Consider the following 57,671-nt stretch of genomic DNA (forward strand, 5'->3'; position numbering starts at 1 on the left):
GGTTGATAGGCCGGATATGGAAGCCAGGTAACTGGTGGAGTTGACCGGTACTAATAGGCCGAGGGCTTGTCCTCAGTTGCTCGCGTCCACTGTGTTGGTTCTGAAACCACGAACAGCCCCGTGTTTTATGCATGGTGCGGCGTTCACAGTTTCATAGTGTTTCGGTGGTCATAGCGTGAGGGAAACGCCCGGTTACATTCCGAACCCGGAAGCTAAGCCTCACAGCGCCGATGGTACTGCAGGGGGGACCCTGTGGGAGAGTAGGACACCGCCGAACAATTCTTGGGAAAACCCCCGCACCTTCCGGTGCGGGGGTTTTCTGCATTCAGGGCCAATCATTCAGTGCCAATACCGTCCCGCCCCTCCGGCATGGGTACGGATTTTGGCGCGGGGCCAGGCGGAATCAGAGTCGGCCGGCCGCCTTCAGAGCCAGATATGCGTCAGCCAGGGCCGGAGCCAGATCATCCGGCGTTGCGTCGACGACGGTGACGCCATGACGGCGGAGCTGTTCGGCTGTGCGCTGACGCTCTGCCTGGGCCTGAGCGGCTGCCGCGGCTTCGTACACCGCATCTGCGCTTCCGCGAGCCGTCGCCATGCGGGCGATGTGCGGATCAGCCACCGATGCCAGCAGAACTGTGTGGCGCTGGGTGAGCTGTGAGAGCACCGGCAGCAGACCCTCTTCGACCGGAGCGGCGTCGAGCGTGGTGAGCAGCACGATCAAGGAGCGCCGAGGAGCTGTGCGCAGCGCCATGGCGGTGAGGCCACGTGCGTCCGTCTCGACGAGTGCCGGTTCGAGTGTTGCCATGGCGTTGACCAGGGCAGGGAGGACGTCGCCCGCAGCGCGGCCCTGGACCAGGGCGCGGACTCGGCGGTCGTATGCGAGGAGGTCCACCCGGTCCCCGGCACGGGACGCGAGTGCCGCGACGAGAAGTACCGCGTCCATGGAAGCGTCCAGGCGAGGAGCATTGCCGACGCGGCCCGCGGAGGTGCGGCCGGTGTCCAGGACCAGAAGGATGTGGCGGTCGCGTTCGGGACGCCAGGTGCGTACGGCCACTGTGGACTGGCGAGCCGTGGCTCGCCAGTCGATGGAGCGGGTGTCGTCACCGGGGACGTACTCACGGAGGCTGTCGAACTCCGTGCCCTCGCCTCGGGTCAGGACGCTGGTGCGGCCGTCCAGTTCACGCAATCGGGCGAGCTTCGAGGGAAGGTGCTTGCGGCTGGTGAACGGGGGCAGAACCCGTACCGTCCAGGGAATCTTGTGGGCACCCTGGCGGGAGAACAGCCGGAGGGGGCCGTAGGAGCGGATGGTCACGCGGTCGGCCTGGTGGTCGCCGCGGCGCGTGGGGCGCAGGCGGGTCGTCACGCGTTGGCGTTCGCCCGCCGGCACCGCCAGCTGGTGGCGGGAGGCCGCGACCTCCGTGCCCGGCTGCCAGCTGCTGGGCGGCCAGGCGTCCCTCAGCTGGGCCCGCAGAGGTCGGCGGGACTGATTGGTGACGGTGAGTGTCACGTCGGCGGTTTCGCCCAGGCGTGCGGAGGTGTCGCCGGAGCGGGTCAGCACGAGGCGTCGTACGGGCGCCGCGAGCGCGAAATCGCAGGCGCAGGCCAGGGCCAGCGGGGCGTTCACCGCGAGAATGCCCGCCCAGCTGGGTTCCCAGATGCCGACGGGGACCGAGCCGAGGGCCGCGAGGAGGGCGGCGCGTCCGGTGAGGGCCATCAGCGGGGGACCGGGACGTGGGCGAGGATCGCATTGATGACGGCGTCGGCCGTCACACCTTCCATCTCCGCCTCGGGGCGCAGCTGCACGCGGTGGCGGAGGGTGGGCAGGGCGAGAGCTTTCACATCGTCGGGGATGACATAGTCGCGGCCGGTCAGCCAGGCCCAGGCACGGGAGGTCGCGAGCAGGGCCGTGGCGCCGCGCGGTGACACACCGAGGGTGAGGGACGGCGACTCGCGGGTGGCACGGCAGATGTCCACCACGTATGCGGTGATCTCGGGGGAGACGGTGGTCTTGGCGACCGCTGCGCGGGCGGCGTCCAGGTCGGCGGGACCCGCGACCGGGCGCAACCCGGCGGCGCGCAGGTCGCGCGGGTTGAATCCCTCGGCGTGGCGGGTGAGGACGTCGATCTCGTCCTGTCGGGACGGCAGCGGGATCGTCAGTTTGAGCAGGAAGCGGTCCAGTTGGGCTTCCGGGAGGGGGTACGTGCCCTCGTACTCGACCGGGTTCTGCGTCGCGGCGACCAGGAACGGCTCGGGGAGCGGGCGAGGAGTGCCGTCGACGGTGACCTGGCGTTCCTCCATGGCTTCCAGGAGGGACGACTGGGTCTTCGGAGGCGTGCGGTTGATCTCGTCGGCGAGGAGGAGGTTGGTGAAGACCGGGCCGGGCTGGAAGGAGAACTCCGCGGTGCGCGCGTCGTAGACCAGGGAGCCCGTCACATCACTCGGCATCAGGTCCGGGGTGAACTGGACTCGTTTGGTCTCGAGTTCGAGTGTGGATGCGAGGGCCCGGACGAGCAACGTTTTGGCCACTCCAGGGACTCCTTCAAGGAGAACGTGTCCGCGGCAGAGGAGGGCGACGACGAGGCCGGTGACGGCGGGGTCCTGGCCGACCACGGCTTTGGCGATCTCGGCGCGCAGGGCTTCCAGGGAGGCACGGGCGCTGCCCGGATCCCCGGCGTACCCGGCGTTGTCAGTGGTCGGGGCCATCATGAACGGCGTACCTCTCTTTCGAGGGCGTCGAGTTGGTCGGTGAGTGCGATCAGGGCTGCGTCGTCGCCGGGCGGCGGGCCGAAGAGCAGGGAGTGCAAGGTCTGTCCGTCGCCGTGGAGATGGGCGGACAGGGCGGGGAGCAGAGCCTCGGGCGCGTGCGCCTGGGCGACAGGGACGCCGACGAGCGGGGCCAGGCGGGTGCGGGTGGCCGAGCGCAGGGCGGCGGAGGCGCGGTCGCGGGCGTTGGCCTTGCGGTAGAGGCGGGCGCGGCCTTCGACGGCTTCGGAGGCACGGATCGCGACGGGGAGTCTTTCGGGCACGAGCGGGCCGAGTCGGCGTGCCCGCCAGAGGGCGGCCAGGGCGGCGGCGAAGAAGAGCTGCAGCGTGCCCCAGAGCCAGCCGGAGGGCAGCAGGTCGAAGAAGCCCTTCTGGTCGCCCGTGTCGGTGGCCGAGGTGTCGGAGAGCGAGGGGAGGTACCAGACCAGATGGGGGCGGGAGCCGAGGAGTTGGAGCGCGAGCGAGGCGTTGCCCTGCTCGTCGAGGCGGTCGTTGTAGAGGATGTCGGGTGCGCCGAGGACGACGGTGTCGCCGTCTCCGGACGCGGCGGGGATGCGCAGCAGAGTGGCCAGACGCTCGCTGGGGTAGCACGAGTCGGCGTCGAGGTGGACGGTCGTGTAGCGGATGCCGCCCGTGTCGGCGGATCCCGCCCGCTGGGCGGCGGGCAGGGTGCAGTCGGGGGAGAGGGTCGTGTCGAGGCTGGTGGCGGGGTCGGCGGTGACGCCGGGGGCGAGCCGTTCGACGGACCAACTGCCGGCGGCGACGAGGACGGTGCGCCCTCCGGAACGGGCCGTCGTGGAGTGCAGTTGGGTCTGTTGACGATGCGTCAGCAGGTCGGGAACGGCGACCAGGAGAGTGGTGTCCGGGCCGACCGCGGCGCGGGCCTCGTCCAGGGCGCCGACCACGCGTGTGGTCACGCCGCGTTCGGCGAGGAGTTCGGCGACGGCGCGGCTGCCATAGGGATCGACGGAGCGCGGATCGAGGGCGCCGTGCCGGACGTCGGAGCGGACGACGGCGATCGCGACGGCACCGATCAGCAGCAGCACGAGGGCGAGTACGACGCCTCGGGCGCGGGTCCACACCTGGCGGGCGGTGGGCGAGGCCGAGGTGGACGGGAGCGTGGTGGCCCCGGTGGTCATTCGGCGGCCCCCTGGCGGGTGTTGTGGGCCGTGCTGTTGGTGCTGCTCACGAGGACCGGCTTGGTCCTTTCCAGGTCACAGTCGAGTTCGGCGATGCGGTGGTACGACTGCTCGCTCGCCCTGCGTCCGCCGTATGTCACGTCATCGAACTCCCGGGCAGCGGCCCGCAACCGGTCGGCGCGGGAGGGCAGGGTGCGGCCGGCTTCCGCTGCCGCCTCGTCGGCCGTGCGGCCGGGGCGGACGTCGAGCAGGGCGCGCTCTTCGAGGGCGCGGACGATGGCCCGCATCCGTTCCTGGACGGCCTGGTTCCAGTGGCCCTGGGCGGCGTGTGCCTCGGCGGCCGCGCGGTGTTCGGTGGCGCTGCGGGGGCGGTCGTCGAACAGGGCGGGGACGGAGCCGGGTTGGCGGCGCGGCGTGCCCAGGCGCCACCACAGTGCGGCCAGGACCGCGACGACGGCCAGGACCACGACGAAGAGGCCGACCCCGCCTCCGGGTGTCGCCGCCGATGCGGCGCTGAGCAGCCGGCCGAGCCAGTTCCAGAACGCGTCCAGGGCTCGCTGGAACAGGCCGGGGTCGTTCTCGTGGTACATCCGCTTGGCCAGCTCGCGCCGTGCAGCCTCGCGCGCCGGATCGCGAGGGATGGTCACCGGTGGCTCGTCGCCCGAGCGTGCCAGTGCGAGCACGGCTGTGTCGCCGGCGTGCAGCAGGCTCCGCACGGCCGATGCGGCGGCGCGTGGCAGGACCGGCGCCGTTGTGAGAACTCCCCCCGCGAGACTCACCGCCGCATCAGCTCCCCGGTGTGGTGCCGGGGGTGCCGCCGTAGCCCTGGACACCGGCGGCGCGGGCCAGTTCGAGGTCGAGGGCCTCGCGGCGGATGCGCTGGTCGATGTAGAGGAGCACGGTCACGCCGGCCGTGATCGGGAACGTGATCATGGAGCCGATCACCGAGCCGATCCCGCTGACGACGAGGAACGTCCAGCCCAGATGGCCGCTGTTGCCGTTGAGGAGGTTGGAGACTCCCTCACCGCTGAGCGCGGCCGCGAGCGCGGCGAACGGGATGACGATGATCGAGGCGACGATGTTCGCGATGATTCCGGCGAGCAGCTGGATGCCGAAGACCCGCCACCAGGAGCCGCGGACCAGCTTCGCGGAGCGGCTCATCGACTTCACGATGCCCTGCTTCTCCAGCATCAGAGCGGGCGAGGCGAGAGAGAAGCGGATCATGAGCCAGAGGGCGACGACGGCGGCGCCGAGGATGCCGAGGGCGGCGAGGGCCGCACCGGCGCCTCCTCCACCGGCCACCGCCACGAGGAAGCCGGGCAGCGCGCCGCAGAACACCACACCGACGGCGATGAGCAGCAGCAGGAAGATCAGGCCGAACAGTCTGGGGATCTGCGGGCGGGCATCGCGCCAGGCCTCACCGGTGGTCACCGACTTGCCGAGGACGGCGCGGCTGGTGACGGTCGTGAGCAGGGCGGTCGCGATGATCGTGCCGATCATGGAGATCAGGATCACGACGCCCGAGCTGAGCGTGACCTCGCCCAGGGCGCGGGTGACGTCGCGCAGGGGGGCGTTCGGGTCGTTGAGGACATCGGTGCTCGCGCTGTCGTTCAGGACGAAGCGCTGCAGCAGGATGACAAGGGTCTCCGTGACGACGGCGACGGTCAGCGAAATGCCGAGGACCGTCCGCCAGTACGTGCGCATGGTGGAGACGGCGCCGTCGAGGATCTCGCCCACACCGAGCGGGCGCAGCGGGATCACACCGGGCTTGGCCGCGGGCGGCGGTCCGCCCCAGCCACCACCCCAGGCAGCGTATCCGCCGGGGCCGCCGTATCCGCCCGGACCTCCGTAGCCACCGGGGGTGCCGTATCCGCCGGGGCCTCCGTACCCACCCTGGCCGCCGCCGGGGTGCCCGCCGCCCCAGCCCGGCCCGGGCGGTGGTGGCGGAGGTGCCTGGCCCGGGGCCGGGGCGCCGGTGGGCGCGGACCACTGGCCGGGTGGCGGCTGCTCCTTGGACCACTTCGAGCCGGCGTCCTCCGGGCCCGCGCCAGATTGTTCGGCGGGCTGTGCGGGGCCGGGGCGGTCGGCGGGTTCGGCAGGGCCGGTCGCGCCGGGTTCCTGCCCGTCGGACGCGGCGGATCCGGGCGAGGCCCAGCCCGGAGTGTCTTTCATCAAAGCTCCTTCACGGTGCTCGTCCGCAGTCGCGGCGGCAGGTTGGCAGCCATCGTGCCATGGGGTGGTCTCCGGGGGACCGGCCGCGGTATGGGCTGCACACCTTCAATTGTCCGCCGGGGACGGGGCAGACTGACCGCATGGCTGATCAGTACGCGCAAACCGGCGAGGACAAGAGGCCGACGGGGATACCGACGATCCGATGGGAGGAACCGCCCGAAGGGCCTGTACTGGTCCTTCTCGACCAGACGAGGCTGCCGGCCGAGGAGGTCGAGCTGGTGTGCACGGACGCGCCGGCGCTGGTCGAGGCGATCCGTTCGCTCGCCGTGCGCGGGGCGCCGGTGCTGGGTATCGCCGGGGCGTACGGTGTCGCGCTCGCCGCCGCGCGGGGTTTCGACGTGGAGGAGGCCGCGAGGGCGCTCGAGGCTGCCCGGCCCACCGCGGTGAACCTCTCCGTCGGCGTGCGCCGGGCCCGCACCGCCCACCAGGCCGCGCTCGCCAAGGGCGGGGACGCTCGGCAGGCGGCCGCGGCGGCGCTGGCGGCGGCGCGGGTGCTGCACCGGGAGGACGCCGAGGCGAGCGCGCGGATGGCCGGGCACGGGCTGGCTCTGCTCGACGAGCTGCTCCCCGGTGGCGGGCACCGGATCCTCACCCACTGCAACTCCGGATCGCTGGTGTCGGGCGGGGAAGGCACGGCGTTCGCGGTGGCGCTCGCCGCGCACCGGGCAGGGCAGCTGCGGCGCCTGTGGGTGGACGAGACACGCCCGCTGCTGCAGGGCGCTCGGCTGACGGCGTACGAAGCGGCCCGCAGCGGCATGGCCTACACCCTGCTCACCGACAACGCGGCAGGTTCGCTGTTCGCGGCGGGGGAGGTGGACGCGGTGCTCATCGGGGCGGACCGCATCGCGGCCGACGGTTCGGTGGCGAACAAGGTGGGGAGCTATCCGCTCGCGGTCCTGGCGCGGTACCACCATGTGCCGTTCATCGTGGTGGCGCCCGTGACGACGGTGGATCCGGACACGGCGGACGGTGCGTCGATCGAGGTCGAGCAGCGCCCCGGGTATGAGGTGACCGAGGTCACAGCACCCCAGGTGCCGGTGACGGGAGCGGGGGGCGGGATTCCGGTGGCACCGCTGGGGACCCAGGCGTACAACCCGGCGTTCGATGTGACGCCGCCCGAGCTGGTGACGGCGATCGTCACCGAGGAGGGCGCCGTTTCGCCCGTGACGGCCGCGGCTCTCGCCGAGCTGTGCGCAAGGTCCCGCGGGGCGACACTCGACTGAGGGCAGGAGCCCCGAGAGCGAGGCGGCGCCGTGGCGGGCTGCCCTCTGGTCCTGCCCGTCTGGCCCCGTGGGCAGACAGTGACGGTCGCGTACGACTATCGTCACGGGCCAGTGACCCTCCTCACCAGCACGCCTGTCACTGTTACGAGAATGGGATGATGTCGTTTATGAAGGGACGAGTCCTTGTCGTCGACGACGACACCGCACTGGCCGAGATGCTCGGCATCGTGCTGCGTGGTGAAGGTTTTGAGCCGTCTTTCGTAGCCGACGGCGACAAGGCGCTGGCCGCATTCCGCGAGACCAAGCCCGATCTGGTGCTGCTCGACCTGATGCTGCCCGGCCGGGACGGCATCGAGGTGTGCCGCCTCATCCGCGCGGAGTCGGGCGTGCCGATCGTGATGCTCACGGCGAAGAGTGACACCGTGGACGTCGTCGTGGGCCTGGAGTCGGGCGCGGACGACTACATCGTGAAGCCCTTCAAGCCGAAGGAGCTGGTGGCCCGGATCCGGGCGCGGCTGCGGAGGTCGGAAGAGCCCGCGCCGGAGCAGCTCGCCATAGGTGACCTGGTCATCGACGTGGCCGGTCACTCCGTCAAGCGGGACGGTCAGTCGATCGCTCTGACGCCGCTGGAGTTCGACCTGCTGGTCGCGCTGGCCCGCAAGCCGTGGCAGGTGTTCACGCGCGAGGTGCTCCTGGAGCAGGTGTGGGGCTACCGCCACGCGGCCGACACCCGTCTCGTGAACGTGCATGTACAGCGGCTGCGCTCCAAGGTCGAGAAGGACCCGGAGCGGCCGGAGATCGTGGTGACCGTCCGTGGCGTCGGTTACAAGGCCGGACCGAGCTGACATGTCCGGGGACAGTGCCCCTTCGGCCCCCGGCCGGTCCGGGGCCAGGCCGGAGCGGCCTGTCGGCCGGAAGACGACGGGTTCGCGCCGGCGACGCCTCTTCGAGGGCGGGCTGCTGCAGGGCGGGGTCCAGGGCAGCCCGGTCCTTCGCCTGTTCATGCGCTGGGTGCGCCGACCGCTGCTGCCGGTCATGCGGCTGTGGCGGCGCAACATCCAGCTCAAGGTCGTCGCCACGACGCTGCTGATGTCGCTGGGCGTCGTCCTGCTGCTGGGCTTCGTCGTGATCGGCCAGGTGCGCAACGGTCTGCTGGACGCCAAAGTGAAGGCCTCGCAGAGCCAGGCCACCGGCGGGTTCGCGGTGGCCAAGCAGAAGGCCGACGAGGCGGCGGCCGGGACCGCGGACGACGGCACCGGTGTGGACGGCCGTCAGTCCCAGAACGTCATCTCCTGGATGAGCGAGCTCGTCTCGTCGCTCTCCAGCGGTGGCCAGGGCGCCTTCGACGTGGTGACGCTGCCCGCGGGCGACGACAGCGGCGGTGGGCGCGGTCAACGTGCCTCCGGCCAGGTCGACCCGGCGTCGAGCATTCCCGAGGATCTGCGGGCGCGGATCAACAGCGGCATGGTGGCCTCCCAGAGCTACACCCGCATCATCTACAAGGACAGCGACAAGGAGTCGCAGCCCGCCCTGGTCATCGGCAAGAAGCTCAACGACCCCAACAGTGACCCGTACGAGCTGTACTACCTCTTCCCGCTGACGCAGGAGGAGAAGTCCCTCAGCCTGGTCAAGGGCACGCTCGCGACCGCCGGGCTCTTCGTCGTCGTACTCCTCGGGGCCATTGCCTGGCTCGTGGTGCGGCAGGTGGTCACGCCCGTGCGGATGGCGGCCGGGATCGCGGAGCGGCTGTCGGCGGGACGTCTGCAGGAGCGGATGAAGGTCACCGGCGAGGACGACATCGCGCGCCTCGGCGAGGCCTTCAACAAGATGGCGCAGAACCTGCAGCTGAAGATCCAGCAGCTGGAGGACCTGTCGCGGATGCAGCGGCGGTTCGTGTCAGACGTGTCGCACGAGCTGCGCACCCCCTTGACGACCGTCCGGATGGCCGCAGACGTCATCCACGAGGCCCGCGAGGACTTCGACCCGGTGACCGCGCGGTCGGCGGAGCTGCTCGCCGACCAGCTGGACCGGTTCGAGTCGCTGCTCGCGGACCTGCTGGAGATCAGCCGCTTCGACGCCGGCGCGGCGGCGCTGGAGGCCGAGCCGATAGACCTCCGGGAGGTCGTACGGCGGGTCGTCAGCGGGGCCGAGCCGCTCGCGGAGCGCAAGGGCACGCAGATACGCGTCGTCGGCGACCAGCAGCCGGTCGTGGCCGAGGCGGACGCCCGCCGCCTGGAGCGGGTGCTGCGCAACCTCGTCGTCAACGCCGTGGAGCACGGCGAGGGCAGGGACGTCGTCGTCAAGCTCGCCGCCGCGGGCGGCGCGGTCGCCGTCGCGGTGCGCGACTACGGCGTCGGGCTCAAGCCCGGCGAGGCGACCCGTGTCTTCAGCCGTTTCTGGCGGGCGGACCCGGCACGCGCGCGTACCACCGGTGGTACGGGCCTGGGGCTGTCCATCGCCCTGGAGGACGCGCGGCTGCACGGCGGCTGGCTGCAGGCCTGGGGCGAACCGGGCGGCGGCTCACAGTTCCGGCTGACGCTGCCGCGCACCGCGGACGAGCCGCTGCGGGGATCGCCGATACCGCTGGAGCCGAAGGACTCACGGCGCAACCGAGGACTCGACGACGCCGGACTGCCGAGCGGCGGCGAGGGCAAGCGCGCCACGGTTCCCGTGCAGCAGGCGGGCGGCCAGGCCGCGCTGCCGCCGCGCCCACAGCTCGGCTCGCGGATGGCATCCGTGTCCCCGGCCGCCGACCCCACCGCGCTGCCCGGTAACGGCGCGCGCGTGGTGCCGCGGCCCACCGGAGGCGCACGGCGCCAGGACGACGCACCCTCCTCCGACGCGGCGCGCGAAGAGAACGGCAGCAGGCCCGGTCCGGCCACCGGCACGGAGGACTCGAACAAGCCAGGGGAGGCATTTCGTGGGCGCTGACCGCGAGGGAGGCGCCCGGCGCCGGGCGGTGCGCGCGGTGGTGTACGCCGCCTGCGGTGCCGTAGTGCTGGCGGGGTGCGCCTCCATGCCCGACAGCGGCGACCTGCGGGACGTCGAGTCCACGCCGCGCCAGGACACGCAGGTGCGTGTCTTCGCCATGCCGCCCCAGGACAACGCCGCGCCCGGGGAGATCGTGCAGGGCTTCCTGGAGGCGCTGACCAGCGACGATCCGCACTATGACACGGCGCGCAAGTATCTGACCGCCGGGGCCGCGCGGAAGTGGAGGCCCGAGCAGTCCACCACGGTGCTCGCCAACGGGCCGAGCACCGATCAGGACAACCTGCCGGGCGGCCGGGAGGACACCAACAACCTCACCTACACGCTGGCGGGGAGCAGGGTCGCCACTGTTGACGCGCAGCAGGCGTACTCGCCCGCCGCCGGTCCCTACAGCAAGAAGGTGCACCTCACCCAGGACGCCAAGACCAAGCAGTGGCGCATCGACGCGCTGCCGGAGGGCGTCGTCATGGGCAGGTCCGACTTCCAGCGGAACTACACCTCCGTCAACAAGTACTACTTCGCGTCGAACACCTCGGGCGCGACGATCGGCCAGCCGGCGGCCGTCGCCGACCCGGTCTTCGTGCGCAAGCGCGTGGACCCGATGACGCAGATGGTGCGCTCCCTGCTCGCCGGGCCCACGAGCTGGCTCGGGCCCGTGGTCAGGTCGAGTTTTCCGACGGGCACGGCGCTGAAGAAGGGCGTCAGCTCGCTGACGCCCGACGACCAGAACAAGCTGACGGTGCCGTTGAACGACAAGGCCTCCCGGGTCGGGGCGACCAAGTGCGGCGAGATGGCGACCCAGCTGCTGTTCACCCTGCAGAACCTGTCGCCCACGGTGGACTCGGTGGAACTGCAGGGCGCCGACGGCAAGAGGCTGTGCGACCTCAACGAGCGCGGCACCGACGCCGTCGCCTGGCGTGGCTCCGACAAGAGCCCCGACTACCTGTACTTCCTCGACAGCAAGCACCGGTTGGTGCGGATAGCCCGCGCCAGCACCAGCGCCGATCCGGTGCCCGGCGCGCTGGGCCTGGGTGACAGGGGACTGCGGTCGGTGGCGGTCGCGCGCGACGAGCACTCGGCGGCCGGGGTCGCTCTGGACGGCAAGTCCCTGTACGTCACGTCGCTCGCGTCGGGCGGTTCGCTGGGGGATCCCGTCGTCCGGAGCCAGGGCGCCACCGCCGACGACCGGCTCACGACGCCCAGCTGGGACGACGGAGGCGACCTGTGGGTGGCCGACCGGAACCCCGACAACCCCCGGCTGCTTCTGCTCGAGCAGGGGGCCGGCGCGCCGGTGGAGGTGCGGACCCCGGAGCTGCCCGGACGCATCAAGGACGTGCGGGTGGCCGCCGACGGGGTGCGGATAGCGCTCGTCGTGGAGAAGGACGGCAAGCAGTCCCTGCTCATCGGGAGGATCGAGCGGGACGAGAAGTCCGGGGAGAAGCCGGTGGTCTCGGTTCTCGAACTGCGCTCCGCGACACCCGCGTTGGAAGAGGTCACGGCCATGTCGTGGGCCGGGGACGGCCGGCTGGTGGTGGTCGGGCGTGAGCAGGGGGGCGTGCTGCAGCTGAGGTACGTCCAGGTCGACGGCTCCACGCCGGACGGTCTGGCGCCCTCGGCCCTGCCGGGAGTCAAGGCGATCGCCGCGTCCGAGGACGACCGGGCTCCGCTCGCGGCGTATTCGGACGACGGGATCGTACGGCTGCCGTCCGGGGGGCAGTGGCAGACGATCGTCAAGGAAGGGTCGGCGCCGGTCTACCCGGGCTGACATCTCGCGTGGAGCGGCCGTCACGGTCTGGGCTCGGCCCGTCCGTGGCGGCCGTTTCTGCCTTCGGCCGGTCGGGGCCGGTCCGTGCGATCGACCGTTCGGCTGCGCCCTGTCACCCGTACGGGTAGTGGGGTGCTACGGCCTGTTCTGAGTTGTCCACAGGGAGTTCTCCACAGGGGTGGCAGGTCGGCCCGGGTGTTGGCACAGTGATGGGCATGCGGGGGTGGTGGCAGGACCTCACGGACCTGGTGCTGCCGGCCGAGTGCGGAGGCTGTGGGATGCCTCGCACGGTGCTCTGTCAGGAGTGCCGTGCCGCCCTGAGCGGGGACGCACCGTGCCGGGTGCGACCGGTGCCCGAGCCGCCCGGGCTGCCGGCGGTGCATGCGGCGGCGCCGTACGCGGACGCCGTGCGGGCGGTGCTCCTCGCCCACAAGGAACGGGGCGCCCTGGCACTCGCAGGCCCCCTGGGCGCGGCTCTGGCGGGAGCTGTGCGAGCGGGGCTCCAGGAGGCCGGGGCGGGGGCCGGCAGGGCGCTGACGGGGCGCGCCGGGGTGCTGACAGGGCACTGCGGCATCCCTTCGGAGAGCGGCGGTGATCCGGCGGGAAAACAGGTGGAGCGCGACGGTTCGGCACAGGGTGTTCTTGCGGGGGCACGCCGAGTGCGGGTCGTGTCGTTGTGGGACGGCGGCGTACCGGTCGGGCAGGGTGACGGGCCTGTGCTGCTCGTGCCGGTGCCGTCCGCGCGATGGGCCGTGCGGGCCCGGGGGCACGATCCGGTACGGCGGATCGCGCTCGCGGCCGCCGGCGAGCTGCGACGCGGCGGGACGCCGGCCCGGGTGGCGGCGGTACTGCGGCAGCGGCGTGCAGTGGCCGACCAGTCGGGGCTCAACTCCCGGCAGCGACTGCGCAATCTCGCGGGCGCCCTGGAGGTGGCCGCGGGCGGCGCACGGCCGCTCCTCGGCGGCCGGGTCGTGCTCGTCGACGACCTGATGACGACGGGCGCCTCCCTGACAGAGGCGGCGCGAGCCGTCCGGGAGGCGGTCGACCGCAATGGCGGAACAACGGCCGTGTACGCGCGTGCAACTCGGGAAGGAAGGGAGGAACAGACGGCTGGATCAAGGGAACAGAGGACGAAGCGGAGTCACGGTGCGGTGGGAATGGCAGGCGCGAACGCCGTCGGGCAGTCGATCTGCGCGGCTGTGGTCGCAGCCCCGCCGGATTCCTTCGAAATAAACCGGAACTGACTGCGAAGTTGCATCGTTGCAGCTAGTGAGAGGGCCAATTCACCTGAATGGAGGTACGCGGCAGTAGAGGGTGACGACATCCGTCCGGGCGAGATATGTTCGGTTGTGAGGGAAAGCCGCAGGCCATCCCTCTCATATCAGAATGCCGTGCTGCGGGTTTTCCGCAATCACTCGCGGCGCTGGGGTGGAGATCTTGCCCATGGGGGAGGAGGAGGTGGAAGTCACCGAGTCCGAGGTTCCGGACTGACCGGAGCCTGGTGCAAAAGGGAGATGCTCCGCCGCTGGAGCGGAGCGATCCGGGAACGGAGTTCTGCGTGGACATCGTCGTCAAGGGCCGCAAGACCGAGGTGCCCGAGCGGTTCCGCAAGCACGTGGCCGAGAAGCTGAAGCTGGAGAAGATCCAGAAGCTCGATGGCAAGGTGATCAGCCTCGACGTGGAGGTGTCCAAGGAGCCCAACCCCCGGCAGGCCGACCGGTGCGACCGAGTGGAGATCACGCTCCGCTCCCGCGGTCCGGTGATCCGGGCGGAGGCAGCGGCCAGCGACCCGTATGCGGCACTAGACCTGGCGGCGGAAAAGCTGGACGCCCGACTGCGCAAGCAGCACGACAAGCGTTTCTCGCGGCGCGGCGCACGCCGAATCTCGGCCGCGGAGGTTCCCGACCACGTCCCGGGCGCGGCGACGCTCAACGGGAACGGCCACCCCGTCCACGAGGAAGACAGCGACGGAGTGCCCACCAAGAAGATCGGCTCGCTGGAAGTAAAGGGCGAAGGCCCCCTCATCGTCCGCGAGAAGACCCACGTCGCCTCCCCGATGACCCTCGACCAGGCCCTCTACGAGATGGAACTGGTCGGACACGACTTCTATCTGTTCGTCGACTCCGAGACGAAGGAACCGAGCGTCGTCTACCGGCGGCACGCCTACGACTACGGTGTCATCCACCTCAGCACGGACCCGATGGTCGCCCAGGCGCAACCTCCCGCGGCAGGCGGCACACTGGGCGGCTGACCCGCCCGGCCACAGGCTGAGCCGGTGCCCCTGGAGCGCGTGTGCGCCCCCAGGGGCACCGGCGTGCGACCACTTCGCGCCCCGCTCTGTCGGCGCAGTGTCGGCCGGGCATGAAATCATGGCTGCACCGGCCCAACCGGTGGGCCGTTGCCTTGGGTTGGCGATGGCACAGGACCACAGGCCACAGCCTTCAGGGGGAGGAACGATGGCGGACAGCTTCGGACCGATGCAGAACGGGGATGCCGACGACGGCGTCGTCGGCATGGGCCCGGACGCGGGCACTCCACGCAAGGAGCCGATCAGAGTCCTTGTCGTGGACGACCACGCCCTCTTCCGCCGCGGCCTGGAGATCGTGCTCGCCGCCGAGGAGGACATCCAGGTCGTCGGCGAGGCGGGCGACGGCGCCGAGGCCGTGGACAAGGCGGCCGACCTGCTGCCCGACATCGTCCTGATGGACGTACGGATGCCCAAGCGCGGCGGGATCGAGGCATGCACCTCCATCAAGGAGGTCGCCCCCAGCGCCAAGATCATCATGCTGACGATCAGCGACGAGGAGGCCGACCTCTACGACGCGATCAAGGCGGGCGCGACCGGTTATCTCCTCAAGGAGATCTCGACGGACGAGGTGGCCACCGCCATTCGCGCGGTCGCCGACGGGCAGTCGCAGATCAGCCCCTCGATGGCCTCGAAACTGCTCACCGAGTTCAAGTCGATGATCCAGCGGACGGACGAGCGCAGGCTCGTGCCCGCACCCCGGCTGACGGACCGTGAGCTGGAGGTTCTCAAGCTGGTCGCGACGGGAATGAACAACCGTGACATCGCGAAGGAGCTGTTCATCTCCGAGAACACGGTGAAGAACCACGTCCGCAACATCCTGGAGAAGCTGCAACTGCACTCCAGGATGGAGGCGGTGGTGTACGCGATGCGGGAAAAGATTCTCGAAATCCGATAGGGGCGGGCGACCGGCGCGGATCAGGCGAGGAGCCGGGCGAGTTCCTTCGTGAGGGGCTCGCGCAGTTCCGGTGCGTCCACCCGTTCCACGCGTACGTCCGTGCAGTCCACCCAGCTCGCCGCCTCGACCAGGGCCTGGGCCACGGCCGGGACCGCCTTCGCGCCGTCCAGGGTGGCCTGCCGGGCCACCAGGGTGCGGCCCTCGCGCGCCGGGTCGACACGGCCGACGAGACGGCCGCCGGACAGGACCGGCATCGCGAAGTAGCCGTACACCCGCTTCGGCTTCGGCACATAGGCCTCCAGCCGGTGGGTGAAGCCGAAGATCCGCTCCGTGCGCGCCCGTTCCCAGATCAGCGAGTCGAACGGGGACAGCAGCGTGGTGCGATGGCGGCCGCGCGGAGGGGTCTCCAGCGCCGCGGGGTCCGCCCAGGCGGGCTTGCCCCAGCCCGCCACCGTGACCGGGACCAGACCCGAGTCCGCGATCACCGCGTCGACCTGCTCCCCCTTGAGGCGGTGGTAGTCGGCGATGTCCGCGCGCGTGCCGACGCCGAGGGACTCGCCCGCCAGGCGGACCAGGCGGCGCACGCACTCGGTGTCGTCGAGCTCGTCGTGCAGCAGGGCGTCCGGGATCGCGCGCTCGGCCAGGTCGTACACCCGCTTCCAGCCGCGGCGCTCCACGCAGACCACCTCCCCGTACATCAGCGCGCGCTCGACCGCGACCTTCGTGCCGGACCAGTCCCACCACTCGCTGGTGCGTTTGGCGCCGCCCAACTCCGTGGCGGTGAGCGGGCCTTCGGCGCGGAGTTGCTTGACGACCTGGTCGTAGGCGCCGTCGGGGAGTTCATGGTTCCAGTGCGGGCGGTTGCGGTAGGCGCGGCGGCGGAACGCGAAGTGCGGCCACTCCTCGACGGGGAGTATGCACGCCGCGTGCGACCAGTACTCGAAGGCGTGCGGCCGGGCCGGAGGCGTGCCCGTGGACGCGGGCGTCCAGTAGGCGGCCTCCACGGTCCTGCGGCCCACGGCGCCCAGGCGGGCGTACGGAATGAGCTCGTGGGAGCGGGCGAGGACCGAGATGGTGTCGAGCTGGACCGCGCCGAGATGACGCAGGACGCCCCGGACGCCGGCCCGGCGGTCGGGCGTGCCGAGGAAACCCTGGGCCCGCAGGGCGATGCGGCGGGCGTCGTCCGCGGAGAGTTCGGTGGTGGGGCGCGGGAGGGTCGTCATGGGTCGGCACGATAGACGGCGGGACTGACAGCGCGGGCTGAGCTGCGGGTTCCCGGGCCCGTGCTACGACAGGTGCGCCGGCGCGGGCAGATACGGGGCCGTCGACGGCAGGCCCAGGTCCGACGGGAGCAGCGAGCCCACCCAGCAGTCCCGGCGCACCCCCTTGTTGTTGGTCGCGGAGCGCAGGATGCCCTCGACGATGAAGCCGGCGCGTTCCGCCACCGCGCGGGACGCTCGGTTGCCGACCTCCGCGCGCCACTCCACGCGGTCGATGCACAGCTGGGTGAAGGCCCAGCGGGAGGCGGCGAGGGTGGCCTCGGTCACATAACCGTTGCCGCGGTGCTCCTTGGCCGCCCAGTAGCCGATCTCGCCGACCCCCAGGGCGCGCATGGTGAGGGCGAGCATGCCGGCGAGCTCCCCTTCGGGGAGGAAGAGGCCGAAGGTGAACATCGCGTTGTCCGCCCAGCCGCCGGGCACCACCTGCTCGGTGAAGCCGCGCGCGTGCTCCCGGAGGTAGGGCGAGGGGAACTGGGAGATCCACCGCTGGACGTCGGGGTCCTGGGCGGCGGCGTACACCGCCTCGGCGTCCTGCGGGCCGGGGGCGCGCAGCAGAAGACGGCTGGTGGCGAGCGTGACGGGGTCCATCGGCCGATTCTGCTCGGGCATCCGGAACGGCGCCAATCCCCGGGTCGCCGACACGCCTTTGTGCCGTGTGTGAACGCGCGATCACATTTCGCGCAATTCCCCGGAGCGATGCGGCACTATCCGCGCATCCCGCCCGTTGTCCCCTGTGAAAGCCAGCGGCGGAACAACCGTGGACGGCCGTCGGACCGCCAGGCCTCCCGGCGTGCCCGGGTCCTCGCATACGATGGCCGTTGCTCAGTACGTGAAATGGAAACCGACCGTCCCAGGCCCGACCGGCAAGGAGACCAGCCCCCGTGTCCGTCCTCTCGAAGATCATGCGTGCAGGCGAAGGCAAGATCCTGCGCAAGCTGCACCGCATCGCGGACCAGGTCAACTCCATCGAAGAGGACTTCGTCGACCTCTCCGACGCCGAGCTGCGGGCCCTCACCGATGAGTACAAGCAGCGGTACGCAGACGGTGAGAGCCTGGACGACCTGCTCCCCGAGGCGTTCGCCACCGTCCGCGAGGCCGCCAAGCGCGTCCTCGGCCAGCGGCACTACGACGTGCAGATGATGGGTGGCGCCGCCCTCCACCTCGGCTATGTCGCCGAGATGAAGACCGGTGAGGGCAAGACCCTCGTCGGCACCCTCCCCGCTTATCTGAACGCCCTCTCCGGAGACGGCGTCCACCTCATCACGGTCAACGACTACCTGGCCGAGCGCGACTCCGAGATGATGGGCCGCGTCCACAAGTTCCTGGGCCTGACCGTCGGCTGCATCCTGGCCAACATGACGCCGGCCCAGCGCCGCGAGCAGTACGAGTGCGACATCACGTACGGCACGAACAACGAGTTCGGCTTCGACTACCTCCGCGACAACATGGCGTGGTCCAAGGACGAGCTCGTCCAGCGCGGCCACAACTTCGCCATCGTCGACGAGGTCGACTCCATCCTGGTCGACGAGGCCCGTACGCCGCTGATCATCTCCGGCCCGGCCGACCAGGCCACCAAGTGGTACGGCGACTTCGCCAAGCTGGTCACGCGCCTGAAGAAGGGCGAGGCGGGCAACCCGCTCAAGGGCATCGAGGAGACCGGCGACTACGACGTCGACGAGAAGAAGCGCACCGTCGCCATCCACGAGAACGGTGTCTCCAAGGTCGAGGACTGGCTGGGCATCGACAACCTCTACGAGTCGGTGAACACCCCGCTGGTGGGCTACCTGAACAACGCCATCAAGGCCAAGGAGCTCTTCAAGAAGGACAAGGACTACGTCGTCATCGACGGCGAGGTCATGATCGTCGACGAGCACACCGGCCGTATCCTCGCCGGCCGCCGCTACAACGAGGGCATGCACCAGGCGATCGAGGCGAAGGAAGGGGTGGACATCAAGGACGAGAACCAGACGCTCGCCACGATCACCCTGCAGAACTTCTTCCGCCTCTACAAGAAGCTCTCCGGCATGACCGGTACGGCGATGACCGAGGCCGCCGAGTTCCACCAGATCTACAAGCTCGGCGTGGTCCCGATCCCGACGAACAAGCCGATGATCCGCAAGGACCAGTCGGACCTGATCTACCGCACCGAGGTCGCCAAGTTCGAGGCCGTCGTCGACGACATCGCCGAGAAGCACGAGAAGGGCCAGCCGATCCTGGTCGGCACCACCTCGGTCGAGAAGTCCGAGTACCTCTCGCAGCAGCTCAGCAAGCGCGGCATCCAGCACGAGGTGCTCAACGCCAAGCACCACGAGCGCGAGGCGCAGATCGTCGCCCAGGCCGGCCGCAAGGGCGCCGTGACGGTCGCCACGAACATGGCCGGCCGTGGTACGGACATCAAGCTCGGCGGCAACCCCGAGGACCTTGCCGAGGCGGAGCTGCGCCAGCGCGGCCTCGACCCCGAGGAGCACATCGAGGAGTGGGCCCACGCCCTGCCCGCCGCCCTGGAGCGTGCGGAGCTGGCGGTCAAGGCCGAGAAGGACGAGGTCGAGGAGAGCGGCGGCCTCTATGTGCTGGGCACCGAGCGGCACGAGTCGCGCCGTATCGACAACCAGCTGCGCGGTCGTTCCGGCCGTCAGGGCGACCCGGGCGAGTCCCGCTTCTACCTCTCCCTCGGCGACGACCTGATGCGGTTGTTCAAGGCCCAGATGGTCGAGCGTGTGATGTCCATGGCGAACGTGCCGGACGACGTGCCGATCGAGAACAAGATGGTCACCCGCGCGATCGCCTCCGCCCAGTCGCAGGTCGAGCAGCAGAACTTCGAGACCCGTAAGAACGTCCTGAAGTACGACGAGGTCCTCAACCGCCAGCGCGAGGTCATCTACGGCGAGCGCCGCCGCGTCCTGGAGGGTGAGGACCTGCAGGAGCAGGTGCACCACTTCATGGACGACACGATCGACGCCTACATCGGCGCCGAGACCGCCGAGGGCTTCCCGGAGGACTGGGACCTCGACCGGCTGTGGGGCGCGTTCAAGCAGCTCTACCCGGTGAAGGTCACCATCGACGAGCTGGAGGACGCGGCCGGTGACCGTGCCGGTCTGACCGCGGAGTTCATCTCCGAGTCGATCAAGGACGACATCCACGAGCAGTACGAGGCGCGCGAGTCGCAGCTCGGCTCCGAGATCATGCGTGAGCTGGAGCGCCGGGTCGTGCTGTCCGTCCTGGACCGCAAGTGGCGCGAGCACCTCTACGAGATGGACTACCTCCAGGAGGGCATCGGCCTGCGCGCGATGGCCCAGAAGGACCCGCTGGTCGAGTACCAGCGCGAGGGCTTCGACATGTTCGGCGCGATGATGGACGGCATCAAGGAGGAGTCCGTCGGCTACCTGTTCAACCTGGAGGTCCAGGTCGAGCAGCAGGTCGAGGAGGTCCCGGTCGAGGACGCCCAGCCGGTGGCCGAGGGCGTCCAGGACGCGGTGCCGGCCCAGGCGGGCTCCCGCCCGGAGATCCGCGCCAAGGGCCTGGACGCGCCGCAGCGGCGCGGCCTGCACTTCTCCGCCGCGACCGTGGACGGTGAGGGCGGCCTCGTCGAGGGCGACTTCACCTATGACGACGACGAGCCGGTGCGCTCCGAGGCGGACGGCCTCACGCGCGCGGAGCGCCGTAAGCAGGCCAAGGGCGGCCGTCGCCGCAAGAAGTGACGTTGCACGCGGCCGTCATGGCCGTGGCGTCCTGAAAGGGCCGGGTCACCCGTCGGGTGCCCGGCCCTTCGCCGTTCGCGCCGGCTGCGCCTAGTCGTCGTCCGTCCGTGGGGTGCGCGGGCCGCCCAGTTCCACCGCGGTGCAGCGCCAGCGAAGGTCGGGGCCCTGTTCCAGGCGGAAGGCCATGGCTCGGAGCCGGTCGCCGGCGCCGATGCGGGCGAAGGCCTCGATGGCGCCGGTCCGCGGGACGTAGTACCCGATGTCGCGGACGACGGGGCGGGCCCCGCGGGTGCGCAGGGGGCCGCGTTCGGCGAGGCGGGCGAGTTCGTCGTAGGCGCGGCCGGCGGTGTGCCGGAGCATCCAGTGGACGGGGCGCTGGCCGCTCAGGACGGCGAGCAGGCGGTCGGCGAAGAGATCGGTGGGCCGGGGAGCCCTGACGGGCCCGGGCGCCGTGCCTGGCGTCGTACGGCCCGTCCCGGTGGCCGGGGCCGTATCGGTCGTCCCCGGAGTCCGGGGACCGCGTGCCGCCCCGCTGACCGGTGTCCTGGGGGCCGCACCGCCGGGGCGGCGGGGGTCGCGGCGGCTCGGTGGGCGGGTGCCCGGGCGGGGCTTGGCTGTCCTGGTCATGACCTTGTTCATGGAGGTCCCCGTTCGGCGGGCCCGGCGGATACCGGGCGGTAACTTGCTGGTGGGGATCTTGTACGGGGGCGCCGACGGCGGCGGCAAGGAAGCCGGAGCCCGCGTCGAGGGGACGCAGGGTTCACCTATCCGAGTGGTCGCGAGGGTGCGGAACCCGGCGGGTACCGGGCGGCACCGGGTGAGTCCCGGGGCGTCGGGTGGACGCGTCCGGGGGCATGGGCAGGGACCCGAAAGGGGACGCCCGCACGTATCCTGAAGGCCCTCCGGGAGACGCGGGACCGCCCTCCCCGGGGCCTCGAGCGGAGCCTCCGACCACGAAAGAGCGGCCAGCCATGCGCGTCTACGTCCCCCTGACCCTCCCCGGTCTCGCCGAGGCGTACAAGACGGGCGAGCTCGGGGCCGGTCCGTTCGTCGCGTACGCCGTCACGCCCGCGCTGCGCGAGTGGTACCTCTCGGACGACATCGAGGAACTCGAGTACGCGGCGCTGAGCCGGGCCGCACTGGCCTCGCTGCGGCTGCTGGCGGCGGATTCGGAGGCGGCCCGGCGCCGGGTCGTGGTCGCCGTCGACGTGGCCGACTCGGCGGCGACGGCGGACCCGGACCGCGCGCTGGAGCCGGCGGCGCTGGGCGAGGTACGGGTGGCCGGGGCGGTGCGGCTGGCCAAGGCGGCCGCGGTGCACGTCGACGCGGACGACGCGGAGCGGGACGTGGCCGCCGCGGCGCAGGCGCTGGAGGCGGCGGACGGCGGGGACGACGACGCCCAGTTCGTGGTGGACGAGGCCGAGGACCACGAGCTGCTGTGGTTCGCGACGCAGGAGATCCCCAACCTGGTCGGGCTCGTCTGACGTCCCTTGCTTCATACGCCCCAGGCGCCTCTGACCTGCGGGCATTCATGATTGTCAGTGGCGGCGGGTACGTTTTTGGGCATGGGGAAGCGCATGGGGAAGCACACAGGCGCGCACATCGTCTGGGACTGGAACGGGACGCTGTTCCACGACAATGACGCGATCATCGGCGCGACGAACGCGGCATCGGCCGAGCTCGGCCTGGAGCCGATCACGCTGGAGCAGTACCGGGCGCTGTACTGCGTGCCGGTGCCCAGGTTCTACGAGCGGCTGATGGGGCGGCTGCCGACCCGGGCCGAGTGGGAGGCCATGGACGACGTCTTCCACCGGTACTACGCCGAGCACCGGCTCCGCTGCGGGCTCACCGAGGGCGCGGTCGAGCTGCTGACGGGCTGGCGGTCGTCGGGGCACAGCCAGTCGCTGCTGAGCATGTATGTGCACGAGGAACTCGTGCCGCTGGTGCGGGGGTTCGGGATCGAGGCGCACTTCATACGCGTCGAGGGCCGGGTCGGGCCGTCCGGGGGCAGCAAGGCCGAGCACATGGTCCGGCACCTGGAGGCGCTGACCGGGGTGGAGCCCTCGCGCACGGTGGTGATCGGGGACGCCGCCGACGACGCGGTGGCCGCGCGGCACGTGGGCGCGCAGGCCGTGCTGTACACCGGGGGGTCGCACGGCCGGGCCAGCCTCGAAGAGGCAGGGGTGCCGGTGGTGGACAGCCTGGCGGAGGCCGTGGCGGAGGCGGAGCGGCTGGCGGCCTGAGCCGTACAGCCGGCCTCGGCCCCCGCTGGACTTCCCCCGCACCATCGCTGGACCGCCCACCACCCGCCACCTGGACCCCGGTCCCGCCCAACCGTGCCCGGCCGCCCCGCCGTCATCGCGCGGTTGCCCAGGTCACCCCGGCAGCCCCGCCCGTCGCTCCGGTCGCCGACGGCGCGGATACGCCTCCCGCGGCGTCTCCGCCCCTGTGCAGAACGTCAAACTTCGACCCCTGGTTTTGTACACATACGGCTCATGACGGGCCCCGGGTAATGAGCGATAGCCTTGTGGCGTGATCAGCGCGATAGCTCGCGGGGGCACCGTCGCCCCTGCCCTGCGCCCGGTGAACACGGACGACATCCGTGACCGGGCGGCGATCGCTGGTCTTCCCGGGCGGGACGGGGGCGCAAGTGCCCCCGAGGCGCCACACACACCCCCGGCTAGGGCGTCGCGGAGAGCAGCGTCACATCCGGTGGGCGCGTCGAGAATGGCTGAATACCCCCCGCTCATCTCACCTTGCGGCATAGCGTCGGAACGGACCGGACACCCCGGGCCGTGGCGTCGAGCCGCAGGGGAAGGGACCGTACTTCCTTCTACGTCACGCAACGGCGCGCGACAGGAGCCAGAGGACAATGCAGACCAAGCTGGACGAAGCCAAGGCCGAGCTGCTCGAACGGGCCGCCCGGGTAGCTGAGAACAGCCCGGTCGGGGGGCACCTACCGACTGGGACGACGAGCGAGGGCACCCCGGGCACCCCGGACCAGGCATCCGTGCTCGCGTTCCTCCAGCGTTACTACCTGCACACCGCCCCGGAAGACCTCTCCGACCGCGACCCGGTCGATGTCTTCGGAGCCGCGGTCTCGCACTACCGTCTCGCCGAGAGCCGTCCTCAGGGCACGGCCAATGTGCGGGTCCACACCCCGACCGTCGAAGAGAACGGGTGGACCTGCAGCCACACCGTCGTCGAGGTCGTCACCGACGACATGCCCTTCCTCGTCGACTCCGTGACGAACGAGCTGACCCGGCAGGGCCGCGGCATCCACGTCGTCATCCACCCGCAGATCGTCGTCCGGCGCGACCTCACCGGCAAGCTCATCGAGGTGCTGCCCGCCCCGCAGGCCGGCGGCGACCTCCCGCACGACGCGCACGTGGAGTCCTGGATCCACGTCGAGATCGACCGTGAGACCGACCGCGCCGACCTGAAGCAGATCACCGCCGATCTGCTGCGTGTCCTGTCCGACGCCCGCGAGGCCGTCGAGGACTGGGAGAAGATGCGGGACGCGGCGCTGCGCATCGCCGAGGGGCTCGACGGCGAGGCCTTCCCCGCCGACCTCCCCGCCGCCGAGGTCGAGGAGGCCCGCGAGCTGCTGCGCTGGCTGTCCGCCGACCACTTCACCTTCCTCGGATTCCGCGAGTACCAGCTGCGCGAGGACGACTCGCTGGCGGCGGTGCCGGGCACCGGGCTCGGCATACTGCGCTCCGACCCGCACCACGCGACCGACGAGAGCCACCCCGTCAGCCCCTCCTTCGAGCGGCTCCCGGCCGACGCCCGCGCCAAGGCCCGCGAGCACAAGCTCCTCGTCCTGACCAAGGCCAACAGCCGGGCCACCGTGCACCGGCCGTCGTACCTCGACTACGTCGGCGTGAAGAAGTTCGACAAGGACGGGAACGTCATCGGGGAGCGCCGCTTCCTGGGCCTGTTCTCCTCCGCCGCCTACACCGAGTCGGTCCGCCGCGTGCCGGTCATCCGGCGCAAGGTCGACGAGGTGCTCAAGGGCGCCGGGTTCCTGCCCAGCAGCCACGACGGACGCGACCTGCTGCAGATCCTGGAGACCTACCCGCGCGACGAGCTCTTCCAGACGCCCACTGACGAGCTGCGCGCCATCGCCACCTCCGTCCTGTATCTGCAGGAGCGGCGGCGGCTGCGCCTCTACCTGCGCCAGGACGAGTACGGCCGCTACTACTCCGCCCTCGTCTATCTGCCCCGCGACCGCTACACCACCGGCGTGCGGCTGCGGATCATCGACATCCTGAAGGAGGAGCTCGGCGGCACCAGCGTCGACTTCACCGCCTGGAACACCGAGTCGATCCTCTCCCGGCTGCACTTCGTCATCCGCGTCCCGCAGGGCACCGAGCTGCCCCAGCTCAGCGACGGCGACAAGGAGCGCATCGAGGCGCGACTCGTCGAGGCGGCCCGCTCCTGGGCCGACGGATTCGCCGAGGCGCTCAACGCCGAGCTGGGCGAGGAGCGCGCCGCCGAGCTGCTGCGCCGCTACAACAACGCCTTCCCCGAGGGCTACAAGGCCGACCACACTCCGCGTGCTGCGGTCGCCGACCTCGTCCACCTGGAGCGGATCAGCGAGGCGCAGGGCAACGACTTCTCGTTCAGCCTGTACGAGCCGGTGGGTGCCGCCCCCGACGAGCGCCGCTTCAAGATCTACCGCAAGGGCGCCGCGATCTCCCTGTCCGCCGTGCTGCCGGTCCTCAGCCGGCTCGGCGTCGACGTGATCGACGAGCGGCCGTACGAGCTGCGCTGCGCGGACCGGGCGACCGCCTGGATCTACGACTTCGGTCTGCGCATCCCCAAGTCGCTGGGCGGCGCCAACGGCGACTACCTCGGTGACGACGGCCGTGAGCGCTTCCAGGAGGCCTTCGAGGCGACCTGGACCGGCAAGGCGGAGAACGACGGCTTCAACGCCCTCGTGCTGGGCGCCGGGCTGACCTGGCGGCAGGCGACGGTGCTGCGCGCGTACGCCAAGTACCTGCGGCAGGCCGGCTCCACCTTCAGCCAGGACTACATGGAGGACACCCTCCGAACCAACGTCCACACCACCCGGCTCCTCGTCTCCCTCTTCGAGGCGCGGATGTCCCCGGACCGCCAGCGCGCCGGGCTGGAGATCGTCGACGCGCTCCTCGAAGAGCTCGACGCCGCCCTCGACCAGGTGGCAAGCCTCGACGAGGACCGCATCCTGCGCTCGTTCCTCACCGTCATCAAGGCGACGCTGCGCACGAACTTCTTCCAGGAGTCGCGGGGCGGCAAGCCGCACGACTACGTGTCGATGAAGTTCGACCCGCAGGCGATCCCCGACCTTCCGGCGCCGCGCCCGGCGTACGAGATCTGGGTGTACTCGCCGCGCGTCGAGGGTGTGCACCTGCGCTTCGGCAAGGTCGCGCGAGGCGGTCTGCGCTGGTCCGACCGGCGTGAGGACTTCCGTACCGAGATCCTCGGCCTGGTCAAGGCGCAGATGGTGAAGAACACCGTCATCGTGCCCGTCGGCGCCAAGGGCGGCTTCGTCGCCAAGCAGCTGCCGGACCCGAGCGTGGACCGGGACGCGTGGCTGGCCGAGGGCATCGCCAGCTACAAGACCTTCATCTCGGCGCTGCTGGACATCACCGACAACATGGTGGCCGGCGAGGTCGTGCCCCCGGCGGACGTCGTCCGGCACGACGAGGACGACACCTACCTGGTGGTCGCGGCCGACAAGGGCACGGCGACGTTCTCGGACATCGCCAACGAGGTCGCGCAGTCGTACAACTTCTGGCTCGGCGACGCCTTCGCCTCCGGTGGCTCCGCGGGCTACGACCACAAGGGCATGGGCATCACCGCCCGCGGCGCCTGGGAGTCCGTCAAGCGGCACTTCCGCGAGCTCGACGTCGACACGCAGAGCGAGGACTTCACGGTCGTCGGCATCGGTGACATGTCCGGTGACGTGTTCGGCAACGGCATGCTGCTGAGCGAGCACATCCGCGTGGTCGCCGCCTTCGACCACCGGCACATCTTCATCGACCCGACCCCGGACGCGGCCACCTCCTACGCCGAGCGCCGCCGTCTGTTCGAGCTGCCCCGCTCCAGCTGGGCCGACTACAACACCGAACTGCTCTCGGCGGGCGGCGGGATCTTCCCGCGCAGCGCCAAGTCGATCCCGGTCAACTCGCACATCCGTGAGGCCCTCGGCATCGAGGTGGGCGCCACCAAGGTGACCCCGGCCGATCTGATGAAGGCGATCCTCAAGGCGCCGGTGGACCTGCTGTGGAACGGCGGCATCGGTACGTACGTCAAGGCCTCCACCGAGTCCAACGCCGACGTCGGCGACAAGGCCAACGACGCGATCCGCGTCGACGGCAAGGACCTGCGGGTCAAGGTCGTCGGCGAGGGCGGCAACCTGGGTCTGACCCAGCTGGGCCGCATCGAGTTCGCGACGCACGGCGGCAAGATCAACACCGACGCGATCGACAACAGCGCCGGTGTGGACACCTCCGACCACGAGGTGAACATCAAGATCCTGCTCAACGGTCTGGTCACGGACGGCGACATGACGGTGAAGCAGCGCAACAAGCTGCTCGCCGAGATGACCGACGAGGTCGGCGCCCTGGTGCTGCGCAACAACTACGCGCAGAACGTGGCGATCGCCAACGCGCTGGCCCAGTCCAAGGACATGCTCCACGCCCAGCAGCGGTTCATCCGCCACCTGGTGCGCGAGGGCCACCTCGACCGGGCCCTGGAGTTCCTGCCCACCGACCGGCAGATCCGCGAGCGGCTCAACCTGGGGCTGGGCCTGACCAGCCCGGAGACCGCCGTCCTGCTGGCGTACACGAAGATCACGGTCGCCGACGAGCTGCTGGACACCTCGCTGCCGGACGACCCGTATCTGCGCACTCTGCTGCACGCGTACTTCCCGACGGCGCTGCGCGAGCGGTTCGCCGACGGGGTCGACAGCCACCCCCTGCGCCGTGAGATCACGACCACCGTCCTGGTCAACGACACGGTCAACACGGGTGGTACGACGTACCTGCACCGGCTGCGCGAGGAGACCGGCGCTTCGCTGGAGGAGATCGTCCGCGCCCAGACCGTGGCCCGCACGATCTTCCGCTCGGCGTCCGTGTGGGACGCGGTCGAGGGCCTGGACAACAAGGTCGAGGCCGCCGTCCAGACCCGGATCCGGCTGCACTCGCGCCGTCTGGTCGAGCGCGGCACGCGCTGGCTGCTCAACAACCGGCCACAGCCGCTGGAGCTCGCCGAGACCGTCGACTTCTTCTCGGAGCGGGTCGAGCAGGTCTGGCAGCAGATGCCGAAGCTGCTGCGCGGCGCGGACCTGGAGTGGTACCAGCACGTGTACGACGAGCTGTCCGGCGCCGGTGTGCCGGACGAGCTCGCGACGCGCGTGGCCGGTTTCTCCTCCGCCTTCCCGGCGCTGGACATCGTCTCGGTGGCCGACCGCACGGGCACGGAGCCGCTGGAGGTCGCCGAGGTCTACTACGACCTCGCCGACCGTCTCGGCATCACCCAGCTCATGGACCGCATCATCGAGCTGCCCCGTGCCGACCGCTGGCAGTCCATGGCCCGCGCCTCCATCCGCGAGGACCTGTATGCGGCCCACGCGGCGCTCACCGCGGACGTCCTCGCCGTCGGCAACGGCAGCTCGACTCCCGAGCAGCGCTTCAAGGCCTGGGAGCAGAAGAACGGGGCGATCCTGGGCCGGGCGCGCACCACCCTGGAGGAGATCCGCAGCTCGGACTCCTTCGACCTGGCCAACCTGTCGGTGGCCATGCGGACGATGCGGACGCTGCTGCGCACGCATTCGTAGGCGATGTCCCGACGGGGGCGCCCCGGGCCGTCACGGCTCGGGGCGCCCCCGTTTCCGTGCGCGCTCCCGTTCTGCTCTTGCCGTCGCTTAGGGAAAACCGGGCGACGAATTTACCGTTTCCTGCTAATCGTGGTGTTTCGGATAAGGTCTGCCGCGTGACAGTGAACCTAACCGAGACCCGTCCGGCAGTGACCGCGCCGGCCCCCGCCCCGGATGCCCGGCCGGTCGCCCGAGTCGTCCTCGAAGTGGTGAAATTCGGGGTCGTCGGCGGCAGTGGCGTACTCGTCAATTTCCTGGTGTTCAATCTGCTGCTGCACGGCCTGGGCTGGCGGGCGATGGTCGCCACGGTGCTGGCGAGCTGTATTGCCATGGCCACGAATTATGTGGGCTTCCGCTTTTTTGCTTACCGTGACCGGGCTTCCCGAACCCGGCGGCAAATCGTACTGTTCTTCGTTTTCAGTGGCCTTGGTGTCGTCATGGAAAGCGGTCTGTTCTACGCCGGATATCACGGCCTCGGCCTGCACGGGCCTTTGGAGTCGAACATGGTCAAGGCGCTGTCGATCGTCCTCGCCTCCGCGTTCCGTTTCCTCGTCTACCGCACCTGGGTCTTCCAGCAGGATGCGCGCCGAGCCGCGTAGCACCGCGGCGACCGCCGGCAGAGCGCTCCCGCAGGCCGCCGCCGCGCTCGTCCTGGTCCTGCTGCTCCTGGTGATCGTCCGCCTCCCCTGGGCGGGCGATCTCGGCATGCACGCGGCCACCGTGGAACGCCTGCGGCACAGCCTCCTGCACCCCGGCAATCCGCTCGTCGACGCGGACACCCCGAGCCCGTACTACTCGCCGTGGATGCTGGTGCTCGGCGGCATCGCCCGGATCACCGGACTGTCGGTGTTCGTGGTGCTGCGCATCGGCGCGGTCGCCGGGCTGACACTGCTCGTCTCGGGGGTGTGGCGGTACGTCCGGACGCTGAGCGCGCATCGGGCCGCGCCCGCGCTCGCCCTCCTGTGCCTGCTGTTCCTGTGGGGGCCGGTGCTGTTCAACTGGAGCGGCTTCCTCGGGCTGAACTCCCTCGCGCTGACCGTGTCGTACCCGAGCGTGTTCGCGCTCGGACTCTCCTTCCACCTGTGGGCATGGCTGACGGGGGCGCTGCGCACCGGCGCGGGCTGGGCGGCGTGGCTGGGACTCGGCGTGCTGTGGGCAGTGATCCTGCTGGTCCACCAGTTCTCAGGGGTCGTGGCCTCGCTGGGCGCCCTCGCCACCGTGGCCGCGGCGCGATCGGGCCGGCAGGCGCTGTTGCGGCTGGGCGCCGGGGTGGCACTGGGACTGGTGGTGCTGTGGGCGTGGCCGTACTACGCCTTCTTCTCGCTCTTCTCGGCCGGTGCGGACCTTGAGGCCATCCACCGGTCGCTGTACCGGCAGTTGCCCGGACGGTTCGGGCTGGTGCTGCTCGGAGTGGCCGCGCTGGTGCTGCGGTGGCGGCGGGACCGCCGGGATCCACTGGTGATCTTCTTCGTGCTGGGAGCGGCCGTGTTCGTGCTGGGCGGGGTGAGCGGTCACTACGCGTGGGGGCGCGCGCTGCCCGCCGCGCTGATCCCGGCTCAGCTCGCCGCCGCGCTGGAGGTGTTGCCGGTGCCGGGGCGCACGCGGGCGGTACGGACCGGGTGGGCGGGTGTGCTGGCCGCCGCGCTGGCCGTGGGGGCGTGGACGCAGGTCGGGACGGTGGGGTACGTCGTGCCGAAGAGCGCGTTGCCGGGCGTGGTCGCGGCCGAGTACCGGGCGCCATGGGCCGGGTACCGGTGGATCACGCCGTGGGTGAAGTACGGGGACGTCGTCATGGCCCGGACGTTCCCGGCCCGGCAGATCCCCGCCTACGGGCCGTACACCGTCGCTCCCGGCTATCCCGATGTCTTCCTGCCGGACGAGGGGCGGCGCACTGCCGCGGTCCGGCGCTACTTCGCCGCGGGAACGCCGCAGAGCCAGCGGCAGCAGATCGCACGGGAGTACGGGGTGCGGTGGGTGGTGGACACCGGGAACGCCCTTCGGGACGCGGGGCTGCGGGCGGTGGCCCAGGGGCCGGGCGGCCAGGTGCTGTACGCGGTACGGCACTGAGCCGGGAGGCTACCGGCCCGCGTCACCCGAGCCGGGAGGCTACCGGCCCGCGTCACCCGAGCCGGGAAGCGACCGGCCCGCGTCACCTCAGCGCGCTCGCCACCAGCCGCACCACGCGCCGCACCCGCGGCCGCGCCACCCGCCGTACGACCGGCCGGGTCACCCGTGCCGTCACCCCCACCGGGCACCAGCGGATCTGGAGGCGCCCGGGGCCGCGGCCCTCGGGCTCGACGGTGATCCGGTGCGGGGCCGCACCGGAGCGGTAGTCGATGCGCGCGCTCAGGGAGGGGAAGTCCAGCGGGGCCAGGAGGAGGCCGGTGTGGGCCAGGCCCTGGTGTTCGATGCGGAGCAACGGGTGACGGGTGCCGGCGAAGCCGTGGAGGGGGACGGGGGCCGCCGACAGGTCCAGACGGGCCCGGCCCTCGAAGACGCCGGGGCGGACGGGCGTCAGCCGGAAGGGCACTGTGAGCCGGCGCCGGCCCGTGGCCAGCAGGATGCTCGCGCGGTGCGGGCCGGGCGGAAGGCGCAGGCCGGGGTCGTAGCTGCGGATCGAGAGGTCCAGCGAGGCGCCCGGGCCGCGCGTGATCCCGGTGATCTCGTGGCGGAACTGGGCGCTCGGGAAGGGGCGGGTGTCCAGCTCCAGGTCCGTCACGTCCAGTTCGCGGCGGGCCTCGGCCGAGGCCGGGATCCGGTCGCCCCAGTACGTGCCGCCGTCCGCCCCGTCCGTCGTCACCCGCCTCGGTGCCACCCCGTGGCCCAGGCCGCGCGCCGCCAGCTGTGCCTCGGGCAGACGGCCGTCGCGGACCAGTTGCAGGACCACCCGTTCCGGGCGGGGCAGGCGGGCGTACGCGGCCGGTGTCAGGGTGTCGAGGTACGGCGTCACGATCCCGGCGAAGGACCGCAGCCACTCCTCGTCCCGGTGGGGCAGGTCCCCGGCGTACATACGGAAGTCGTGCTTGAGGAACTTGTAGTCCTTGTCCTCGCGCAGCGACGCGTGCCCGCTCTCGGCCAGGAAGTCGTCGATCAGGCGCTGGACATGGACGCGGTCGCCGACATTGCTCAGCTTGTGCCGCTGGTTGGAGATCGACGCGGCGTGCCCGGTCGCGTACGGGGCTATGTACCAGATGTACACGGGGTCCGGGATGATCGTGAACGCCCGCGCCAGGCAGTACGCCTGTGCCGAGAACAGCTGGTCCTCGTAGTGGATGCCCTCCGGGAAGCGCAGGTCGTGGCGGTCCAGGAAGGCCCGCGCGTACATCTTGCTCGTCGACAGGTGCTCGAAGAGGAGCCGCGGGTCCGCCGCTATGCCCTCGAGCGTCCGGCGCGCGGACACCAGGTGCGGCATCCAGGTCGAGCGATGGCCGCTGTCCACCCGTATGCGCCGTACCGCGCCCATCGTGAAGTCGACCTTGCGCTCGCGGTGTGCGGCCAGGAGCAGTTCGACGGCGTTCGCCGGCAGCTCGTCGTCGCTGTCCAGGAACATCAGATACGGCGCCCGGGCGATCTCCAGGGCCCGGTTGCGCGGGGCGCTGCAGCCGCCGCTGTTCTCCGGCAGGCGGATACAGCGGATGCGGGGGTCCTGGGCCGCCAGCTCCCGGGCCACCGACGGGGTCTCGTCCGTGGAGTGGTCGTCGCTGATGACGATCTCCAGGTTGCGATGCGTCTGGCGGCGTACCGAGGCGACCGCCCTGGGCAGGCGTGCCGCGTCGTTGTGAACGATCACCGTCACCGTGACGTCGGGGGTCATGAGGCGGCCTCCTCGGGGGTCGGTGCCGGTGTGCGTTGTTCCACCGGGACGACCGGTGGCAGCGACTCCTCGCTCTCGCCGAGGAAGACCCGTCGTACGACGCGCTCGGCGGCGCGCCCGTCGTCGTACTCGCAGAACCGGCGCCGGAACACCGCCCGCGCCTTGGTCGCGGTCTCGTCGCGCCAGGCGCCGGAGGTGAAGATCTCCGCCAGTTCCTCCTGGGTGCGGGCCACCTGCCCCGGTGCCTCGGACATCAGATCGAAGTAGACACCGCGGGTCGTCGCGTACGTCTCCCAGTCGTCGGCGTAGATGACGATCGGGCGGTCGAGGTTGGCGTAGTCGAACATGATCGACGAGTAGTCCGTGATCAGGGCGTCGGCGGCCAGGGACAGCTCCTCGACCGGGTCGTACGACGAGACGTCCACGACCCTGCCCGTGCGGCGCAGACCGGCCAGGGGGGAGGCCGCGCCGCCGTAGAAGTAGTGGCCGCGGACCAGCAGGACGGTGTTCTCGCCCAGGCGGTCCGCGAGCGCGGCCAGGTCGAGGCGGGGGGTCCAGCCGGCCTCGTAGTCGCGGTGGGTGGGGGCGTAGAGGACGGCGGTCGCGCCGGGGGCGATGCCCAGGCGGGCGCGGATCGCGCGGATGTCGGACGCGGTGGCGGAGTAGAAGACGTCGTTGCGCGGATAGCCGTAGTCGAGGGAGACGTAGCGGGAGGGATAGGCGCGCTCCCACATGCGGGTGGAGTGGCTGTTCGCGGAGACGCTGTAGTCCCACTTGTCGATGCGGGCCAGCAGCGCGGCGAAGTCCATGCCCTTGGCGGCGGCCGGGTGCTGCATCTGGTCCAGGCCCATCCGTTTGAGGGGGGTGCCGTGGTGGGTCTGCAGATGGATCGCGTCGGGGCGTTTGACCACCGTGTTGGGGAAGTTGACGTTGCTCGTCAGGTACTTGGCGGTGGCCAGCACCTCCCAGTAGCGGCGGGTGCCGGGGATCACATGGTCCGTGCCGGGCGGCAGGAGCGGCGCGTTGTCCCGGGTCACCACCCACACCGGGTGGATCCGCGGGGCGAGTTCGGCGAGCTCGGCGGCGATCGCGGCCGGGTTGCAGGCGACCCCGCGGTCCCAGTAGGCGGAGAAGACGGCCAGGTCGGGGTCGACCGGGCGGTCCAGTGCCCGGCGGTACCGGTGGTCGCGGAGCTTCGCGCCCAGCCGCCGCTTGCGGGTCCGCAGCGCCGACCTCGCCGCACGGCGGGTGCGGTTGGCGGCCTGGAAGGCGCGGTACTTGGTGTAGGCGCCCTCTTCGAGGAGGCCGCGGCGGATGCCTTCGACGCCTGCCGGGTGGCGGTGGCCCTCGGGGCGCCAGCGGACCGCGGCCAGGGAGGAGCGGCGGAAGAACTCCCGGGCCACCGGGTCGGGCATGTCCGCACGGGCGAAGGTGCGCAGCAGGTCGCGGACCATGATGTCGTAGAGGACGGCGCGGGCGGCGGGACGCTCCTTGACCCGGGGCAGGAGGGTCTCGTACCGCTCGATGAGCGCGTAGTGCTGCTCGGGTGTGAGCGGCGGGAGGCTCTCCGGGCGCAACCGGCGGTCCTCGTAGGCGACTTGGTTGAGGCAGGCGACCCGGCCCGCGTCCAGGAGGGTGGCGTACGCGACGTACGGCTCGTCGTCGCGGCCGAGTCGCCGCTCGTGCGCCCGCCAGAACTCCGTGCGCAGGGCGCGGTTGCCGAGGAGCGGGGTGATGCGCAGCAGGTCGGCCGCGTCGTCGAGGGCGAGGTCGGCGCGGCCCGCGCGGGCCAGGACGCGGCCGTCGCCGGATGCCGTGCCGGACGTCTGCCAGGTGGTGGCGACATGGTCGAAGAGCAGGACGTCCACCGTGTCGGGCAGTTCCGCGGCGCGCTCGGCGATCATGCGGGCGGCGCCGGCCGGCAGGCCGTCCTTGGCGTGGACGAAGTGCAGCCAGCGGCCGGTGGCCCGCGCGGCTCCCGCGGCCCGGGCCGCCGCGTCGCCCGTCCCGACCGGCAGGGGCAGTACCACCGTCTCCGGGGCGTGCCCCTCGGCCGTCTCCCTGGCCCAGTCGCCGACCGCGACCACGATCACCTCGGCGTCCGGGAGGGGCCGGGCGTCGAGCGAGTCGAGGAGCGCGGTCAGCCGGTCCTGGGTGTTCGGGCCGTGGACGACGACGCTGAGTTCGGGCATCGCGGTGGACTCCTTCGCCTCGTCGTCTCCGGCCGCACCTTTCCCGCCATAGTGTCATTGAGCGGATGAAAGGGATAAAAGTTCTTGCGCCGGTGGAGGGGCTCAGGAAGGAAGAGGGACCTTTTCCGCCGCCGGTTTCGGCTGTGCCGCCTGCTTCGGCGGTGCCTTCTTGGGCCCCTTGTCGCCGGTGAACGCCTCGTACTCCTTGAGGACGTCCTCCGTCGGTCCGTCCATGCGCAGCTCGCCGCGCTCCAGCCACAGCACCCGGTCGCAGGTGTCCCGGATCGACTTGTTGTTGTGGCTGACCAGGAACACCGTGCCCGCGTGCTTGCGCAGCTCGCGGATCCGTTCCTCGGAGCGCTTCTGGAAGGAGCGGTCGCCGGTGGCGAGGGCCTCGTCGATCAGCAGGACGTCGTGGTCCTTGGCGGCCGCGATCGAGAAGCGCAGCCGGGCGCCCATGCCGGAGGAGTACGTCCGCATCGGGAGGGTGATGAAGTCGCCCTTCTCGTTGATGCCGGAGAAGTCGACGATGTCCTGGTAGCGGGACTTGATCTCCTCCCGGGACATGCCCATGGCCAGACCGCCGAGGAAGACGTTGCGCTCGCCGGTCAGATCGCCCATCAGGGCCGCGTTGACGCCGAGGAGTGAGGGCTGGCCGTCGGTGTAGATGTGGCCGTTCTCCACCGGGAGGAGCCCCGCGACCGCCTTCAGCAGCGTCGACTTGCCGGAGCCGTTGGTGCCGATCAGGCCGATCGCCTCGCCCTTGTACGCGACGAAGGAGACCTTCTTGACCGCGTGCACCTTGCGCACACCCGCCGCCTTCTCCGCCTGCTTGCGGCGCAGCATCCGGTTCAGGGCGGCCGTCGCGGAGCCGCGTCCGGCGCCGGTGCCGTTGACGCGGTAGACGATGTCGACGTTGTCGACGACGACGGTCGGGATTGCGCTCCCGGGAATGCGGTCGTTCACGTTGTCAGCCACGGCCGTACGTCTCCTCAGCCTTCCAGAAGTAGATGAAGCCGCCGACCCCGGCGAGCAGGGCCCAGCCCGTCGCGGCCGCCCACACGTGCGGGGGCAGCTGGTGGGCCTTGAAGCTGTCGATCAGCGCGTACCGCATGAGGTCGATGTAGACGGCGGCCGGATTGGTCTCCAGGGCGACCGTCAGCAGGTGCGGCAGATGGTCCTTCTTCGTCAGCTTGTCGATGCTCCACATGACGCCGGAGACATACATCCAGGTCCGCAGGATGAACGGCATCAGCTGGGCGATGTCCGGGGTCTTCGCGCCCATCCGGGCCATGATCATCGAGACGCCGGCGTTGAACGTGAACTGCAGGACCAGCGCCGGGAGCGCCAGCAGCCAGGAGGCGGCGACGGGCACGCCGAAGCAGAGCAGGATGACGATCAGCGCCGCCATCGAGAACAGCAGCTGCTGGAGCTGCTGGAGGCAGAAGGAGATCGGCAGCGCGGCCCGGGGGAAGTGCAGTGCCCGCACGAGGCCGAGGTTGCTGGAGATGGCCCGGGTGCCCGCCAGGATCGAGCTCTGGGTGAAGGTCCAGATGAACACGCCCGTCACCAGGAACGGGATGTAGTCCGGCACACCGTGCTTGGTGCCCAGCAGGACACCGAAGATGAAGTAGTACACCGCCGCGTTCAGCAGCGGGTTCATGACCTGCCACAGCTGGCCGAGCTTCGCCTGGCTGTACTGCGCGGTGAGCTTGGCGGTGGCGAAGGCGGTGATGAAGTGGCGCCGTTCCCACAGCTGCCGGACGTACTCGGGCAGGGTGGGGCGCGCGCCGCTGACCGAGAGCCCGTGGCGCGCGGCGAGCGCCGCGAGGTCGTCGGCCGGGGCCGGTGTCGGAGGCGGTGTGTCGAGGACCTGGCTCACATCCGCTGCTTTCGCTCGGGGGGAGTGGGGGTGCGTGCGTCGGTCGGCGGGTCCGTCCCTCTGTGTTTCCTTACGCGTCTCTTCACGTTTTCTTACGTCGGGACGGCACCGTATCGTCGCAACGGGAGCGTAGGCCCAATCGACGTCGGAACGCAACCGTTTCGTCGTAACGCCCTATGCTTGACGCCATGACGACGAACGCCGACGAGCCGCAGACGCGCCCGCGCCGACGGACCCCTGCCGGGGCGGCCGTGCTCAGGGAGGACGTGACCGAGGCCATCCGGGCGGCCGTCTTCGAGGAGCTCGCGTCCGTCGGCTACGCCCGGATGTCCATCGAGGGCATCGCGCGCCGCGCCGGTGTCGGCAAGACCGCCGTCTACCGGCGCTGGAAGTCCAAGCTGCACCTGGTCCTCGACGTGGTGTCGGCGCTCGCGGTGCTGGGCCTGCCCGTCCCGGACACGGGCTCCCTGGAGGGCGACCTGCGGCTGCTGTACGAGGTGACGTCCCGCGCGCTGCGCCATCCCGTCGCCTCGCAGATCATCCCGGACCTCCAGGCCGAGGCGGCCCGCAACCCCGAGATCGCCGAGGCCATGCAGAAGGCGCTGCGGGACGGGCAGGAGGGGGTGGCCAGCAAGATCATTGCGGCGGCCGAGCAGCGGGGTGAGCTTCGCCGGGGTGTCGATGAGGAGCTGGCGCTCGATCTGATCTCCGGGCCGCTGTACTGGCGGTCGGTCGTCATCCGCAGTCCGAAGCTGCCGAAGGGGTATCTGGAGGCGCTGACCCGGGCCACTGCGGCGGCGCTCAAGGCGTTGTGAGGCTGGGCCCAGGGCTGCTGCTGGGCGGGGGTGGGTGCGCTCGCCGGCGCTTGCGGGGTGCCTCCCCCAAGCTCTCAACCACGTTCGAGCAGGGGGACCCCCACCGCCCACCGTGCCGCCTGGGGTCCCCCCTGCTCGAAGAGCTTGGGGGAGGCACGACTGCCCGCAGCTACTGGCTCAGGCGTCGTGCCAGTTCCGTCAGTTCCTCTGTCCGTAGTACCCGCCCCCCGAAGCCCGGGAGTGGGACGTGCAGGGGTTCGGTCCAGCGGGTCGGGACGGCGTCGATGCCGTATACCGCGCCGGCCAGGCCCCCGGTGACGGCCGCCACGGTGTCCGTGTCGCCGCCGAGGTCGACGGCCGCGCGTATCGCCTCCTCGTAGGTGGACGTGGTCCGCAGGGCCCAGACGGCCGAGCCCAGGCAGGGCCAGACGGCGCCGTTGAACTCCGTGGCCAGGTCGGGGTGCCAGTCGGGTGCGAGGACGTCCGCGTACCGGACCCGGTGATCGGGGTGGACCTGCCGCAGCGCCTCCGGTACGGCGTCCAGCGGGTCGCCGCCGTCCAGGCCGACCCGCACCAGCTCGTGGAAGAGCGCGGTCCCCTCCCATGCCGCCCGGTCGCCGTGGGTGAGGGCGGAGATGCGCCGGGCGGCGTCCATGGTGCGGTCCCGCCCGAGGCCCGCGAAGTGCACGGCGGAGGGCGCGGCCCGCATCAGCGCTCCGTTTCCGGCGCCGCGCTGACTGCTCTGGAAGTGCAGCGCGGCCGCCGTGTCCCACGGGTCGCCGCTGCCCAGCACCGCCTCGGTCTGCAGCCCGATGTCCTTGGGGCCGGCGGCCGCCCACCGCTGGAACCGCCGGAACAGGTCGGGCAGTCGGAGCCCGCCGCACTCCAGCAGGGACTCGGCGACCAGCACGGCCATCTGCGTGTCGTCGGTCGCCTCGCCGGGGTCCCAGCCGCCGCCTCCGCACATCTCGCCGCCCTGTCCCGGCTTCGGGAAACGGGCGGAGAAGGCCCCCTCGGGGCCGAACTCGAAGGGCGCGCCCAGGGCGTCGCCGACCGCGGAGCCGATCACTGCGCCGATGGCGCGTTCGATGCGCGGGGACTCGGTCATCCGGGCAGACTAAGGCCCTCCGGTTACGGTCAGGTGCGCGCCGCCTCCGGATGTGTGCGGACCCAGCCCTCCCACGCCGAGGTGATCATGTCCTCGACGTCGTGCTTGGCCTCCCAGCCCAGCTCAACGGCGATACGGTCGGCGGAGGCGACGACCCGGGCCGGATCGCCGGGGCGGCGCGGGGTGACGGTCGGGGGACGGTGGTAGCCGGTGACCGCGTTGATGCAGTCGATCATCTCCCGGACCGAAACCCCTTCCCCGCGGCCGATGTTGAGGGTCAGATCGTGGCCGGCCGAGGACTGCAGGGCGCGGGCCACGGTCACATGGGCCTCGGCCAGGTCCACCACATGGATGTAGTCCCGCACGCAGGTGCCGTCCGGGGTCGGGTAGTCGTCGCCGAAGATGCGCGGGGCCAGGTTCTCCGTGAGTTTCTCGAACACCATCGGGATGAGGTTGGAGATGCCCGAGTCGGCCAGTTCCGGGGCGGCCGCGCCGGCCACGTTGAAGTAACGGAGCGAGGCCGTGGACAGCCCGGTCGCCCGGCCGGTGGCGCGGACCAGCCACTCACCCGCCAGCTTCGTCTCGCCGTACGGCGACAGGGGTACGCACGGCGTCTCCTCCCGCACCAGGTCGACGTCCGGCATGCCGTACACGGCCGCGGAGGACGAGAACACGAACGACGGCACCTCTGCCGCCGTCACCGCTTCCAGGAGGACCCGCAGACCCTCCACGTTCTCCCGGTAGTACTCCAGCGGGTGGTCCACCGACTCGCCCACCTGCTTCTTCGCCGCGAGATGCACGACACCGGTGACGGAGTGCTCGGCGAGGGCGCGCGCCAGCCGGTCTCCGTCCAGCGTCGACCCCGCCACCAGGGGGACTCCGTCGGGCACGCGCTCGGCGAGGCCGGTGGACAGGTTGTCGTACACCACCGTCCGTTCACCCGCCTCGGCCATCGCCCGTACGACATGTGCCCCGATGTAGCCGGCGCCGCCGGTGATCAGCCAGGTCATGTGCGGCCGTCCCCTCGTAGAGTGACCCGATCGGATCTCAGTGAAGCAGCCGCCGCAGCCTTCCGCGGGCCACGGCCACGACTCCCCGTGCCCCGGCTGCCACGCGCAGCGCCAGCGCCCCCGAGTGCGTGGCGTACGGCTGTACGAGCAGGACACCGTGCCGGGCGCTCGGAACGGCGCGCCGGCGCAGCAGACCGGCGCCCGCGACCGCGTGCGCCGTGACGTCCCGGTGCACGCCGTGGGCGAAGCGCAGCCGCAGCCGCAGATCCCAGGTGCCCGTGCCGAGGGCGTCGAGTTCGAGGGGCACCTCCGCCGACCATGTGCCGTCGCGGGACGGGACGAGCGGGGACGTGCGGGAGAGGGACGTACGGCCGTCCTCCCGTCCCCGCCACTCCACCTCCACCGCCTCGGGGCCCGCCTGTGCCACCCGTCCGTACAGCTCGTGCAGGCGCAGCCGCAGGCGGGTGGCACGCGCGCGTGGGCGCAGTTCCGCGTCGACGGCCAGGGGAAGGACGTGAACGGGGCGGGTCAGAAGGGGAGCCAGGGTGACCTGGGGGAGGGTGTCGGACCAGACGGGGGTGCCGTCGGAGGAGCGGGCGTAGGGAGGGCGCAGCCGGGCCGGGCGGGCGGCCAGGTCCCTCAGGCGGGGGAGGTCGCGTGGTTCGGGGGACTCCAGGACGACCCGGGCGAGCAGCCGGCCGGGGGCGGCCGGATCGAGCTCCCAGTCCGTCGCGTCGTAGCGCGCGAGATACGCCCGGGTGTGCGCCCACCACGCGCGCCGGTAGTGCGCGTCGTGCAACCCCAGCTCGCGCGCGTACATGCGCAGTTCGTGGTCGAGGAACTTGCCGCGCGCCGCCCGTGCCAACTCCTTCTGCCCGGCGCCCAGCAGGATGTCGTACGCCAGCGCGCAGGCCTCCGTGCGCGCCCGCCAGTTGCCGATGGCGGAACGGTCCAGGGAGAGCGAGAGCCGGTCGGCGGTGCGGCGCACGTGCCACACGTACACCGGGTCCGGCACCAGGGCGATGCGCGGCCCGGCGGCCAGCACGCGCGCGGTGAAGACGAAGTCCTCGTAGAGGAAGCGGCCTTCGGGGAAGCGGATGCCGTGCTCGCGCAGAAAGCCGGTGCGGTAGAGCTTGTTGACGCAGAGGGTGTCGTGGACGAGACGGGGGCGCAGGGAAGGGCGTGCGACGACCGAGTGCGCCCGGTACAGCGCCGGCTGCCACGGGCGCTCGCGCCCCGAGGGAAGCTCGCGGCGCACGCACAGCCCGGCGGTCACCTCGGCGTGCGTCCCGGTCGCGGCCATGAGCAGGGCGTCCACCGCGCCCGGCGGCAGTACGTCGTCGCTGTCCAGGAACATCACGTACGGCGCCGTCACCGCGTCGAGGCCGGTGTTGCGCGGGCTGCCGCAGCCCCCGCTGTTGACCCGCCGGCGCACCACCGTCAGCCGCGGCTCCTCGGCAGCCAGCTCCGCGAGCAGCTCGGCGCTGCCGTCCGTGGAGCAGTCGTCCACGGCGACGACCTCCCGCACGGCGGGCCCCTGCGCGAGCGCCGAGCGCACCGCGTCCCTCACATGGGCCGCGTCGTTGTAGCCGATGACGACGACGCCCGCGCGAGGGGCGCGGGACGAGGCATCCGGAGGGGCGGACATGTGCGCGAACTCCCGTCAGGGCGCGCTCAGCGCTCGATGCGCGAGCCGGCCGGAGCCGGAGCGTGGCTCGGTCATGGGCGCGGGCCCTCCGGCCGGGGGCCGTGCGGAGCGCCACAGCCGGACGAAGGACAGCACGGCGGCGGCCGCCAGCAGACCGTTGCGGACGAGCATCAGCAGACAGCCCGTCCAGGTGCAGCCCACGACCTCGGCGTACAGCGCGGGGTACGCCACCGCGCTCACCGCGGTCGCCGCCAGCACCAGCACGGCGACCGGCCGCTGGACGGTGTGCCGCGAGGTCAGACAGACGGCGGCCAGACCGACCAGCCAGATCATGTACTGCGGGCTGATGACCCGGCTGGTGACCGTGAACAGCAGAACGGCGCACAGCGCGGCGTCGAACGGTGTCGCCTCGGTCCAGTGCCGGGCCCGCACCCGCCACAGCAGCAGGAGCGCGAAGGCGGCCGCCGTGAGCGCGAGGGAGGCGGTCGCCACGGCGGAGACGTACGGGCCGACGAGCTCGATCGCGCCGTACTGGTAGCGGGCCCTGCCCGGCCAGCCGGCGTGCCGCGCCAGGCTGAGCGCCGTACCGCCGAGCGACTCGATCTGCACGCCCCGGTTTCCCTGTTGCCGCAGAAAGGCCCATGGATTGTTGAACGACACGACGAAGAGCCCCAGCGAAGAGGCCCCGGTCACGCCCGCCCACGTCCACGCGGAGCGCGTCGCAGGCCCCCTGGGTGTCCCCAGCAGCACCAGTGCGGGCCACACCTTCACCAGGGCGCCCAGCGCCGCGAACGCCCCGCACGCGCGCGTGGAGCGCGACATCGTCAACAGGGAGAGGACGGCGAGGGCGGTCACCTGCACGTCGTACCGGGCGAGCGGGAGGTGCAGCAGCAGCGGCAGCCCGCCGATCCACAGGGCGGCCCCGAGCAGGCTCCGCCCGGGGCGCGTGCCCGCGCGGGCCAGCGCGGCCGTGACCAGCGCGTCGGCGGCCAGCGTGAGGACCACGAAGGCCTGGAAGTACGTCAGGTCGGGGAGCAGTCCGGGCGACAGCAGCACCGCGCCCGCGCCCGGCGGGTACTGCCACAGCGTGTCGTGCGCCGGGAAGGAGCCGTGGGACAGGGTTTCGTACCAGTGGAAGTACAGTCGCCACACCTCGCGCGCCACCGCGCCCCGGCCGAGCACGGGCTCGGTGTTGTGGGCGAGCAGCCACAGCATCAGGGCGCGGGTGGCGAGCCAGGAGACGGCCAGGGACGCGAGGGGAAAGTGACGGCGGTTCATCACCCCGGAGCGTAAGCCGCGCGGATGGTGTAATAGTGCTGATACGCCGTCAATACCCGGCAAAGGTTGGCTAATCGCACAAGATCGGGCCGTGGTGAACATGGGGCCCCCGCTCAAACCGCCGTTGGACCCGGCGTGGAAACGGCTGCCGAGAGCACGGTCGGCACCGCCGGCGAATCCGTCGCCGGGCCGTGTCGTCCGCCGTGCCGAGGCACTGGCCGTGGCCGTCCCCGTGGCCGTGATGACCCTACTCGGGCTGTGGGGGCTCGACCGCGGCGCCATGTGGCGCGACGAGGCCGTGACCTTCCAGGTCGCACGGCGCACGGTGCCGCAGATCTGGCGGCTGCTGCACGGCGTGGACGCGGTGCACGGCCTGTACTACCTGCTCATGCACGCCGTCCTCGCCCCCCACCCCGGCGAGGTCCTGCTCCGGCTCCCGTCGGTGTGCGGCGCGGCGGCGACCGCGGGCCTGGTCGCCGCGCTCGGCGCCCGGCTGGTCCGGCCGCGGGTCGGGCTGTGGGCAGGGCTGCTGTACGCCATCACCCCGATGGCCGGCCACTACGCGCAGGAAGGCCGCTCGTACGCGTTGGTCGCGGCCGGTGCGACGGGCGCGACCCTGCTGCTCGTACGGGCCGTCACGGCGGGCGGCCGGTCCTGGTGGACGTACGGTGCGGTCCTCGGCGTCACCTGCTGGCTGCACGAACTCGCGGTCCTGCTGCTCCTCGCCCACGCGGTGACGCTGGCGCTCGCGCGGGTGCGCCGGCGGGTGTGGCGGGGCTGGGGCTGCGCGGCCGGCGCCGTCGCCCTGGCGCTGCTCCCCATGGTGGCCGTCTCGCACGCCCAGTCGGCACAGCTCGCGTGGCTCACCGAGCCGACGCTGGAGAGCGCACAGGGCCTGCTGAGGGCGTTCGCCGGGCCGACGTCGCAGGTGTACTGGACCTGCCTGGTGTTCGCCGTGGTCGGGATGACCCGGCTGGCCGGGCGGCGCGGCGAGGTGACCTGCGCGGGCGTCGCACTGCCCCTGGCGGTGGTGCCGCCGGTGACGCTGATGCTCGCCTCGCAGTCCTCGCCGCTGTACGTCGACCGGTATGTGCTCTACGCGCTCGCGGGGGCGCCGCTGCTGATCGCGACCGGCGCCGATCGGGTGGCCGTGGCACTGGCGCGGCTGTGGACCGGTTCACCCTTTCGGGTGCGATCCGGCTCCTCGTTCCTCACTCTCACGGGTGTCCTCGCCCTCGCCCTCGCCTTCACCCACCAACTGCCCCTGCTCCGCGATGACCGCCTTCCGCGCCACCGCCCCGACAACCTGGCCGCCGTCTCCGTGGCCGCCTCCCACGAACTTCGGCCGGGGGACCCGGTGTTGTTCCTGCCCTCGCACGCGCGCGGCGCGGCACTGACGTATCCGGCGGGATTCCGGGGCACGCGGGACGTGGCACTCGCGGTGGGGGCGCCCGAGTCGGGGACGCTGTACGGCACCGAGGTGGACGCGCACCTCCTGCGGCGCCGGCTGGCCGGGCTCGACCGGGTGTGGGTGGTCGCCGAGCGGTACATGCTCGACGCGCCCCGCCGGCCGCGCGATCCCGTGGAGCGGGTCAAACTCGACGTCCTGAACGGGCAGTTCGCGGTCGGCGCGGAGACGGTGCGGAACCGGGTGGCGATCCGGCTGTACGTCCGCCGCCACCTCGCTACGGGGAGTCCGGTGCGCTCTCCAGCGCGGCCGAGTCCAGGGCGGTCGTGAGCCGGTCGAGGCGGTCCCGCAGGTCGTTGATCTCGTCGATCCCGAAACCGGTCGAGGCGGCGATGCGACGCGGCACCTGCAGCGCCCGCTCGCGCAGCGCCGCGCCCTCCTCGGTCAGCCGCACATCCACCGAGCGCTCGTCGCGCACGCTGCGCTCCCGCCGCACCAGACCGGCCCCCTCCAGCCGCTTCACCAGCGGTGACAGCGTGCCGGAGTCCAGGCGCAGGTGTTCGCCGAGCTTCTTGACCGGCAGGTCGCCGTGCTCCCACAGCACCAGCATCACCAGGTACTGCGGATAGGTGAGCCCGAGGTCCTTGAGGACCACGCGGTAGACGCCGTTGAAGGCGCGGGACGCGGCGTGCAGGGAGAAGCAGATCTGGCGGTCCAGGCGGAGCCAGTCGGCCTCGGCGGCGGGAGCGGGCGTGGCGGTCATGGGTCCAGGGTAGCTCTGCCGAGCCATTCAGTTGTGCACAACTTAATTGTGTGCTCTACTTGTGGTCGTGAGGGCGGCCGGACCAGAGCCGCCGGAACGTGACTTCGAGAGGGATGGTCTTCCATGGACGCGCTCTACACCGCTGTCGCCACCGCCACCCACGGCCGCGACGGCCGTGCCGTCTCCTCCGACGGCAGGGTCGACCTCAAGCTGGCCCCGCCGGTGGAGCTGGGCGGCAACGGCGAGGGCACCAACCCGGAGCAGCTCTTCGCCGCCGGTTACGCCGCCTGCTTCGGCAGCGCCCTGGGCCTGGTCGGCCGCGCGGCCAAGGTGAACGTCAGCGACGCCGCCGTCACCGCCGAGGTCGGCATCGGCAAGCAGGGCGAGGGCTTCGCGCTGAAGGTCACCCTGCGCATCGAGCTGCCCGACACCGTGGACGAGGCGACCGGCCGCAAGCTCGTCGAGCAGGCCCACCAGGTCTGCCCCTACTCCAACGCCACCCGCGGCAACATCGAGGTCACCCTCGTCATCGAGTGACACCTCGTCCCCGAACGACCCGCGCCGGCGCCTCCCCGTCCGGTCGGTACCAGACACCGCCCGCCTCCTCGGGCGCACCGCGCCGGCGCGTGAGCGGCCGCCGGCGCACCCGGTGCCGACGGACGACGGCGGGGCGCTCGGCGCGGGCCGACGCGGGCAGCGGCAGGCACGGACTCGGCCCCGGGCCCGCCGCGGCACCCGCCACCCCGGCCGCCCTTCACCCCACCGGGTGAACCTGGCGCTCGCCCTTCCCCTGTGCCGGCAGCGCCGGCCGGTGCCGTGCGAGCGGCTCCAGCAGCAGCGGCACCCCGACCACGGGCAGCAGCCAGGCCATTACGAACAGCCGCCCGCCCCAGACGTTGATGTCGGGATGCCCGGCCTGAGTGAGGATCCCGGTGAACGCGGCCGCCGGCAGGAGACAGCCGAACGCGGGCCGCCGCAGCGCGCCCCACGCCCCGGCCGCCAGTGCCGTCACGAACAGCGGCTCCATGAACTGCCGCCGTACCCACTCGATCCAGAAGCTCGACTCCAGATGCAGGAACTCCGGCCACGGATGCGCGCGGTCCGGCCGGTGGTAGTGGTCGGTCAGCAGGTCCTGGAGGCTCTCCGACTCGGAGGGGTAGTGCAGCAGCCGCGCCAGGAGGACCGTGCCGAGCGCCGCGCACCAGCCCGCCACCGCGATCGCCACGACCCCGCGCCCCACGGCACGCCCCCGCCGCCGGCGCCGTACCGCGACCGCCGTGGCTGCCGCGCCCAGGCACAGCCCCAGGAACAGCGACTGCGAGTGCTTCACGGCGAAGAGCGCCGGCAGACAGCCGGCGACCAGTGCCGCCCCGGCCCGCGGCCGGCGGTTCAGGGCCAGCGCGCAGCCCCACACCGCCGCCAGGGTCAGCGCCAGCATCAGCCCCTCGGCCATCGGGCGCATGGCCGTCGCCCCGCACGGCAGGACGTAGTACAGGGCCTGGCCGGTCAGCGCGAGCGGCAGCGGCACGGCCAGGGTGCGCAGGATCAGGAACGCGAGGGCCCCGCCCGCGGCCGTGACGACCACGCTCGCCAGCCACACGCCCCAGGTCACGCCGAACACCGTGACGAACGGCACCAGGAACAGCGGATACCCGGGCCGCACCTCGAAGATCCGCCTCAGGCGCGGGGCGTTGAACGGCGCGATGTGCCCGTCCGTCTGCCCGGCCCGCAGCCGCCGGTCCACGAGCCCCAACTCGTCCGCCTCGCACTGCGCGACCATCCGCCGGGTGGGGCTCGGCCCATGGAAGCGCACCACGTTCACACTCTGGTTGCGGCGCGCGAGGGACGCCCGGCCGGCGCAGACCCAGTCGACGGTGGCCGCGGCCGCCGCCCGCTTGTTCTCGCCCGTCAGATTCAGCGCGTACGACACATAGTTCCTGGAGTCGGGCGTGTCCCGGCCGGTGACGTTCGCGAGCTGGAGCACCGCGAAGACGGCGGCCAGGACCAGGACCCAGGTGCGCGGCCTCATGGTGCGCGGCCTCATGTGGAGGCGAGCAGGTCGTGACCGGCGGCCGGACCCGGCACCCGCGCGGCGTCCGGCCCGGGCACGGTCTCCCCGAGCAGCAGGGTCCGTACGACCCGCTCGGCCGCCCGCCCGTCGTCGAACTCGCAGAACCGCGCCCGGAACTCCGCCCGCAGCCGTGCCGACTCCTCGTCCCGCCACGACCCGGAGCTGAACAGCCATGCCAACTCCCGGTAGGAACGCGACACATGGCCCGGCGCCTCCGCCGTGATGTCGAGATAGGCGCCCCGGCTCGCCGTGTACGCGTCCCAGTCGTCGGCGTGGACCACGATCGGCCGGTCGAGGTTGGCGTAGTCGAACATCAGGGCCGAATAGTCGGTGACCAGCACGTCGGAGGCGAGCATGGCCTCCTCGACCTGCGGCTCGTCCGTCGCGTCGACCACCACACCCCGGCGGTGCAGTTCGGCCAGGCCCATCCCGCGCGCGGGACCCGTCGCGAGGGTGGGGTGCAGCCGTACGACGAGGGTGCTGCCCTCGCCCAGGTCCGCCGCGAACCGGGCCAGGTCCACCCGGTCCACATGGCCGCCCCGGCAGTAGTCGCGGCGGGTCGGCGCGTACAGCACGACCCGGTGGTCGTCCGGGATGCCGTACCGGAAGCGGAACGCGGCCCCGGCGTCCTCGGCCGGGTCGACCAGTACGTCGTTGCGCGGGCTGCCGGTGCGCACCGAGCTGAAGTGGCAGGGGTAGGCCCGCTCCCACACCAGCTCGGAGTGGCGGTTGGCGACCAGACTGTAGTCCCAGCGGTCCGCCCGGCGCAGCATGTACGGCACGTCGACGCCGTGCCGGGCGCCCGGCTTGCCCAGCAGGTCGGCGCCCATGTACTTGAGCGGGGTGCCCTGGTGGGTATGGATGTCGACGCTTCCGGGGCGTTTGGGCAGGGTGGCGGGCCAGTTGGCGTTGTTGACGAAGAACTTCGCCCGCGCGGCGACGGCGTGGCAGCGCGGGGTGTCGAGGAGTACGTGCTCGACGTCCGGGGGCAGCTGGGCCGCCTGTTCCTCGTCCCGCACCACCCACACCCCCCGGATGTGCGGGGCGATCTCCCGGGCCTTGCGGTACACGGCCGCCGGGTCGCCGAGCACCCCGAGGTGCGAGAACGCCGAATACACGGCGAGGTCCGGGTCGAGGGGGCGGCGGGAGTGCACTGCGGACCAGCCCCGCTTGGCCCGGCCGGCCACCGCGCGGCGGACCTGGAGCCCCCGCCGCCCGAGTTCCCGCCCCGCCCGTCCGGACTGCCGCCTCACCACGTAGGCCGGGTACGAGCCCGTCAGCAGGGCGACCTCGCCGTCGACCTGCGCGTTCGCGGGCCTGTGCCGGCGGAACATCTCCGCCGTACGGCGGAAGAACTCGGCCCGGTCACCGGGCGGCAGCCGGTCCGGCTTGGCGAGGATGTCGAGACAGTGCTCGCCCATCTTGCGGTGCAGATAGGGCCGCCAGCTCCACAGCTCCGGATGGTCGTCGACGTACGCGAAGACCCGCGCGTACTGGTCGTGGACGTCGAAGTGCTTGCGGCTGGTGGTGGACAGGATGTTGCCCTGACGGCGCTGCCGGTAGTTCAGGCAGATCCGGTCGAGGGCCGCGATCCGCCCGGCGCTGAGCATCACCGGGAAGGTCCAGGGCGTGTCCTCGTAGTAGCCGGGAGGGAAGCGGAAGCCGTTCAGCTCGACGAACTCCCGGCTGTAGACCTTGTTCCACACCACCATCAACAGGTCGAGGATCTCCGGGTGTTCGGCGGCCGTGAAGGTGCCGTCGCCCGCCTCGGTCAGCACATGGGCCAGGACGTTGCGGCGGGTCCCGCCCCACCAGTAGGTGCGCGCGTAGTCGAAGACCAGCACGTCCGGTTCGCCGGTCTCCTCCAGCCGGTCGGCCATGGCACGCAGCGCACCGGGTGTGAGGGTGTCGTCGCTGTCGAGGAAGAACAGGTAGTCGCCGGTGGCGTGGGGGAGTCCGGCGTTGCGGGCGCGGCCGAGGCCGACGTTCTCCGGCAGGTGCAGCACCTTCACGCGCGGGTCGCGGGCCGCGTACTCGTCGAGGATCGCGCCGCAGCCGTCCGGCGAGCAGTCGTCCACGGCGATCAGCTCGATGTTGTGGAACGACTGCTCCAGGACCGAGTCGAGGCACTCGCGCAGGAAGCCCTGCACCTTGAAGCAGGGGACGATGACACTGAAGCGGGGCACGGCTCGGTCAGCTCCTCACGAGGGTCGCGGCGGCGGGGGCGGGGATGCGCTCCGCGAGCGGGATCACGGGCGGGATCGCCTCCGGCGGCCGGCCGAGCAGCACCCGCCGCACGACGCGCTCGGCGGCCAGACCGTCGTCGAACTGGCAGAACCGCTCGCGGAACGCGGCCCGCAGCGCCTTGGACTCCGGCCCCGCGTACGAGCCGTCGCGAAAGACGCGGGCGAGCTCCTCGGGCGTCTGGGCGACCGGGCCCGGCGGGGCCTCCATCAGGTCGAAGTAGACGCCGCGTGTCTCCCGGTAGACCTCCCAGTCGTCGGCGTAGACGACGATCGGGCGGTCCAGGTTGGCGTAGTCGAACATGATCGACGAGTAGTCCGTGACCAGCGCGTCCGCGGCCAGGCAGACGTCCTCCGAGGAGCGGTGCCCGGTGACGTCGATGATCCGGCCGCTGCTCCTGCCCAGCCCCCGGTCGTAGAAGTAGTGCGCGCGCAGCAGGACGACGACGTCCTCGCCGGCCGCCTCGCAGAAGGCCTCCAGATCGAGTCCGGTCTCGAAGCCGGTGTGGTGGTCGCGGTGGGTGGGGGCGTACAGCACGGCGGTGCTGCCCTCCGGCACGCCCAGGTCCCGGCGGATGCGCGCCACGTCGTGGGCGGTCGCCGTGTAGTACACGTCGTTGCGCGGATAGCCGTACTCCAGGGCCTCGTACGAGCCCGGGAAGGCGCGCTCCCACATCTGGGTGGAGTGGCGGTTGGAGGAGAGGTTGAAGTCCCAGCGGTCGACCCGGCCGAGCAGCTTGGCGAAGCTCCCGGTCTGGGCGGCCACCACCGGGTACGTCGACTGGTCCACGCCCATCTTCTTCAGCGGCGTGCCGTGCTGGGTCTGGAGGTGCACACTGCCGGGGCGCTTGACGACTTCCTCGGCGAAGTTGGCATTGTTGACCAGGTACTTGGCGCGGGCCAGCACCTCCCAGTAGCGGCGGCTGCCGATCAGCGCGTAGTCGACGCCGTCGGGCATGGCGTGCGCCTGGCCGGGCTCGACCAGGAACACCGAGCGGATGTGGGGGGCGAGTTCACGGGCCTTGGCGTGGATCGCGGCCGGGTTGCAGGCGTAGCCGCGGCCCCAATAGGCGCAGTACACGGCGAGGTTGGGGTCGAGAGGGCGGCGCAGCTGGATCTGGTAGCGCAGGCGGGTGCGCAGCATGCGGGGGCGCGGGACCAGCTCGACCGCCCTCGCCGCGGACTGGTTGGCGGCGCGCAGCGCGTGGAACGCGGCGTACGCCCCCGCCGCAAGGAGCCGGTGCTGGACGCCCACGCTCCCGCCCGGCATCCGGAAACCGGCCGGGCGATGGCGTCGGTGCAGATGGCGGGCGCGGCGGAAGAAGGCCCGGTGGCCGGAGGGCAGCCGCTCGGGGTGGGCGGCGGTCTTCAGCACGGTGGCGAAGAGCTGCTCGAACAGCGGCCGCGTCCGCTCGCCGGACAGCCCCCGCTCGGCGGCCCGGGTCAGCACCAGGTCCACCTGATCCAGCAGCTCGGCCTGGTGCGCGCCCGGCAGATTGAGCCTGCTGCCCTGCCGCCGCAGCCGGTGCCGGACGAGCACCGAGCGCAGCACGGCCAGCCGGTCCGCGGCGACCGTCGTCAGCCCGCCCCAGCCGAGGTCCGTGAAGTGGCCCGCAGGAAAGGCGAGTCGGTGCGCGGCGACGAAGGAGCGGCGGTAGGCGGCGCTCCAGGCCGGCAGCTGGACGCCGGTGAGCCCGGGCGCCTGGGCCGGGGAGAACGCCCCGGCCGGGGTCCGCGCCAGCACAGGTTCCGCCGGGTTGCTCGGCTCACCGTCCCACCAGGGCGTCCGCTCGTGCTCGAAGTACAGGACATCGACGTCGCCCGTCTCCCCGAGCCGCGCGGCCAGGGCCGTCAGCGCCCCGGGCATCAGCACGTCGTCGCCGTCGAGGAAGAGCAGATACGCGCCGGTCGCCGCCCGCAGCCCGGTGTTGCGCGCCCCGCTCAGACCGGCGGCCGGCGGCGAGTGCACCGGGGTCACCCGGGAGTCCCGCTCGGCGTAACCGGCGGCGACGCCGGCGGCCGGGGACCCGGGCTCGTTGCAGACCGGGATCAGCTCGAGGTCGGCGAAGGACTGTGCGAGGACCGAGTCCAGTGCCTGGGACAGCCGGCCCGCGACCCCATGGGACGGGACGATGATGCTGAAGCGGGGCATTCTGCTCTTTCTGTAGTGATGCGGACGCGGCCGGGCCGCCCGGTCGGCCGCCAGGTGGACGGCCGGGTGGGGGTGGGCCGCGAAGTGCTGAGGGGCATGGGAACTCCCGGTAGGGGAAACGGCGTTCAGTGGCCCTCGGTGACGGGGAGGGGGCCGGAAGGTTGCGGAAGGGTGGCCAGCGGGGTGCGGGCGAGCGCCGAGGCCGCCGACGGCGCCGGGCGGCGCTCGTCGAGCGGGGTGAACGGCGGCTGTCCCTCGGTCCGGCCCAGCACCACGTGCTGGACGACCCGCTTGGCGGCGCGTCCGTCGTCGTACGGGCAGAAGCGCTCCCGGAACGCCCAGCGCAGCCGGGCCGAGCTGGAGCCGCGCCAGTGGCCGGACGCGAAGATGTCGATCAGCTCGTCCTCGCTGCGCGCGATCGCGCCCGGCGGGAAGGCGCGCAGGTCGAAGTAGGTGCCGCGGGCCGCCTCGTACACATCCCAGTCGGCGGTGTGCACGATGATCGGCCGGTCGAGGTTGGCGTAGTCGAACATGATCGACGAGTAGTCGGTGACCAGCGCGTCCGAGGCGAGGCAGAGCGACTCGACGCTCGGGTGGTCGCTGACGTCGATGATCCGGTCGTGGGCCTCGGCGAGCGGGCCGTCGTGCCAGTAGTGGGCGCGCGTCAGGATCACGAAACGCGGGCCCAGACAGCGCAGGACGTGCTCCAGGTCGAGGGCGAGGCGCTGGGTGCGGCGGTGGTCGCGGTGGGTGGGGGCGTAGAGGATCGCGACCGAGCCGTCGGGGATGCCGAGCTGCTCGCGCAGCCGGGCCACGTCCGCCGAGGTGGCCCGCTGGAAGACGTCGTTGCGCGGATAGCCGTACTCCAGCGTGGTGTAGCTGCCGGGGTAGACGCGCTCCCAGGTCAGGGTGGTGTGGCGGTTGGCGGACACGACGTAGTCCCACTTGTCGACGCCGCGCAGGAGCTCCGCGAAGTCCGTGTCACGGGCGGCCGCCGGGCGCTCCTGGAGGTCCAGGCCCATGTGCTTGAGGGGGGTGCCGTGCTGGGTCTGGACGAACACCTGGCCGGGGCGCTTGCGCAGCCGGCGGTCGAAGTTGACGTTGTTGACCAGGTACTTGGAGCGGGCCAGCGCCGTCCAGTAGGCGGCCGTGCCGGGGCGGAGCCGGCGCGGGCCCGGCGGGATCGTGTGCTGGTGCTCGGGGTGGGCGATCCACGCCGTGCGGATGTGCGGGGCGTGCGTGCGGAACGCGGCTTCCAGCGCGCCCGGGTTGCAGCCGTAGCCGCGTCCCCAGTAGGCGGCGAAGACGGCACGGTCGGCGCGCAGCGGGAGGCGCAGCTGGATGCGGTAGTGCAGCTGGAGGGTGGCGGCCTTCAGGACGCGGGCGAGCCGGGCGGCGAGATTGAGGGTGCGGCGGCGCGCGGACATCGCCGACTGCAGGGCGCGGTAGGTGCGGTGCAGGCCGAAGCGGACGAGGGTGTGGCGCAGGCGCGAGCGCAGGGGGACACGGGCGCCGGGGGCGCGGTAACGGCGGTAGTGGGCACGGGCCTTGACGAGGAACTCGGCGTGGGTGCCGCGCGGCAGCCGGTCGCGCTTGGTGAACACCGTCGAGAAGTGGTCGATCATGCGGCGGAACAACACCGGCCGCCAGCGGGCGAGTTCGGGCCGCTCGTCGAGGAACGCGAACACCCGGTCGTACTGCTCGAAGATGTCGAAGTGCTTGCGGCTGGTGGTGGACAGGATGTTGCCCTGCCGGCGCTGCCGGTAGTGCACGCACACCCTGTCGAGGGTCGCGATGGACTCCGCCGCCATCAGGACCGGGTAGGTCCAGGGGGTGTCCTCGTAGTAGCCCGGCGGGAAGCGGAAGCCGTTCGCCTCGACGAACTCCCTTCGGCAGGCCTTGTTCCAGGCCACCATGAGGACCCGCAGCAGCCCCGGGCGGTCGTCGAGGCGGAAGGCGGCCGGGCCCTGTTCGGTCAGTTCGAGCGCGAACTTGTTGCGGGTGGCCTCGCCCGTCCACCGGGTGCGCGCGTAGTCGTAGACCAGGACGTCCGGTTCGCCGGTCTCCTTGATCCGGTCGGCGATGGAGCGCAGCGCGTGCGGGGTGAGGGTGTCGTCGCTGTCGAGGAAGATCAGGTAGTCGCCCTGGGCGTGCTTCATGCCCACGTTGCGGGCGCCGCCGAGGCCCTGGTTCTCCGCCAGGTGCACGGCTCGTACGCGCGCGTCGCGGGCCGCGTACTCGTTGATGATCGCCCCGCAGGCGTCCGGCGAGCAGTCGTCGACGGCGATCAGTTCGAGATCGGCACAGGACTGCGAGAGCACCGAGTCCAGGCAGTCGTGCAGATAGGCCTGGACCTTGTACACGGGGACGATGACACTGAACCTGGGCACAACACATCCATGGGTCGGTCGGCGCGGGCGTTGTGCCCGGGAACGGCCGCTGGAGTGATTTGGTTACGGTTCGTACGGCATGTGGGGGATGTCCGATGAACCGCGAAGGGCGAGTCGATAGCCGACCCGCCCCTCGAATATGCCCTTTTTGCTGTGATTTGACGGCTACTTGACCGCCCCTGCCATCACGCCCGACACGAACTGCCGCTGGAACGCGAAGAACACGACCAGCGGGACCACCATGGAGATGAACGCCCCGGGTGCCAGTACGTCGATGTTGTTCCCGAACTGGCGTACCTGCGTCTGCAGCGCCACCGTGATCGGCTGCGTGCCCGACTTGGTGAACACCAGGGCGACCAGCATGTCGTTCCACACCCACAGGAACTGGAAGATGCCCAGGCTCGCGATCGCGGGCCCGCCCAGCGGCATCACCACCCGTGCGAACAGGCGCAGTTCACCCGCGCCGTCGAGCCGGGCGGCCTCCAGCAGCTCACGGGGGATCTCCGCGAAGAAGTTCCGCAGCAGGAACACCGCGAACGGCAGACCGAAGCCCACATGGAACAGGATCACCCCGAAGATCGTCCCGAACAGGCCGATCTTTCCGAACAGTTCGGCGATCGGGATCAGCGCCACCTGCACGGGCACCACCAGCAGACTGACCACACCCAGGAACCACCAGTCGCGGCCCGGGAACTCCATCCACGCGAACGCATAGCCCGCGAGGGAGCCGATGACCACGACCAGGACCGTCGCCGGAACCGTGATCAGGACCGTGTTCCACAGGGAGTCGGTGATGTCGCCGTTCTCCAGCAGCTTCTGATAGCTGTCGAAGGTCAGCTGGGAGGGCTTGGCGAACACCTTCCACCAGCCGCTCGCGCTCATGTCCTCGGGCGAGCGCAGCGAGGAGATGAGCAGTCCGATCGTCGGCACCAGCCAGAACAGGCCGACGACCAGCAGAAAGGCACGCACCAGCCCCCCGCTGAGCCGCCCGGCGATCCGCGAGCCCAGCGACTGCCTCGCCTTCACGCTCTCGACGGGACCGGTCTTGCCGATGCTTCCGGCATGCGTCGTCATCGCCTGCCCTCCCGCCTCAGCCTGCGAATGTTACTGCGCATTCCCGGGGGACAACCCCCGGACCCCCGGCCAACGCAAGGCACACGCGTTCTCATCGCCTGCCCTCCCGCCTCAGCCTGCGAATGTTGAACCACATCACGGGGATCACGAGCAGCAGCAGGAACACCGCGATCGCGCTCGCGATGCCCGGCTGGTCCTCCGCGAAGCCCTTCCGGTACAGCTCCAGGGCGAGCACGTTGGCGTCGTCCTGGGAGGAGCCCGGCGCGATGATGAAGACCAGGTCGAAGACCTTCAGCACGTTGATCATCAGTGTGACGGTGACGACCGCGAGGACCGGGGCGAGCAGCGGCACCGTGACCTTCCGGAACACCTGCCACTCGTTCGCCCCGTCGACGCGCGCGGCCTCCAGCAACTCCCGTGGCACGCCCGCGAGTCCGGCCGCGATCAGCACCATCGCGAAGCCCGCCCACATCCAGACGTACGACCCGATGATGGCCGGGGTGACCAGCGACGGGCCGAGCCAGTCGACGCCGTTGTACGGCGCCTTGAAGTTGCTCGCCGGAAGCCGCAGTTGAGCGCCGTCCGCGGCGGCCGGGAGCGTGAAGGTGCCGTCGGCGGCCGCCTTGGCCGAGGCCACCACCTTGCCGTCCTTCACCGCCTCGATCTTCATCCCCGCGTAGCCCAGTTCGGACGGGTCGGGGACGCCGAGCCTTCCGACGCCCTTGCCGCGCGTGAAGTCCTGCCAGGTGGTGCCGGTGATCTTCCCCGGCTCGGGCTTCGCCGCCACGGCCTTCTTCGCGCTGCCGGGCATCTGGTCCGGGGCCACACCCACCAGGGGCAGCGCGACCGTCTCGCCCGTGTGCACGGTCGCCGAGGTGAGGAATCCGCCCGCGTCGGGCTTGAGCGGCGACTGGCGTCCCGGGTGCGCCTTCGGGAACGCCGACGACTGGGCGAAGGTGTCGTGGACGCCGACCCACACGGCGTTGGCGACACCCTTGTCCGGATCCTGGTCGTACACCAGCCGGAAGATGATGCCGGCAGCCAGCATCGAGATCGCCATCGGCATGAAGACGACCAGCTTGAACGCCGTTCCCCAGCGCACCCGTTCGGTCAGCACCGCGAAGATCAGACCGAGGGCCGTGGAGACCGTGGGCGCGAACACCACCCAGATGATGTTGTTCTTCAGGGCCGTGCGGATGCCGTCATCCGTGAACAGGGCCTTGTAGTTGTCGACTCCGGTGAAGCCGTCGCCCGAGGAGTTGTAGAAGCTGCGGACGAGCGAGTACCCGATCGGGTAGACCACGAGCGCGCCGAGCAGCACCAGGGCGGGCAGCAGGAAGAGTGCCGCCACGGTCCTGCGGGTGCCGGTCACGCTCTTGCGACGCTTCGGCGCGGCAGGGGCCGGTGGGACCCCTGCCGCCGCGGCCGACGACATCGCGGGATCAGCTTCCGCTGCCGTACGCCGCCGCCGCGTCCTTCTCCAGCTTCGCCTGGGCGCCCGCGACGTCCTTCGGGTTCTTCAGGAAGTCCTGGAGGTCCTTCCACTCGCCCTTGCCGGGCGTGCCGCCGAAGGCCTGCGGGGCCTGGTCGGACATGTCGAAGCGGAAGTCGTCGCCCGAGGCGATGAGCGCCTTGGCGATCGTCTGCTGCACCGCGTTCGGATACGCCGAGGCCGGCACGTTCTTGTTCGGGGAGAGATAGCCGCCCAGCTTCGCCTGGATCGTCGCCGCTTCCGGCGAGGCCAGGAAGGTGGCCAGCGCCTGGGCGCCCTTGGAGTCCTTCAGGATGACGGCTGCGTCGCCGCCGGAGACCACGGGCGCGGTGGAGCCCACCGCCGGGAACGGGAACACCTTGGCGTCCGTGCCCACCTTCGCCTTGGTCTCACCGATGTTGACCTGCGCGAAGTCGCCCTCGTAGACCATGGCCGCCTTCGGCTGGTCGCCGCCCGTGAAGGTCTGGGTGACCGACGCCGGGAACTCCGTCTGCAGCGCGCCGTCCGCGCCGCCCGCCACATAGTCCTTCTTGCCCCAGATCTGGGCGAGCGTGGTGAGCGCCTGCTTCACCGACGGATCCGTCCACTTGATCTTGTGCTGGGCGAGCTGGTCGTACTTGTCCGGACCCGCCTGGGACAGATAGACGTTCTCGAACCAGTCGGTGAGGGTCCAGCCGTCGGCGCCGCCGACGGAGAACGGGGTGACACCGGAGTCGTACACCGCCTGGGCCGCCGTCAGCAGCTCCTGCCAGGTCTTCGGCTCCTTGGCGCCCGCGTTCTCGAACGCCTTGGCGTTGTACCAGATCAGCGACTTGTTGGCGGCCTTGTAGTAGACGCCGTACTGCTTGCCGTCGACCTTGCCGATGTCCTGCCAGCCCTGCGAGTAGTTCTTGGCGAGCTCCGCCTGCGCCTGCGGGCCCAGCGGCTTGGCCCACTTCTTGTCCACGGCCTGCTTGATGGCGCCGGGCTGCGGGAGCAACGCGACGTCCGGCGGCTGACCGCCGGCGATCTTCGAACCGAGGAAGTTGATGATCGGGTCCTGGGCGGGCACGAAGGTGACCTTCGCGCCGGTGCGCTTCTCGAACTCCCCGAGGACCTGCTTGAAGTTCTTCTGTTCCTGGCCGGTCCAGACGGCGGCGACCTCCAGGTTCACGCCGTCCAGCTTGGGAAGGTCGAGGCCGGAGCCGGTCGCGGTGGTGCTGCTGCTCTCGGTGCCGCCCTTCTTGTCGTCGCTGCTGGAGCAGGCGGTGAGCGCGAGCGCTCCCGCGAGGAGGGTGGCGAGTGTGGTGACGGCCCTGTTTGTCCGGATGGTGTTGCTCTTGCTACGCATCACTGCCCCGTTCTTCGTTCTCCGTTGAACGTCCGAGCGCTGTGCCGTGCGGTCCGGTCTACGCCCGGCTGCTTGAACGCGGCAAGAGCGCCAACACTGTCAAGTGGGGGATCGTGACCGCGTCGTGATCGGCGGGCTGGGGTGTCTCCCGTTGTACGGGCCGGGGTGCCTCCCGTTACAGGAGCGAAGGTATCTCCACCGCCGCGACCTCCCGCGCCGCCCGCTCCACCGCGCTGGCCAGCAGCGCCAGGTCGGTCGGGCCGTTGCCGAGCTCGCGCACGGGCCGACGGGCCGGCGGGTCGCCCATGCGGTGCCAGTCCAGGGGGACGACCGTGGGGCGCTGGGTCGCGGTGCGCGGGATACGGCCCGTCACCCGGCCCCCCTGGAACGCGGTCACGCGTCCGTCCGCCGAGGTCAACCGCCCGCGCCCCGGCGCCGGTTCGTCGGGTCCGGAGGCCGGCGCGTCCAGGGCGACGCGCAGGGTGGCCCGGCGGGCCGGTTCCGTCTCCGCCGTACGGCCGCCGGGCCCGGACGCGGCCACCAGGTGGACGCCGAGCCGCTCGCCCTCCTTGGCCACCGCCTCCAGCGCCCGCATCACGGACCCCGCCGCGGGCCGCCCCGGCGAACCCAGCGCCGGCGAGACCAGCGCGTCCAGGTCGTCCACGACCACCACGAGGCGGGGCAACGGCGGTGCCACCTCGGTCTGCTGACGGGACGTCGCCGCGGGCCGCAGCCGCAGCGTGGAGCTGGGCGGGGTGTCGAGGTCGCCGGCCCCGGACGGCGCAGGGCGTCCGCTCGCCGTGCGCTGCGTGACCATACGGCCCGACAGCGCGCGATGCGCATGCC

41 protein-coding genes and 1 rRNA gene (1 of these 42 running past the window's edge) are annotated in these 57,671 nt (G+C 71.4%); 17 read left to right on the forward strand and 25 right to left on the reverse strand.

Annotation, left to right across the window (positions count from 1 at the left end; genetic code table 11):
• The first annotated feature begins 160 nt into the window (after positions 1-160).
• Positions 161-277 (forward strand): 5S ribosomal RNA (rrf, locus tag ACFY1J_RS00005).
• 126 nt (positions 278-403) lie between these two features.
• Here rrf and ACFY1J_RS00010 read toward each other — a convergent pair.
• From ACFY1J_RS00010 to ACFY1J_RS00030, 5 genes are read right to left on the reverse strand one after another with little or no spacing between them, the layout of a single operon-like run.
• Positions 404-1,714 (reverse strand): DUF58 domain-containing protein, encoded by a 1,311-nt coding sequence (locus ACFY1J_RS00010; RefSeq protein WP_390730288.1) that lies wholly within the window; start codon positions 1,712-1,714, stop codon positions 404-406.
• The gene (locus ACFY1J_RS00015; protein WP_390730289.1) at positions 1,714-2,703 is read right to left on the reverse strand and encodes an AAA family ATPase; all 990 of its coding nucleotides are present in this window, start codon (positions 2,701-2,703) and stop codon (positions 1,714-1,716) included. The genes ACFY1J_RS00010 and ACFY1J_RS00015 overlap by 1 nt, the downstream gene beginning before the upstream one ends.
• Positions 2,703-3,902 carry a DUF4350 domain-containing protein gene (locus ACFY1J_RS00020; RefSeq protein ID WP_390730290.1) on the reverse strand — a complete coding sequence of 400 codons (1,200 nt, stop codon included), beginning with the start codon at positions 3,900-3,902 and terminating at the stop codon, positions 2,703-2,705. Before ACFY1J_RS00020 ends, ACFY1J_RS00015 begins: the two co-directional genes overlap by 1 nt.
• Positions 3,899-4,681 carry a DUF4129 domain-containing protein gene (locus ACFY1J_RS00025; protein WP_390730291.1) on the reverse strand — a complete coding sequence of 261 codons (783 nt, stop codon included), beginning with the start codon at positions 4,679-4,681 and terminating at the stop codon, positions 3,899-3,901. The genes ACFY1J_RS00020 and ACFY1J_RS00025 overlap by 4 nt, the downstream gene beginning before the upstream one ends.
• 7 nt (positions 4,682-4,688) lie before the next feature.
• Positions 4,689-6,074: a glycerophosphoryl diester phosphodiesterase membrane domain-containing protein gene (locus ACFY1J_RS00030; RefSeq protein WP_390730292.1), complete on the reverse strand. Its 1,386-nt coding sequence runs from the start codon at positions 6,072-6,074 to the stop codon at positions 4,689-4,691.
• Positions 6,075-6,214: 140 nt separating this feature from the next.
• Here ACFY1J_RS00030 and mtnA point away from each other — a divergent pair, with 140 nt between their 5' ends.
• From mtnA to ACFY1J_RS00065, 7 genes are all read left to right on the forward strand, one after another.
• Complete coding sequence (gene mtnA, locus ACFY1J_RS00035) at positions 6,215-7,357, forward strand: S-methyl-5-thioribose-1-phosphate isomerase (RefSeq protein WP_390730293.1); 1,143 nt, start codon at positions 6,215-6,217, stop codon at positions 7,355-7,357.
• Between the two features lie 155 nt (positions 7,358-7,512).
• On the forward strand, positions 7,513-8,202 hold the full coding sequence (mtrA, locus tag ACFY1J_RS00040) for a two-component system response regulator MtrA (protein ID WP_015659998.1): 690 nt from the start codon (positions 7,513-7,515) through the stop codon (positions 8,200-8,202).
• Position 8,203: 1 nt separating this feature from the next.
• Positions 8,204-10,288 carry an MtrAB system histidine kinase MtrB gene (gene mtrB / locus ACFY1J_RS00045; RefSeq protein WP_390730294.1) on the forward strand — a complete coding sequence of 695 codons (2,085 nt, stop codon included), beginning with the start codon at positions 8,204-8,206 and terminating at the stop codon, positions 10,286-10,288.
• A complete protein-coding gene (locus tag ACFY1J_RS00050) occupies positions 10,278-12,110 on the forward strand; it encodes an LpqB family beta-propeller domain-containing protein (RefSeq protein ID WP_390706938.1) in 1,833 nt (610 codons plus the stop codon). The genes mtrB and ACFY1J_RS00050 overlap by 11 nt, the downstream gene beginning before the upstream one ends.
• A 215-nt stretch (positions 12,111-12,325) precedes the next feature.
• Positions 12,326-13,354 (forward strand): ComF family protein, encoded by a 1,029-nt coding sequence (locus ACFY1J_RS00055; RefSeq protein ID WP_390706937.1) that lies wholly within the window; start codon positions 12,326-12,328, stop codon positions 13,352-13,354.
• Positions 13,355-13,668: 314 nt separating this feature from the next.
• The gene (gene hpf / locus ACFY1J_RS00060) at positions 13,669-14,361 is read left to right on the forward strand and encodes a ribosome hibernation-promoting factor, HPF/YfiA family (RefSeq protein ID WP_390706936.1); all 693 of its coding nucleotides are present in this window, start codon (positions 13,669-13,671) and stop codon (positions 14,359-14,361) included.
• A gap of 205 nt (positions 14,362-14,566) precedes the next feature.
• A complete protein-coding gene (locus ACFY1J_RS00065; RefSeq protein WP_316753958.1) occupies positions 14,567-15,313 on the forward strand; it encodes a response regulator transcription factor in 747 nt (248 codons plus the stop codon).
• 20 nt (positions 15,314-15,333) lie between these two features.
• On the opposite strand, the gene ACFY1J_RS00070 is transcribed toward ACFY1J_RS00065, so the two are convergent.
• A complete protein-coding gene (locus tag ACFY1J_RS00070; RefSeq protein ID WP_390706935.1) occupies positions 15,334-16,536 on the reverse strand; it encodes a winged helix-turn-helix domain-containing protein in 1,203 nt (400 codons plus the stop codon).
• A gap of 63 nt (positions 16,537-16,599) precedes the next feature.
• Positions 16,600-17,181 (reverse strand): GNAT family N-acetyltransferase, encoded by a 582-nt coding sequence (locus ACFY1J_RS00075; protein ID WP_390706934.1) that lies wholly within the window; start codon positions 17,179-17,181, stop codon positions 16,600-16,602.
• Between the two features lie 293 nt (positions 17,182-17,474).
• Between ACFY1J_RS00075 and secA the strand changes: the two genes are divergently transcribed.
• Complete coding sequence (gene secA, locus ACFY1J_RS00080) at positions 17,475-20,291, forward strand: preprotein translocase subunit SecA (RefSeq protein WP_363302144.1); 2,817 nt, start codon at positions 17,475-17,477, stop codon at positions 20,289-20,291.
• Between the two features lie 90 nt (positions 20,292-20,381).
• Here secA and ACFY1J_RS00085 read toward each other — a convergent pair whose 3' ends face one another.
• Positions 20,382-20,930: an Rv3235 family protein gene (locus ACFY1J_RS00085; RefSeq protein WP_390706932.1), complete on the reverse strand. Its 549-nt coding sequence runs from the start codon at positions 20,928-20,930 to the stop codon at positions 20,382-20,384.
• A 332-nt stretch (positions 20,931-21,262) separates the two neighbouring features.
• Here ACFY1J_RS00085 and ACFY1J_RS00090 point away from each other — a divergent pair, with 332 nt between their 5' ends.
• The 5 genes from ACFY1J_RS00090 (at position 21,263) to ACFY1J_RS00110 (ending at position 30,222) form a co-directional block, all read left to right on the forward strand.
• Positions 21,263-21,775, forward strand: a complete 513-nt coding sequence (locus ACFY1J_RS00090; RefSeq protein ID WP_390730295.1) for a DUF6912 family protein — start codon at positions 21,263-21,265, stop codon at positions 21,773-21,775.
• A gap of 93 nt (positions 21,776-21,868) precedes the next feature.
• Complete coding sequence (locus tag ACFY1J_RS00095) at positions 21,869-22,534, forward strand: HAD family hydrolase (RefSeq protein WP_390706930.1); 666 nt, start codon at positions 21,869-21,871, stop codon at positions 22,532-22,534.
• A 629-nt stretch (positions 22,535-23,163) separates the two neighbouring features.
• Complete coding sequence (locus ACFY1J_RS00100; protein WP_390706929.1) at positions 23,164-28,116, forward strand: NAD-glutamate dehydrogenase; 4,953 nt, start codon at positions 23,164-23,166, stop codon at positions 28,114-28,116.
• A gap of 155 nt (positions 28,117-28,271) precedes the next feature.
• Complete coding sequence (locus tag ACFY1J_RS00105) at positions 28,272-28,754, forward strand: GtrA family protein (protein ID WP_390706928.1); 483 nt, start codon at positions 28,272-28,274, stop codon at positions 28,752-28,754.
• Complete coding sequence (locus tag ACFY1J_RS00110) at positions 28,735-30,222, forward strand: hypothetical protein (RefSeq protein WP_390730296.1); 1,488 nt, start codon at positions 28,735-28,737, stop codon at positions 30,220-30,222. The genes ACFY1J_RS00105 and ACFY1J_RS00110 overlap by 20 nt, the downstream gene beginning before the upstream one ends.
• 82 nt (positions 30,223-30,304) lie before the next feature.
• On the opposite strand, the gene ACFY1J_RS00115 is transcribed toward ACFY1J_RS00110, so the two are convergent.
• The 4 genes from ACFY1J_RS00115 to ACFY1J_RS00130 form a co-directional block, all read right to left on the reverse strand.
• Entirely contained in the window at positions 30,305-31,969 is a 1,665-nt protein-coding gene (locus tag ACFY1J_RS00115; protein WP_390706926.1) for a glycosyltransferase family 2 protein, read from the reverse strand.
• The gene (locus ACFY1J_RS00120) at positions 31,966-34,161 is read right to left on the reverse strand and encodes a CDP-glycerol glycerophosphotransferase family protein (RefSeq protein WP_390730297.1); all 2,196 of its coding nucleotides are present in this window, start codon (positions 34,159-34,161) and stop codon (positions 31,966-31,968) included. Before ACFY1J_RS00120 ends, ACFY1J_RS00115 begins: the two co-directional genes overlap by 4 nt.
• Positions 34,162-34,263: 102 nt before the next feature.
• Entirely contained in the window at positions 34,264-35,139 is an 876-nt protein-coding gene (locus tag ACFY1J_RS00125; protein WP_390706924.1) for an ABC transporter ATP-binding protein, read from the reverse strand.
• Complete coding sequence (locus ACFY1J_RS00130) at positions 35,132-36,043, reverse strand: ABC transporter permease (RefSeq protein ID WP_390706923.1); 912 nt, start codon at positions 36,041-36,043, stop codon at positions 35,132-35,134. Before ACFY1J_RS00130 ends, ACFY1J_RS00125 begins: the two co-directional genes overlap by 8 nt.
• Before the next feature lie 188 nt (positions 36,044-36,231).
• Here ACFY1J_RS00130 and ACFY1J_RS00135 point away from each other — a divergent pair, with 188 nt between their 5' ends.
• Positions 36,232-36,858, forward strand: coding sequence for a TetR/AcrR family transcriptional regulator (locus tag ACFY1J_RS00135; RefSeq protein ID WP_390706922.1), 627 nt, complete (start codon positions 36,232-36,234; stop codon positions 36,856-36,858).
• Between the two features lie 169 nt (positions 36,859-37,027).
• Here ACFY1J_RS00135 and ACFY1J_RS00140 read toward each other — a convergent pair whose 3' ends face one another.
• The 4 genes from ACFY1J_RS00140 to ACFY1J_RS00155 are packed head-to-tail and all read right to left on the reverse strand — an operon-like array spanning position 37,028 to position 41,902.
• Positions 37,028-37,966 carry an ADP-ribosylglycohydrolase family protein gene (locus ACFY1J_RS00140; RefSeq protein WP_390706921.1) on the reverse strand — a complete coding sequence of 313 codons (939 nt, stop codon included), beginning with the start codon at positions 37,964-37,966 and terminating at the stop codon, positions 37,028-37,030.
• Positions 37,967-37,995: 29 nt separating this feature from the next.
• Entirely contained in the window at positions 37,996-38,976 is a 981-nt protein-coding gene (gene galE / locus ACFY1J_RS00145; RefSeq protein ID WP_390706920.1) for a UDP-glucose 4-epimerase GalE, read from the reverse strand.
• A gap of 37 nt (positions 38,977-39,013) precedes the next feature.
• Positions 39,014-40,624: a glycosyltransferase family 2 protein gene (locus ACFY1J_RS00150; protein WP_390730298.1), complete on the reverse strand. Its 1,611-nt coding sequence runs from the start codon at positions 40,622-40,624 to the stop codon at positions 39,014-39,016.
• 15 nt (positions 40,625-40,639) lie between these two features.
• On the reverse strand, positions 40,640-41,902 hold the full coding sequence (locus ACFY1J_RS00155; RefSeq protein WP_390730299.1) for a glycosyltransferase family 87 protein: 1,263 nt from the start codon (positions 41,900-41,902) through the stop codon (positions 40,640-40,642).
• Between the two features lie 241 nt (positions 41,903-42,143).
• On the opposite strand from ACFY1J_RS00155, the gene ACFY1J_RS00160 reads away from it, so the two are divergent.
• The gene (locus ACFY1J_RS00160) at positions 42,144-43,640 is read left to right on the forward strand and encodes a glycosyltransferase family 39 protein (RefSeq protein ID WP_390730300.1); all 1,497 of its coding nucleotides are present in this window, start codon (positions 42,144-42,146) and stop codon (positions 43,638-43,640) included.
• Here the strand turns inward: ACFY1J_RS00160 and ACFY1J_RS00165 are convergent.
• Positions 43,588-44,073, reverse strand: coding sequence for a MarR family winged helix-turn-helix transcriptional regulator (locus ACFY1J_RS00165; protein WP_390706916.1), 486 nt, complete (start codon positions 44,071-44,073; stop codon positions 43,588-43,590). The genes ACFY1J_RS00160 and ACFY1J_RS00165 overlap by 53 nt on opposite strands.
• A 123-nt stretch (positions 44,074-44,196) precedes the next feature.
• Here ACFY1J_RS00165 and ACFY1J_RS00170 point away from each other — a divergent pair, with 123 nt between their 5' ends.
• The gene (locus tag ACFY1J_RS00170; RefSeq protein ID WP_390706915.1) at positions 44,197-44,610 is read left to right on the forward strand and encodes an organic hydroperoxide resistance protein; all 414 of its coding nucleotides are present in this window, start codon (positions 44,197-44,199) and stop codon (positions 44,608-44,610) included.
• Between the two features lie 217 nt (positions 44,611-44,827).
• On the opposite strand, the gene ACFY1J_RS00175 is transcribed toward ACFY1J_RS00170, so the two are convergent.
• The 8 genes from ACFY1J_RS00175 to ACFY1J_RS00210 all read right to left on the reverse strand — a co-directional run.
• On the reverse strand, positions 44,828-46,102 hold the full coding sequence (locus ACFY1J_RS00175) for a hypothetical protein (RefSeq protein ID WP_390730301.1): 1,275 nt from the start codon (positions 46,100-46,102) through the stop codon (positions 44,828-44,830).
• A gap of 11 nt (positions 46,103-46,113) precedes the next feature.
• Positions 46,114-48,330 (reverse strand): CDP-glycerol glycerophosphotransferase family protein, encoded by a 2,217-nt coding sequence (locus tag ACFY1J_RS00180; RefSeq protein ID WP_390730302.1) that lies wholly within the window; start codon positions 48,328-48,330, stop codon positions 46,114-46,116.
• A 7-nt stretch (positions 48,331-48,337) separates the two neighbouring features.
• Entirely contained in the window at positions 48,338-50,539 is a 2,202-nt protein-coding gene (locus ACFY1J_RS00185; RefSeq protein WP_390730303.1) for a CDP-glycerol glycerophosphotransferase family protein, read from the reverse strand.
• A gap of 125 nt (positions 50,540-50,664) precedes the next feature.
• On the reverse strand, positions 50,665-52,929 hold the full coding sequence (locus tag ACFY1J_RS00190) for a CDP-glycerol glycerophosphotransferase family protein (protein ID WP_390706911.1): 2,265 nt from the start codon (positions 52,927-52,929) through the stop codon (positions 50,665-50,667).
• Between the two features lie 165 nt (positions 52,930-53,094).
• Entirely contained in the window at positions 53,095-54,003 is a 909-nt protein-coding gene (locus ACFY1J_RS00195; RefSeq protein WP_390706910.1) for a carbohydrate ABC transporter permease, read from the reverse strand.
• Between the two features lie 91 nt (positions 54,004-54,094).
• On the reverse strand, positions 54,095-55,438 hold the full coding sequence (locus ACFY1J_RS00200) for a carbohydrate ABC transporter permease (RefSeq protein ID WP_390706909.1): 1,344 nt from the start codon (positions 55,436-55,438) through the stop codon (positions 54,095-54,097).
• A gap of 7 nt (positions 55,439-55,445) precedes the next feature.
• Positions 55,446-56,825 carry an ABC transporter substrate-binding protein gene (locus tag ACFY1J_RS00205; protein WP_390730304.1) on the reverse strand — a complete coding sequence of 460 codons (1,380 nt, stop codon included), beginning with the start codon at positions 56,823-56,825 and terminating at the stop codon, positions 55,446-55,448.
• A 175-nt stretch (positions 56,826-57,000) separates the two neighbouring features.
• Positions 57,001-57,671, reverse strand: partial view of an FHA domain-containing protein gene (locus ACFY1J_RS00210; RefSeq protein WP_390730551.1) — the final stretch only. It continues 2,707 nt past the right edge of the window; 671 of the gene's 3,378 nt are visible here — the last part of the coding sequence; the start codon falls outside the window, past its right edge — the gene reads right to left on this strand; the stop codon is at positions 57,001-57,003.

Source organism: Streptomyces sp. NPDC001406 (assembly GCF_042895285.1).
GTDB lineage: Bacteria > Actinomycetota > Actinomycetes > Streptomycetales > Streptomycetaceae > Streptomyces.

Bases quoted from the DNA above. Each gene is read 5' to 3' on its own strand.
- ACFY1J_RS00010 (WP_390730288.1), bottom strand. From the start codon at position 1,714: ATGGCCCTCACCGGACGCGCCGCCCTCCTCGCGGCCCTCGGCTCGGTC.
- ACFY1J_RS00015 (WP_390730289.1), bottom strand. From the start codon at position 2,703: ATGGCCCCGACCACTGACAACGCCGGGTACGCCGGGGATCCGGGCAGC.
- ACFY1J_RS00020 (WP_390730290.1), bottom strand. From the start codon at position 3,902: ATGACCACCGGGGCCACCACGCTCCCGTCCACCTCGGCCTCGCCCACC.
- ACFY1J_RS00030 (WP_390730292.1), bottom strand. From the start codon at position 6,074: ATGAAAGACACTCCGGGCTGGGCCTCGCCCGGATCCGCCGCGTCCGAC.
- mtnA (WP_390730293.1), top strand. From the start codon at position 6,215: ATGGCTGATCAGTACGCGCAAACCGGCGAGGACAAGAGGCCGACGGGG.
- mtrA (WP_015659998.1), top strand. From the start codon at position 7,513: ATGATGTCGTTTATGAAGGGACGAGTCCTTGTCGTCGACGACGACACC.
- mtrB (WP_390730294.1), top strand. From the start codon at position 8,204: ATGTCCGGGGACAGTGCCCCTTCGGCCCCCGGCCGGTCCGGGGCCAGG.
- ACFY1J_RS00055 (WP_390706937.1), top strand. From the start codon at position 12,326: ATGCGGGGGTGGTGGCAGGACCTCACGGACCTGGTGCTGCCGGCCGAG.
- ACFY1J_RS00065 (WP_316753958.1), top strand. From the start codon at position 14,567: ATGGCGGACAGCTTCGGACCGATGCAGAACGGGGATGCCGACGACGGC.
- ACFY1J_RS00070 (WP_390706935.1), bottom strand. From the start codon at position 16,536: ATGACGACCCTCCCGCGCCCCACCACCGAACTCTCCGCGGACGACGCC.
- ACFY1J_RS00075 (WP_390706934.1), bottom strand. From the start codon at position 17,181: ATGGACCCCGTCACGCTCGCCACCAGCCGTCTTCTGCTGCGCGCCCCC.
- ACFY1J_RS00085 (WP_390706932.1), bottom strand. From the start codon at position 20,930: ATGAACAAGGTCATGACCAGGACAGCCAAGCCCCGCCCGGGCACCCGC.
- ACFY1J_RS00090 (WP_390730295.1), top strand. From the start codon at position 21,263: ATGCGCGTCTACGTCCCCCTGACCCTCCCCGGTCTCGCCGAGGCGTAC.
- ACFY1J_RS00095 (WP_390706930.1), top strand. From the start codon at position 21,869: ATGGGGAAGCACACAGGCGCGCACATCGTCTGGGACTGGAACGGGACG.
- ACFY1J_RS00100 (WP_390706929.1), top strand. From the start codon at position 23,164: ATGCAGACCAAGCTGGACGAAGCCAAGGCCGAGCTGCTCGAACGGGCC.
- ACFY1J_RS00110 (WP_390730296.1), top strand. From the start codon at position 28,735: ATGCGCGCCGAGCCGCGTAGCACCGCGGCGACCGCCGGCAGAGCGCTC.
- ACFY1J_RS00115 (WP_390706926.1), bottom strand. From the start codon at position 31,969: ATGACCCCCGACGTCACGGTGACGGTGATCGTTCACAACGACGCGGCA.
- ACFY1J_RS00120 (WP_390730297.1), bottom strand. From the start codon at position 34,161: ATGCCCGAACTCAGCGTCGTCGTCCACGGCCCGAACACCCAGGACCGG.
- ACFY1J_RS00135 (WP_390706922.1), top strand. From the start codon at position 36,232: ATGACGACGAACGCCGACGAGCCGCAGACGCGCCCGCGCCGACGGACC.
- ACFY1J_RS00140 (WP_390706921.1), bottom strand. From the start codon at position 37,966: ATGACCGAGTCCCCGCGCATCGAACGCGCCATCGGCGCAGTGATCGGC.
- galE (WP_390706920.1), bottom strand. From the start codon at position 38,976: ATGACCTGGCTGATCACCGGCGGCGCCGGCTACATCGGGGCACATGTC.
- ACFY1J_RS00150 (WP_390730298.1), bottom strand. From the start codon at position 40,624: ATGTCCGCCCCTCCGGATGCCTCGTCCCGCGCCCCTCGCGCGGGCGTC.
- ACFY1J_RS00155 (WP_390730299.1), bottom strand. From the start codon at position 41,902: ATGAACCGCCGTCACTTTCCCCTCGCGTCCCTGGCCGTCTCCTGGCTC.
- ACFY1J_RS00160 (WP_390730300.1), top strand. From the start codon at position 42,144: ATGACCCTACTCGGGCTGTGGGGGCTCGACCGCGGCGCCATGTGGCGC.
- ACFY1J_RS00165 (WP_390706916.1), bottom strand. From the start codon at position 44,073: ATGACCGCCACGCCCGCTCCCGCCGCCGAGGCCGACTGGCTCCGCCTG.
- ACFY1J_RS00170 (WP_390706915.1), top strand. From the start codon at position 44,197: ATGGACGCGCTCTACACCGCTGTCGCCACCGCCACCCACGGCCGCGAC.
- ACFY1J_RS00175 (WP_390730301.1), bottom strand. From the start codon at position 46,102: ATGAGGCCGCGCACCTGGGTCCTGGTCCTGGCCGCCGTCTTCGCGGTG.
- ACFY1J_RS00185 (WP_390730303.1), bottom strand. From the start codon at position 50,539: ATGCCCCGCTTCAGCATCATCGTCCCGTCCCATGGGGTCGCGGGCCGG.
- ACFY1J_RS00195 (WP_390706910.1), bottom strand. From the start codon at position 54,003: ATGACGACGCATGCCGGAAGCATCGGCAAGACCGGTCCCGTCGAGAGC.
- ACFY1J_RS00200 (WP_390706909.1), bottom strand. From the start codon at position 55,438: ATGTCGTCGGCCGCGGCGGCAGGGGTCCCACCGGCCCCTGCCGCGCCG.
- ACFY1J_RS00205 (WP_390730304.1), bottom strand. From the start codon at position 56,825: ATGCGTAGCAAGAGCAACACCATCCGGACAAACAGGGCCGTCACCACA.